Source organism: Phaeodactylibacter xiamenensis, from assembly GCF_000759025.1.
Lineage (GTDB): Bacteria > Bacteroidota > Bacteroidia > Chitinophagales > Saprospiraceae > Phaeodactylibacter > Phaeodactylibacter xiamenensis.
The window spans coordinates 57,672-115,342 of sequence record NZ_JPOS01000003.1 but is presented as its reverse complement, the minus strand read 5'-3'; the positions used below and the strand labels follow the sequence as shown (position 1 = coordinate 115,342).

49 protein-coding genes and 1 riboswitch (2 of these 50 cut by a window edge) are annotated in these 57,671 nt (G+C 52.3%); of the genes, 17 read left to right on the top strand and 32 right to left on the bottom strand.

Annotation, left to right across the window (positions count from 1 at the left end; all coding sequences use genetic code 11):
• The 4 genes from IX84_RS01250 to IX84_RS01235 form a co-directional block, all read right to left on the bottom strand.
• Positions 1–2,103, bottom strand: partial view of a glycosyltransferase family protein gene (locus tag IX84_RS01250; RefSeq protein ID WP_044215876.1) — the 5' portion only. The gene continues 54 nt to the left of window position 1, outside the view; only the first 2,103 of its 2,157 coding nucleotides appear in the window; its start codon is at positions 2,101–2,103; its stop codon lies off the left edge, out of view.
• A 129-nt stretch (positions 2,104–2,232) separates the two neighbouring features.
• The gene (locus tag IX84_RS01245; RefSeq protein WP_044215874.1) at positions 2,233–2,871 is read right to left on the bottom strand and encodes a peroxiredoxin; all 639 of its coding nucleotides are present in this window, start codon (positions 2,869–2,871) and stop codon (positions 2,233–2,235) included.
• Between the two features lie 88 nt (positions 2,872–2,959).
• On the bottom strand, positions 2,960–4,072 hold the full coding sequence (gene metX, locus IX84_RS01240; RefSeq protein ID WP_063978241.1) for a homoserine O-acetyltransferase MetX: 1,113 nt from the start codon (positions 4,070–4,072) through the stop codon (positions 2,960–2,962).
• A 58-nt stretch (positions 4,073–4,130) separates the two neighbouring features.
• On the bottom strand, positions 4,131–5,453 hold the full coding sequence (locus tag IX84_RS01235; RefSeq protein ID WP_044215873.1) for an O-acetylhomoserine aminocarboxypropyltransferase/cysteine synthase family protein: 1,323 nt from the start codon (positions 5,451–5,453) through the stop codon (positions 4,131–4,133).
• Between the two features lie 224 nt (positions 5,454–5,677).
• Positions 5,678–5,796: riboswitch (SAM riboswitch) on the bottom strand.
• Positions 5,797–6,182: 386 nt separating this feature from the next.
• On the opposite strand from IX84_RS01235, the gene IX84_RS01230 reads away from it, so the two are divergent.
• Both IX84_RS01230 and IX84_RS01225 read left to right on the top strand, forming a co-directional pair.
• Positions 6,183–6,656 carry a hypothetical protein gene (locus IX84_RS01230; RefSeq protein ID WP_044215872.1) on the top strand — a complete coding sequence of 158 codons (474 nt, stop codon included), beginning with the start codon at positions 6,183–6,185 and terminating at the stop codon, positions 6,654–6,656.
• A complete protein-coding gene (locus IX84_RS01225) occupies positions 6,646–7,200 on the top strand; it encodes a helix-turn-helix transcriptional regulator (protein WP_044215871.1) in 555 nt (184 codons plus the stop codon). Before IX84_RS01230 ends, IX84_RS01225 begins: the two co-directional genes overlap by 11 nt.
• Here the strand turns inward: IX84_RS01225 and IX84_RS01220 are convergent.
• From IX84_RS01220 to IX84_RS01195, 6 genes are all read right to left on the bottom strand, one after another.
• Positions 7,197–8,303 (bottom strand): glycosyltransferase, encoded by a 1,107-nt coding sequence (locus IX84_RS01220; protein ID WP_238578212.1) that lies wholly within the window; start codon positions 8,301–8,303, stop codon positions 7,197–7,199. The genes IX84_RS01225 and IX84_RS01220 overlap by 4 nt on opposite strands.
• On the bottom strand, positions 8,291–10,198 hold the full coding sequence (locus tag IX84_RS01215) for a RecQ family ATP-dependent DNA helicase (RefSeq protein ID WP_044215869.1): 1,908 nt from the start codon (positions 10,196–10,198) through the stop codon (positions 8,291–8,293). Before IX84_RS01215 ends, IX84_RS01220 begins: the two co-directional genes overlap by 13 nt.
• Positions 10,199–10,727: 529 nt before the next feature.
• Positions 10,728–11,864, bottom strand: coding sequence for a 3-isopropylmalate dehydrogenase (gene leuB / locus IX84_RS01210; protein WP_044215867.1), 1,137 nt, complete (start codon positions 11,862–11,864; stop codon positions 10,728–10,730).
• 18 nt (positions 11,865–11,882) lie between these two features.
• Positions 11,883–12,482: a 3-isopropylmalate dehydratase small subunit gene (gene leuD / locus IX84_RS01205; protein ID WP_044215866.1), complete on the bottom strand. Its 600-nt coding sequence runs from the start codon at positions 12,480–12,482 to the stop codon at positions 11,883–11,885.
• Between the two features lie 8 nt (positions 12,483–12,490).
• Complete coding sequence (gene leuC / locus IX84_RS01200; RefSeq protein ID WP_044215861.1) at positions 12,491–13,885, bottom strand: 3-isopropylmalate dehydratase large subunit; 1,395 nt, start codon at positions 13,883–13,885, stop codon at positions 12,491–12,493.
• 3 nt (positions 13,886–13,888) lie between these two features.
• Positions 13,889–15,061 (bottom strand): 2-isopropylmalate synthase, encoded by a 1,173-nt coding sequence (locus tag IX84_RS01195; protein ID WP_076650614.1) that lies wholly within the window; start codon positions 15,059–15,061, stop codon positions 13,889–13,891.
• A 215-nt stretch (positions 15,062–15,276) separates the two neighbouring features.
• Between IX84_RS01195 and IX84_RS01190 the strand changes: the two genes are divergently transcribed.
• On the top strand, positions 15,277–16,839 hold the full coding sequence (locus IX84_RS01190) for a hypothetical protein (protein WP_044215860.1): 1,563 nt from the start codon (positions 15,277–15,279) through the stop codon (positions 16,837–16,839).
• Between the two features lie 174 nt (positions 16,840–17,013).
• Here IX84_RS01190 and IX84_RS01185 read toward each other — a convergent pair whose 3' ends face one another.
• Positions 17,014–17,238 carry a hypothetical protein gene (locus IX84_RS01185; RefSeq protein WP_044215859.1) on the bottom strand — a complete coding sequence of 75 codons (225 nt, stop codon included), beginning with the start codon at positions 17,236–17,238 and terminating at the stop codon, positions 17,014–17,016.
• A gap of 101 nt (positions 17,239–17,339) precedes the next feature.
• On the opposite strand from IX84_RS01185, the gene IX84_RS01180 reads away from it, so the two are divergent.
• A complete protein-coding gene (locus tag IX84_RS01180; protein ID WP_044215858.1) occupies positions 17,340–18,191 on the top strand; it encodes a hydroxymethylglutaryl-CoA lyase in 852 nt (283 codons plus the stop codon).
• On the opposite strand, the gene IX84_RS01175 is transcribed toward IX84_RS01180, so the two are convergent.
• From IX84_RS01175 to IX84_RS01160, 4 genes are all read right to left on the bottom strand, one after another.
• Positions 18,188–18,805 (bottom strand): Uma2 family endonuclease, encoded by a 618-nt coding sequence (locus IX84_RS01175; protein WP_052515678.1) that lies wholly within the window; start codon positions 18,803–18,805, stop codon positions 18,188–18,190. The genes IX84_RS01180 and IX84_RS01175 overlap by 4 nt on opposite strands.
• Before the next feature lie 107 nt (positions 18,806–18,912).
• Positions 18,913–19,893 carry an OmpA family protein gene (locus IX84_RS01170; protein ID WP_044215857.1) on the bottom strand — a complete coding sequence of 327 codons (981 nt, stop codon included), beginning with the start codon at positions 19,891–19,893 and terminating at the stop codon, positions 18,913–18,915.
• Positions 19,894–20,019: 126 nt separating this feature from the next.
• The gene (gene groL, locus IX84_RS01165; RefSeq protein ID WP_044215856.1) at positions 20,020–21,660 is read right to left on the bottom strand and encodes a chaperonin GroEL; all 1,641 of its coding nucleotides are present in this window, start codon (positions 21,658–21,660) and stop codon (positions 20,020–20,022) included.
• Positions 21,661–21,722: 62 nt separating this feature from the next.
• Positions 21,723–21,998, bottom strand: coding sequence for a co-chaperone GroES (locus tag IX84_RS01160; RefSeq protein ID WP_044215854.1), 276 nt, complete (start codon positions 21,996–21,998; stop codon positions 21,723–21,725).
• A gap of 381 nt (positions 21,999–22,379) precedes the next feature.
• On the opposite strand from IX84_RS01160, the gene IX84_RS01155 reads away from it, so the two are divergent.
• Positions 22,380–24,107, top strand: a complete 1,728-nt coding sequence (locus IX84_RS01155; RefSeq protein ID WP_044215852.1) for a T9SS type A sorting domain-containing protein — start codon at positions 22,380–22,382, stop codon at positions 24,105–24,107.
• An 82-nt stretch (positions 24,108–24,189) separates the two neighbouring features.
• Positions 24,190–26,874, top strand: a complete 2,685-nt coding sequence (locus IX84_RS01150; protein WP_044215851.1) for a T9SS type B sorting domain-containing protein — start codon at positions 24,190–24,192, stop codon at positions 26,872–26,874.
• A 93-nt stretch (positions 26,875–26,967) separates the two neighbouring features.
• Here the strand turns inward: IX84_RS01150 and IX84_RS01145 are convergent, their stop codons facing one another.
• The 10 genes from IX84_RS01145 to IX84_RS01100 all read right to left on the bottom strand — a co-directional run bounded on the left by IX84_RS01145 (position 26,968) and on the right by IX84_RS01100 (position 39,000).
• Entirely contained in the window at positions 26,968–28,851 is a 1,884-nt protein-coding gene (locus IX84_RS01145; RefSeq protein ID WP_044215849.1) for a propionyl-CoA synthetase, read from the bottom strand.
• A 202-nt stretch (positions 28,852–29,053) separates the two neighbouring features.
• A complete protein-coding gene (acs, locus tag IX84_RS01140; protein WP_044215848.1) occupies positions 29,054–30,955 on the bottom strand; it encodes an acetate--CoA ligase in 1,902 nt (633 codons plus the stop codon).
• Positions 30,956–31,070: 115 nt separating this feature from the next.
• The gene (locus IX84_RS01135) at positions 31,071–31,451 is read right to left on the bottom strand and encodes a response regulator transcription factor (RefSeq protein WP_044145973.1); all 381 of its coding nucleotides are present in this window, start codon (positions 31,449–31,451) and stop codon (positions 31,071–31,073) included.
• 111 nt (positions 31,452–31,562) lie between these two features.
• Entirely contained in the window at positions 31,563–34,316 is a 2,754-nt protein-coding gene (locus IX84_RS01130) for a sensor histidine kinase (RefSeq protein ID WP_044215846.1), read from the bottom strand.
• 2 nt (positions 34,317–34,318) lie between these two features.
• Positions 34,319–34,525, bottom strand: a complete 207-nt coding sequence (locus tag IX84_RS01125) for a hypothetical protein (protein ID WP_044215845.1) — start codon at positions 34,523–34,525, stop codon at positions 34,319–34,321.
• A 263-nt stretch (positions 34,526–34,788) separates the two neighbouring features.
• A complete protein-coding gene (locus IX84_RS01120; protein ID WP_044215843.1) occupies positions 34,789–35,016 on the bottom strand; it encodes a hypothetical protein in 228 nt (75 codons plus the stop codon).
• A 73-nt stretch (positions 35,017–35,089) separates the two neighbouring features.
• Positions 35,090–36,784, bottom strand: a complete 1,695-nt coding sequence (locus IX84_RS01115; protein WP_044215841.1) for a sodium:solute symporter family protein — start codon at positions 36,782–36,784, stop codon at positions 35,090–35,092.
• A gap of 54 nt (positions 36,785–36,838) precedes the next feature.
• A complete protein-coding gene (locus tag IX84_RS01110; protein ID WP_044215839.1) occupies positions 36,839–37,096 on the bottom strand; it encodes a DUF4212 domain-containing protein in 258 nt (85 codons plus the stop codon).
• A gap of 69 nt (positions 37,097–37,165) precedes the next feature.
• Positions 37,166–38,458: a hypothetical protein gene (locus IX84_RS01105; RefSeq protein ID WP_044215838.1), complete on the bottom strand. Its 1,293-nt coding sequence runs from the start codon at positions 38,456–38,458 to the stop codon at positions 37,166–37,168.
• 251 nt (positions 38,459–38,709) lie between these two features.
• Positions 38,710–39,000, bottom strand: coding sequence for an ArsR/SmtB family transcription factor (locus IX84_RS01100; RefSeq protein ID WP_044215837.1), 291 nt, complete (start codon positions 38,998–39,000; stop codon positions 38,710–38,712).
• Between the two features lie 156 nt (positions 39,001–39,156).
• On the opposite strand from IX84_RS01100, the gene IX84_RS01095 reads away from it, so the two are divergent.
• From IX84_RS01095 to IX84_RS30565, 3 genes are all read left to right on the top strand, one after another.
• Positions 39,157–41,091, top strand: coding sequence for a DUF294 nucleotidyltransferase-like domain-containing protein (locus IX84_RS01095; RefSeq protein ID WP_044215836.1), 1,935 nt, complete (start codon positions 39,157–39,159; stop codon positions 41,089–41,091).
• 36 nt (positions 41,092–41,127) lie between these two features.
• Positions 41,128–41,826, top strand: coding sequence for a 3'-5' exonuclease (locus IX84_RS01090; RefSeq protein ID WP_044215835.1), 699 nt, complete (start codon positions 41,128–41,130; stop codon positions 41,824–41,826).
• Positions 41,827–41,989: 163 nt separating this feature from the next.
• Complete coding sequence (locus IX84_RS30565; RefSeq protein WP_081968556.1) at positions 41,990–42,526, top strand: META domain-containing protein; 537 nt, start codon at positions 41,990–41,992, stop codon at positions 42,524–42,526.
• A 98-nt stretch (positions 42,527–42,624) separates the two neighbouring features.
• On the opposite strand, the gene IX84_RS01080 is transcribed toward IX84_RS30565, so the two are convergent.
• The 3 genes from IX84_RS01080 to pdhA all read right to left on the bottom strand — a co-directional run bounded on the left by IX84_RS01080 (position 42,625) and on the right by pdhA (position 46,408).
• Entirely contained in the window at positions 42,625–43,458 is an 834-nt protein-coding gene (locus IX84_RS01080) for a universal stress protein (protein WP_044215834.1), read from the bottom strand.
• A gap of 124 nt (positions 43,459–43,582) precedes the next feature.
• Positions 43,583–45,193 carry a phosphoenolpyruvate carboxykinase (ATP) gene (pckA, locus tag IX84_RS01075; RefSeq protein ID WP_044215833.1) on the bottom strand — a complete coding sequence of 537 codons (1,611 nt, stop codon included), beginning with the start codon at positions 45,191–45,193 and terminating at the stop codon, positions 43,583–43,585.
• A gap of 174 nt (positions 45,194–45,367) precedes the next feature.
• Positions 45,368–46,408: a pyruvate dehydrogenase (acetyl-transferring) E1 component subunit alpha gene (gene pdhA / locus IX84_RS01070; RefSeq protein ID WP_044215832.1), complete on the bottom strand. Its 1,041-nt coding sequence runs from the start codon at positions 46,406–46,408 to the stop codon at positions 45,368–45,370.
• A gap of 197 nt (positions 46,409–46,605) precedes the next feature.
• On the opposite strand from pdhA, the gene IX84_RS01065 reads away from it, so the two are divergent.
• Entirely contained in the window at positions 46,606–47,679 is a 1,074-nt protein-coding gene (locus tag IX84_RS01065; protein ID WP_044215831.1) for a flavin reductase family protein, read from the top strand.
• A gap of 33 nt (positions 47,680–47,712) precedes the next feature.
• Complete coding sequence (locus IX84_RS01060) at positions 47,713–48,570, top strand: zinc ribbon domain-containing protein (protein ID WP_044215830.1); 858 nt, start codon at positions 47,713–47,715, stop codon at positions 48,568–48,570.
• Here IX84_RS01060 and IX84_RS01055 read toward each other — a convergent pair.
• A complete protein-coding gene (locus IX84_RS01055; protein ID WP_044215829.1) occupies positions 48,551–49,288 on the bottom strand; it encodes a hypothetical protein in 738 nt (245 codons plus the stop codon). The genes IX84_RS01060 and IX84_RS01055 overlap by 20 nt on opposite strands.
• Positions 49,289–49,417: 129 nt before the next feature.
• On the opposite strand from IX84_RS01055, the gene IX84_RS31970 reads away from it, so the two are divergent.
• Genes IX84_RS31970 through IX84_RS01045 form a run of 3 tightly spaced genes read left to right on the top strand, consistent with a single transcriptional unit; the run spans position 49,418 to position 51,661 of the window.
• Positions 49,418–49,573: a DUF2256 domain-containing protein gene (locus tag IX84_RS31970; RefSeq protein WP_072013636.1), complete on the top strand. Its 156-nt coding sequence runs from the start codon at positions 49,418–49,420 to the stop codon at positions 49,571–49,573.
• A gap of 41 nt (positions 49,574–49,614) precedes the next feature.
• Positions 49,615–50,259 (top strand): cytochrome c oxidase subunit 3, encoded by a 645-nt coding sequence (locus IX84_RS01050; RefSeq protein ID WP_044215828.1) that lies wholly within the window; start codon positions 49,615–49,617, stop codon positions 50,257–50,259.
• A gap of 40 nt (positions 50,260–50,299) precedes the next feature.
• Positions 50,300–51,661: a DUF4403 family protein gene (locus IX84_RS01045; protein WP_081968554.1), complete on the top strand. Its 1,362-nt coding sequence runs from the start codon at positions 50,300–50,302 to the stop codon at positions 51,659–51,661.
• Between the two features lies 1 nt (position 51,662).
• Here IX84_RS01045 and IX84_RS01040 read toward each other — a convergent pair whose 3' ends face one another.
• Positions 51,663–52,034, bottom strand: coding sequence for a hypothetical protein (locus IX84_RS01040; protein ID WP_044215826.1), 372 nt, complete (start codon positions 52,032–52,034; stop codon positions 51,663–51,665).
• Positions 52,035–52,217: 183 nt separating this feature from the next.
• Between IX84_RS01040 and trpS the strand changes: the two genes are divergently transcribed.
• The 3 genes from trpS to metK all read left to right on the top strand — a co-directional run bounded on the left by trpS (position 52,218) and on the right by metK (position 55,270).
• Entirely contained in the window at positions 52,218–53,231 is a 1,014-nt protein-coding gene (trpS, locus tag IX84_RS01035; RefSeq protein ID WP_044215979.1) for a tryptophan--tRNA ligase, read from the top strand.
• Between the two features lie 9 nt (positions 53,232–53,240).
• Positions 53,241–53,861, top strand: a complete 621-nt coding sequence (locus IX84_RS01030) for a fumarylacetoacetate hydrolase family protein (protein WP_044215825.1) — start codon at positions 53,241–53,243, stop codon at positions 53,859–53,861.
• A 155-nt stretch (positions 53,862–54,016) separates the two neighbouring features.
• Positions 54,017–55,270: a methionine adenosyltransferase gene (gene metK / locus IX84_RS01025; protein WP_044215823.1), complete on the top strand. Its 1,254-nt coding sequence runs from the start codon at positions 54,017–54,019 to the stop codon at positions 55,268–55,270.
• 326 nt (positions 55,271–55,596) lie between these two features.
• Here the strand turns inward: metK and IX84_RS01020 are convergent, their stop codons facing one another.
• Together IX84_RS01020 and IX84_RS01015 are read right to left on the bottom strand one after the other, a co-directional pair.
• Positions 55,597–56,736, bottom strand: coding sequence for an ATP-binding protein (locus IX84_RS01020; protein WP_044215821.1), 1,140 nt, complete (start codon positions 56,734–56,736; stop codon positions 55,597–55,599).
• A 374-nt stretch (positions 56,737–57,110) separates the two neighbouring features.
• Positions 57,111–57,671, bottom strand: the 3' portion of a protein-coding gene (locus tag IX84_RS01015; protein WP_044215818.1) for a carboxypeptidase regulatory-like domain-containing protein. Its footprint extends 30 nt past the window's final position; 561 of the gene's 591 nt are visible here — the last part of the coding sequence; the start codon falls outside the window, past its right edge — the gene reads right to left on this strand; its stop codon occupies positions 57,111–57,113.

Here is a 57,671-nt window from a genome sequence, read left to right as displayed (position 1 = left end):
GGCATTACTCCACAGGTATACTTGAACACGATCCCCTGCCCGAAGCCCCTCCGGCCATCGAAAATAAAGTGTTGCGGTTTGAACAGGCTGCCCGGTCTGGTGGTAATCATCGAGCGGTTGCCCCTTCCAGTGGATGGTCTCTCCGTCCCGGTTGATATCGAAAACGAGGGTGCCGCCCTGCCCGGCTTCGAAACGGGCTTCGAGGTCAATACGCAGCCATTCCGGGGTGTGGTTGGCCATGGTATCCGATAGTGTGGCGGCCCATAGGTTAGCGTACGGATTTTCGCCATCAGCTTCCTGTGCCTGTTGGGATGACCAAACCTGCGTCCTTTCCAAGAGGCGGGGCTGTGCATAATAGGTGTGGTAACTGCCCAGGCTGTCGCGAAAATCAAACGTGTATTCCATTCCAGCCAGCGGCAGGCTTTCCGGGCCTAATGAGTCGGGTTGCAACAGGACAAAGGGCTGCTGCTGCCGAAGGAAGGTGCTCAGGTCTCCGAGCTTAGCTGGCTTGGCTTTCAGAGACAGGGCAGGCTGGTCCGGTGGCAGGCTGCCCGGCAAAAGCCCCTGAGCAATAACTTGGGTGGAGGTATCTGGCAGTAATTGTTGGATATTGACCCGAATAGAGGGATCAATGCTCAATCGGATAGCCGTGTGGTAGGACAATTGACCGCGCCAACTAATGATTTGATTGTTTGCGTAAGCGGCCTCCCGCATCACGCGCAGGGGGCGGCGGCTAAAAATATCTACCGTATCGTGCCGGCTCAGGAGGGAGTCCACATCTGCATCCTGCAGATAGGGAATGCCCTTAGCTTCCAGAAAGTAACGCAGCCCATGTGGTTCGCAGCCCACAATACCCACGGGTATGCCAGGGTCAAAATTATGGTCCTTATACCAATCTGCCTCCAGCTGCGGCCGGTAATGCCAGGAGTAGTATTGATGGGTGAGCCCCTGTGAGCGCCCGCCGAGTTTGATGTCGGCCATCATCTGCGCACTGCTCTCGCTCCAGCCCTGGAAGACTTGGAAAACGCCATACCCCGCCACCAAAAGCACGGCTACGACCCCTTGCCAGCGAAACCGCGGCAGTTCTCTGACTTCTGCGGCAATACCGACGGACAACAACAGGGCAAAAACCGGTACCAACGGGATGAAGATCCGCTTTGGAGCGGCGTTGCCCAGGATGTACACCAGCAAAAAGGGTAGGATAAGCACCGTGAGTAACAGCAGGGCGCTTTGAGCCTGAGGCAGCCAATGCCTGCGCCCCAGTGCATACCCCAGTACCGCAAAGGGCAACAGCCACCATCTGCCACCCATAAAATCGCCCAGCACTACCGGGGCATAGTAGGTCAGGTTGCTCCACTTGAAGGGCTCGTAGGTGACATAGGGATTATTGAAGACCTGCCCGAAAACCGGTACGTAGGCCAGCAGGGCGAGCTTCAGCCCAACGGCGGTGAGCAGGGCAACCTGAAAAGCTTTATTGCGCAAATGCAGCCCGTTGTGGAGCATTTGCCGTACCCAGAATATCCCCCAAAACAGCCCAACCGCCAGGATGAAGTACAGGTTGGACGGTACCGTATACATCAGGGCACCCGCTGAGCCTATGATGCCAAAAGGAGCCCCCCGGCTCCTTTTTTCGTGAAAGCTAAGTGTACTGTACAACAACCCCACAAGCCAGAGTGCACTTAAACCATACCCACGGATTTGAAGCGCAAAATTGAGATAGGGCAGGGTAGTAGCGGTAATGACTACGGCAAGCAGCCCGGTCAGCGGGCTGAAAAAGCGCGCGCCCAGCTTCCATGTGCCCCAAAGTGTTAGCCCGGCGTAGACGAACATCAGCCCGCGCAGCTTTTCGGGGCTTTGCAGCAGGGTGGGAAAGTCCGTTTCGCCAATCAGCAGGAGGTAGAGGCGGTTGAGCGCATTGAAGAGGATGTGGTTGTTGGGTACGTGATAGTCCGTTAGTATAGCCGTGAAGGATGCACAGGCAAAGTAGCGGAGGGTGTAGAGTTCGTCGTTCCAGAAGTCAAGGGCTACGTAGCGCCATTGCAATACGGTGTATAGCAGCAACAGTAGCATGAAAATTCCCGCGGACGTCCCCTTCTTTAGCATGTGGTCAAGTTGTTGAACCCACAAATTACTAACTTCCCGGCAGACCAAAAGAGCGGATTGGCAAACAGAAAACCGGAGCCCCACCCTTAGGTAGAACTCCGGTCTCGTAACCTAAATTCTTATGGTGTATTAGTCCTTATTCGGCTGCGGTGTCATGCGTAGGTAAGGCTTGATTTCCTTGAAGCCTTTCGGGAATTTGTCTTTCGCATCTTCACTGGAAATGGCAGGCGAGATCACCACTTCCTGCCCATCTTCCCAATCTACCGGCGTGGCTACGCTGTAGTTGTCGGTCAGTTGCAGAGAGTCGATCACGCGCAGGATTTCGTGGAAGTTCCGGCCGGTTGATGGCGGGTAAGTCAGCGTCAGGCGGATCTTTTTATTCGGATCGATTACAAAAACAGAACGGACCGTGAATTTCTGGTCTGCTTCCGGGTGGATCATATCGTAGGCCACAGCAACTTTTTTGTCGGAGTCTGCGATGATGGGGAAGTTCATCTTTACATTCTGCGTTTCCTCAATATCGCTGAGCCACTTCATGTGGTCTTCAATCGGATCCACGCTCAGGGCGATCACCTTGGCATTACGCTTGGCAAATTCTTCCTTGAGCGCTGCGGTACGGCCCAGTTCGGTCGTACAAACCGGCGTAAAGTCTGCGGGGTGAGAATAGAGTACACCCCAGCTATCTCCGAGCCATTCGTGAAAGTCAATTTCACCTTCGGTAGTTTTAGCTTTGAAGTTAGGTGCTTCTTCTCCTAATCTGAGTGACATAGGTTATATCGTTTTTGGTGGTTAAGAGTTACGTTTGCAAAATAAAATAAAAGCAGAGGCTATTTCAGTGATGCCAGTCACGACCAGGTCATAATCTTTCCGTTCCCGGCAGGGCCTCCACCGGGCGGAAGCCGAAGCCATTTTTGGACTGCTCCCGCAGGCGGTATTTCCGCTTCTTATCAATAGCAACGGTTCCTTCCAGGAAGGGTTGAGCCAGGCGGCCGATTTCGGCAAATTCAATGAGAAAACCATCGTGGCCGTAGGTGCTGTCGATGAGCTCGAGCTGTGCCTGTGGTATGTGCATGGCCAGCGTCGCCTGCTCTTCGACCGGGAACAATACATCGGAGTGGATGCCAATGACCAGCGCTTTGGCTTTGATGCGCTCCAGTGCCTGCTCGATACCGCCCCGTCCGCGCCCCAGATTGTGGCTGTCCATCGCCCGGCTGAGGGTCAGGTAAGACAGGACATCAAAGCGGTCCACCAGCTTCTGTCCCTGATAGCGTTGGTAGGAAGCGGCTTTGAAGCCATTGCGAACCTCATCGCTGTCCTCTTCCTGAGAATTCTGATAGGTCCGGTAATTACGGTAGGAAAGCATGGCTACCGCCCGTGCCGCTGCCAAACCAGCCGCGCCGGCATTTTCCGTATCGGTATAAAGCGTGGGGTCTGCCTCGATGGCCATACGTTGGGCCTCATTGAAGGCAATGCCCCAGGGAGAATGTTTCGCGTTGGTAGCCAGGACACAGATGCTACGGAATAGATCAGGTTCGGCCACTGCCCATTCCAGTAACTGCTGCCCGCCCATTGAGCCGCCAATGCCAAACTGAATCCGGCTGATGCCCAGATGCTTCTGCAAATGTTGGTGAGCTTTGACCATATCCCGGACGGTCAGATGAGGGAAGTCTTTGCCGTAAGGTGCGCCGGTTGCCGGGTTGATGCTGCGGGCATTGGTGGAGCCGTAGCAGGAGCCCAGCATATTGGCACATACGATAAAGTAACGGTCGGGGTCTAGCAGCTTGCCCGAGCCAAACAGGCCCGGCCACCATTCTTCTACCGCCGCATTAGCCGTGAGGGCATGAAAGACCCAGATGACGTTGTCCTTTTTTTTCGAAAGCGTGCCGTAGGTTGTATAGCCGATTTGGACGCCCTCAAGTTGGGCGCCGTTTTCCAGTTTCAGTGGTTCCGCGATGGTCAGGTAGTTCAAGGTCGTGTTGTTTTGCATCAGGAAAAAAGAGGTGGGGGCGCATGGCCCCCAAAATAAATTATGCCAGCACCGGGTCGCCTGCTTCGATTTTGGCGAAAGCCTGCTCGAAATCGCCCCGGATGTCGTCAATGTGCTCAATGCCCACTGAAACGCGCAGCAAGTTGGGCAGTACGCCCGCCGCCAGTTGCGCTTCCTCGCTCAGCTGTTGGTGCGTCGTGGCAGAGGGCTGAATAATGAGCGTCTTGGCATCACCCACATTGGCCAGGTGGCTGACCAGTTGCAGGCTGTCCACAAACTTCGTTGCATTCTCCTTGCTGCCTTTGATGGTAAAGGACAGAACGCCGCCAAAGCCATTCTGCAGGTATTTTTTCGCATTTGCATGTGAAGGGCTGCTCTCCAGGCCAGCGTAGTTGACATGGGCTACCTTAGGGTGTTTTTCCAGCCATTGGGCGAGCTCCAGAGCATTGTCTACGGTGCGCTGTACGCGCAGGCTCAGCGTTTCCAGGCCTTGCAGCAACAGGAAGGCATTGAACGGGCTAAGTGCCGGGCCATAGTCGCGAAGCCCTTCCACCCGCGCCCGGATCGCGAACGCGATATTACCGAAAGGTCCTTCTGCACCGAAGACGTCTCCAAAGACCAGCCCGTGGTAGCCTTCGCTCGGCTCAGAAAACTGCGGGTACTTGCCGTTGCTCCAGTTGTAGTTGCCGCCGTCGACGATCACACCGCCAATGCTTGTGCCGTGCCCGCCAATCCACTTGGTCGCTGACTGTACCACGATGTTTGCGCCGTGGTCGAGGGGCCGGAAGATGTACCCACAAGCGCCAAAGGTATTGTCTACCACGAGTGGGATGTCATACTTCTTCGCTACCGCCGCGATGCCCTCAAAGTCCGGCACGTTGAAGCTGGGATTGCCAATCGCCTCCACGTATAGCGCCTTGGTATTTTCATCGATCAGCTTTTCGTAAGCTTCCGGCGATTCATCGGCAACAAAGCGGGCCTCGATGCCCAGGCGCTTGAAGTTGACCTTGAATTGATTGTAGGTGCCGCCGTAGAGGTTGGCGCTGCTGACCAGGTTGTCGCCGGCTTCCAGGATATTGGACAATGCAATGAACTGAGCGGCCTGCCCGGAGGCTACCGCAACCGCAGCCACGCCACCTTCGAGCGCTGCGATGCGCTTCTCCAGCACATCCACCGTAGGGTTCATAATGCGGGAATAGATATTGCCGAACTCCTTGAGTGCAAACAAATTGGCTCCGTGCTCAGAGTCTTTAAACGTATAGGACGTGGTCTGATAAATCGGTACTGCGCGGGAGCGGGTGGTACCTTCTACTTCTTCCTGCCCAGCGTGGAGCTGAAGCGTTTCATAACGATAGTCTGACATGGCTAATGCAAATTTTATAGCGTAATGGTAATATTTGAAAACAAACAGATAAAGCCAGCCGGGACTGCCCGGAAGGCAGCACAGCAGTAGCGGTTCATCCTGTACAGGGATACAGGATCAACAACAACACATACAACAGCGCATCAAAGGGTGCACAGGTGTAAGGTTCGGTACAGTAGCAGGTAGTAATGTGGAAATGTGAAATGAAGACATTGGATACTCTGATTTTATTTTTCCAATCGCTGCCAGGGGCAACATTTTTTGGCGGGAATTGGCACCTTTCACTTTCGTGCGGTTGCCAGGGTTTCACAGAGCCCGATCTCTCCACCCTTCTTCATAAAATCGCTTCCAAACAGAGGGCTTTCCTCTTAGAAGAGATTGTTGAATGCAAATCTATGTAAAATTTTGGTACGATGCCAGTGTTTTTTGAGGTCAACCGTCTAATCAGCTCATTATCAGGGATAAAAAATAAAATAAAATCTATGGGATTTGTAGGTTTTTATTTTTATGCTGCTCTTTGTAATTAATAGTTGGGTTTTGATGTTGTTTAGGAGAGCGATGCGGCCGTCTACGCAGAACCCCATAATTAATTGAAAAAGAACTAAATGTAGGTTGAGAACCTACAAGAATACCAGATGAAGGCAACTGGTTTGAGCTATCTTCAGAAAGATATCAATAGGAATTATCAATAAAATTGACTTTTTATGTTAACTTTTTTATTTTTAAGTGATGAAAGTGCGTCATAAATCATCTGGAGAGCTCATTGAGGCAAGAGTAGAACCAGTAGAAGGAAAAGATTGGGCAAATATCGAGAAAAACAATGCATTCCAATTTGACTGGACCCTCGAAAAGCGCCATGAAACCTATAAAGTCAGATTGGATTCAGATGAAGAGATACTCGGCTTAATTTCATTTAAAGACATTCCGGGAGAGTTTAGAATCCACATTTGTTTGATTGAAGTGAACCGCAGAGACGTGGGAAGGAAGAAAAGATACGATCACCTGGCTGGTTGTCTTCTTGCATTTGCTTGTGAACAGTCCTTCAAGAGGGATTATGAAGGATACGTTTCTTTGCGGCCAAAAACAGAGTTAATCGGACATTATGTGTCCAAATACGGCTTCCGGCAATTAGGAAAAAACTTGTTTGTTGAACTGGCAGATGCTGAGCGTTTAATTAATGAATATCTAAATAATGGAAGATAAACAAAAAGAATACTACAAAAGCCTGTATGAAAAACTCTTAAGCGAGTATACCAAAGAAGAACTGGCAGAGGCTTTTGTGTTTCCTCCTGATCTTAATGCCGAAGAGGAAGAAGAAGCGGAACGGCAACTGAAAGAAGACAGGTTAAAGAGATTGGCAAACAGGACACCTGAAGAGCGCGTACTTTCGGGTATACTGCGGATAAAATACCAGATGAAGGAATACATTGACCAGGCCCAGTTTGATCAAAATAAAACAACCATCTATTTTTTAAAGGAATATTTGAAAGCAACGGACAAGAAGCAACAAGAATTAGCCGCAGACATAGGGCTTCATGTCGCTCGGTTGAGTAGGATACTAAACGGTAAAGAGCGGTTAAGTTTATCCATTGCCTACCGCCTGGAAGCTCATTCCGGGGACTTGATACCTGCGATCATGTGGTGGAAAGTCGTTCAAAAAGAAGTAGAACAGGAAATCAGGACCGACGAAGAAAAAAGGAAAGAAGAGCAAAAAAAGGTGGTCAACGTGGGATATCAAAGGGCTTAAAAATCGCTTCTCACCGCTGACCGGTAAACCTCCAGCAACCGCTCCTCCTCCCTTTCCCAGGTCAATTCCACTGCAGCAGTCCGGCAGGCTTCCCGGAGCTGATTGTACAACACCTCGTCCTGTAGTATCCGGTTAAGGGTGGCAGCGAGTGCATCAGGGGACAGCTTGTCGAGCAGTAAGAAGCCAGGGTGCGCCCGGTGCAGCGCCTCGTATTCCGGGAACGCCATGTGGATGGCGGGCACGCCTGCCTGCAGATAGTCAAAGGCTTTATTGGCGAGGGAGTAGTAGTAGCTCAGCCCCCTGTTTTCCAGCAGATTGAGCCCGATGTAGGCTTTGGGCGTGATGCCGCGCAGTTCCTCCGGTTGCAGATAGCCCAAAAAACGCACCTTGTCCTCCAGCCCCAGCACCTGTACCTGCTCTCTGAGCGCCTGCGAACGGTCGCCTTCTCCGGCCAGCCAGAGGACGGCATTGTCCACCTGCTGCATGGCGGCGATGGCGGTCTCCAGCCCCCGGCCTTCGTTTAGCGCACCTTGGTAAAGGATAATGCGGGGATGAGGTTTGGGCGTGTCCGGGAATTCCGCCCGGGCGAAGGGTACATTGCGGACTACGGCAAAGGGCGTGCCATAGCGTTCCTCAAAAATACGGGCCAGCTCAGGCCCCACGGTATAGGCATAGCGCAGGCGCGGGATCGTCAGGCGGGCCACCGCCGACCAAATCCGCTGCACCATCGGTCGGCGTACCACCTCAGGCACTTCTGTAAAGTATTCATGTGCATCGTACACACAGGGCTTGCCCTTCAGGCGGCACCAGAAAAAGGCCGGCAAGATGGTATCCAAATCCACCGCGCACGCGGCATCGAAGCGCTGCCATGCCAGCCACCACCAAAGCCGGAGGTTGTACTCCAGGTAAAACAGCTTGCCGGCATCAAAACGGCACCGCAGCCGCACTTGCTCAAACGGGCGCTCCGTAAGCGGCACCGAGCCCGGGCGCTGCCGCCCCACAAGCGTCACTTTATACCCTGCCCGGCTCAGGCTCGTGCAGATCCGGATCATACGCTGATCGTAGGTCAGGTCGTTGGTGACGGTGCAAATCAGGCGTTCCAATGCAGTCGGTCTTCGGTTTGGTCAATAAAGCCTTCGTCCAGAAGGTATTCCAATGCTTTAAGCACCTGCTCTTCGCGCCGGGGCGGGAAAGATTCCATCAGGGCTTTCAGGCTCAGGGGTTCGCGCCTCAGCAGTTGCTCAATTTTAGTTTTGTACTTTTCGTAATCTTCGGTGCTGAGGTCGGCTTTGGTACGGCCGGTGCAGACATCGCAGATGCCGCACTTCTCACTGTCGGTTTCCCCAAAGTAGGCGAGCAGTTGGCGGGAGCGGCAGACGGGCGTCTCGGCGTAGGTGATGGCCTGCTGAATGCGCTCGTACTGCCGGTTTTTTCGAAAATTATGCAATTGATGGTCGATGAGGAGGTTGTCGGCATCCACCCGCTCCTTCAGAAAGAGGACCTGCGGCATGTCCTTTTGCTCCTGATAGTCCACGATCTCATCCTGATGCAGCTTGCGGAGCATTTGCTGAAGCTGATCGCGGGTGATATTGAGAAAGTTGGCCAGTTGCCCCTCCCGCAGTTTGATGGGGTACTGAAAGGCGCCCTGATAGGTACGGAGGATCACCTTCAGAAGCTTGTCGAGCTTGGCGTGCCGCAGCTGATAGTCGTACAAAACCTCTTTGCCTACAATAATCTGTAGGCGGGAAGGAATAAAGACGGCTTCTGTCAGGGCAATCCAGCCTGACTGCTCCAGGATCCGAAGGGCGCTGTAGGTGGTGAAAATATTGAGCTGAAAGTTCTGGGTAAACGTCACGATGTCAAAGTCAAAGCTTTCTCCCTCTCCGCTGCCCACCGCCAGTTGGAAATAGCTGCCAAGCGCCCGGTAGACCCGCCTCACCTCCTCCAGTGGAGGGAAAGCCTGCTCAAACTGTTTAAGCAGCCGCTGCCCGTCCTGCGATTGGTAGAGCAGGACGGCGTAGGCTTTTTCTCCATCCCGCCCAGCCCGGCCCGCTTCCTGAAAGTAGGCCTCCAGGCTATCCGGGAGTTCCAGGTGGGCAACCGCCCGCACATCCGGTTTGTCGATGCCCATGCCAAAGGCGTTGGTGCAGGCCATAACCCGGCATTTCCCGCTCATCCAGGCTTCCTGCTTTTGGCTCCGCTCTTCGCTCGTCAGCCCGGCGTGGTAGTAATCGGCTGAGATGCCGTGGCGGCGCAGCAACATAGCTGCCTCCTTGGTCTTCCGGCGGTTGCGTACGTACACAATGCCCGAGCCCTTTACCCGCCTAAAGATATCCACCAGCTTCTGGTCTTTGCCTTCTTCGTAGAGGACGGAGTAGGACAGGTTGGAGCGGCTGAAGCTCTTTTGCAAGACGTTGGGCTCCGGGAATTCCAGCTTTTCCTGAATGTCGCGCACGACTTCCGGAGTGGCGGTGGCGGTGAGGGCGAGGACAGGCACTTGCTCCGGCAAGAGTTCCCTGATGCTGGCAATATCCAGATAGGGCGGCCGGAAATCGTACCCCCACTGCGAGATACAGTGCGCTTCGTCCACCGCCAGCAGATTGACGGGCATACGGCTGATGCGCACCCGGGCGATCTCGGTGGTCAGGCGTTCCGGGGAGAGGTAGAGGAATTTGGTCTTGCCATAGATGCAGTTGTCCAGGATGCGGTCGATATCGCTTTTGCGCATGCCGGAGTAGATGGCTTCCGCCAAAATGCCCCGCTTGCGCAGGTTTTCTACCTGATCTTTCATCAGCGCGATGAGGGGGGAGACCACAATGCAGATGCCTTCCCGTGCCAGCGCGGGCACCTGAAAGCAGATAGACTTGCCCCCGCCGGTCGGAAGCAGGGCCAGCGTATCTTTCCCATCAAGGACCGACTGTATGATGTCTTCCTGCAGGGGGCGGAAGCGGTCGTACCCCCAGTATTGCTGCAATATCTCGATGGGTGCGGTACTCAATCGTGCGCTGTTTTGGTGTGGCGGGAAATTACGAACTCGCGGTGGATATACAAAGGGGAAGAATGGAGTGCACGCAAAGAACGCAGAGGTTGAGGTCGCGAAGGTCGCGAAGTTTTCAGGCTGAAATAGGCGGTTATGAAGTGGTTACAGTGTAGCCTCCTTTTGGCTCTCAGGCAGGTTCTTCCATGGGAAAAGCTGGAGCAGAGCTCTTGGGTAGGCCTTGGTTTAAGCTCTACACCAGCAAGCCCAGGCATCCTGTCGGGGAGCTTTTCCCAGTCTTTACCGGAATCCGGCAGGTTCTTTCTAGGTATAAGCTGGGGCAGGGCTCCTGGAATGGTCCTGGATTAAGCTCTACACCAGCAGGCCGGGCTTTCTATCTGGATCCGGCAGGTTAGAAAAAGCAGTCAAAGGGCTTTCGCCTTCTGCTTTCCGGGCGAAATTCCGGGAGGCGATGAATTAATGGAGTCCCAAAAAAAGAGGAGCCTACCCAACGGGCAGGCTCCTCCGGGAAATCTCAAATCGTTAACTTTTATATGATCGTTGACATCTGCTGATTGGCCTTGTCCTCCCGCACCAGGATTTCCTCCTCCGGGTCGGCGACGAGGTGGGCGATGAGGTCGCCAATCTTACTGCAACCATAAACAATATTCGGTTTAAGCTCGGGCGTACCGATGCCTTTTTCCAATACGTACTGCACCGTGGTGCGGATGCTCTTTGCCGCTTCGGTCATGCCGAGCGATTCCACCAGCATCGCAGCAGAAAGAATGGCTGCCATGGGGTTGGCAATGTCCTGCCCCGCTGCCTGCGGGAAGGAACCGTGGATGGGCTCAAACATGGAAGTGTGCACGCCCACCGAAGCCGAGGGCAACAGGCCCATAGAACCTGCCAAAACGCTCGCCTCATCACTGAGGATATCCCCAAACATATTGCTGGTCAGGATGACATCAAACTGACTGGGGTACTGAATCAGCTGCATGGCGGCATTGTCCACAAACATGAAGTCCAGCTCCACTTCCGGGTATTCGGGGGCAATCGCCTGCACGGCCCGCCGCCACAATCGGGAGGTTTCGAGCACATTGGCTTTGTCCACCAGTGTGACTTTCCGGCGGCGCAGCATCGCCTGCTCAAAGGCCAGGCGGGTGATGCGGTCGATCTCGTCTACCTGATAGGAGCAAGTGTCGTAGGCCGACTGCCCGTCCTCGGCAGTGTTTTTCTCTCCGAAGTAAATGCCGCCTGTGAGCTCCCGGAAAATCACCATATCGGTACCCTTGATGCGGTCTTCCCGTAAAGGGGAGAGGTGCAGGAGCTTTTCATAGGTGGTTACCGGGCGGATATTGGCGTACAGCCCCAGCGACTTCCGCAGTTGCAGCAGCCCCTGTTCCGGGCGTACCTTGGCGGAAGGGTCATTATCATATTTTGGGTGGCCGATGGCACCGAAGAACACGGCATCGGCATTGAGGCAGGCTTCCAGCGTCTCCTCCGGCAGCGGGCTGCCGTGGCGGTCGATGGCAATGGCCCCGACGTCGGCATGGCAGTATTCAAAATGCTGATCGAAACGCTCGGCTACCGCATCCATCACTTTGATGGCTTGTTCGGTGACCTCCGGACCGATGCCGTCACCGGGCAGGAGGGCGATTTTTGTCTTGGGTGTGTTAGACAAGTTCATGGTCTTTAACGATTTGAGTTATACGGCAGCAGCCTGTCGCTGTTGCTCGTAGGTTTCAATTTTGTCTTTAATGCTGAGCAGGAAGTCGATGTCGTCCTGCCCGTTCAGCAGGCAGTGCTTTTTGTAGGCATCGATTTCGAAACCGGTGGACTGCCCCGTTGCATCAATGGTAAACTTTTGCTGCTCCAGGTCGATGGTGAAGGTTGCCTGCGGGTCTTGCTCAATGGCAGAGAAGATATCGTGCAGGAAGGCTTCGCTCACCTGTACCGGCAGCAGGCCATTATTCAGTGCATTGCCCCGAAAAATATCCGCAAAAAAGCTGGAAACCACCGCCCGGAAACCGTAGTCGTACAAGGCCCAGGCTGCATGCTCCCGGCTTGAGCCACAACCGAAGTTGCGCCCGGCCACCAGAATTGTACCATCGTAGGCCGGATTGTTGAGCACAAAATCAGGCTTGGGCGTATCGTCGTTCTGATAGCGCCAGTCGCGGAAGAGGTTATCACCAAAGCCTTTCCGGGTCGTCGCTTTCAGGAAGCGGGCGGGAATGATCTGATCGGTGTCCACCTCCTCAATGGGCAGGGGTACAGCGCTACTATGTAAGGTTTGGAATTTTTCCATGGTACGTTCTAATTCTGATTGAGCAATTCGCGGACATCCACCAGCTCGCCGTAAATGGCTGTAGCTGCCGCCATGAGCGGACTGGCCAGAATGGTGCGGGCGCCGGGCCCCTGCCGCCCTTCGAAATTGCGGTTGGAGGTGGACACGCAGTACTCGCCAGCGGGCACTTTATCCTCATTCATGCCCAGGCAGGCCGAACAACCGGGCTCCCGGAAATCAAAACCGGCAGCGGTGAGGATGTCGTGCAGCCCTTCCGCTTTCGCCTGAGCTTCTACCTGTTTGGAGCCGGGCACCACCATCACGTTCACGTGGTCGGCCTTCTTCCTGCCTTTTACAAAAGCAGCCACCGCACGCAGGTCCTCAATCCGGGAATTGGTGCAGCTGCCGATGAAGACGTGGTTGATTTTCTGACCTTTCATGGCCTGCCCGCCTTGTAGTCCCATGTACTTCAGGGAGTTCTCAAAGGTGACGTTGCCAGCGGGCACTTCGGGTACCGCCTGACTGATGCCGATGCCCATGCCCGGGTTGGTACCGTAGGTGATCATGGGTTCAATATCTTCGGCCAGGAAGTGGTATTCCTGATCAAAGGTCGCATCCTCATCCGTGTACAGTAGAGACCAACGCTCTACCGCTGTATCGAAATCAGCTCCCTTGGGCGCAAATTCCCGCCCTTTGATGTACTCGAAAGTGGTGTCGTCCGGTGCAATCATGCCGCCCCGGGCGCCCATCTCTATGCTCATATTGCAGATGGTCATTCGGCCTTCCATGCTCAGGGCGCGGATAGCTGAACCTGCATACTCCACAAAGTGCCCGGTGCCGCCACTTGCGGTCAGCTGGGAGATGATGTAGAGGATAATGTCTTTAGCCGTCACGCCGGGCTGCAATTCCCCGTCCACGTTGATGCGCATCCGCTTAGGCTTGCGCTGCAGGACGCACTGAGTAGCTAAGGTTTGTTCCACCTGACTCGTGCCAATGCCGAATGCGATACAGCCAAAGGCCCCGTGGGTGGAGGTGTGGCTGTCGCCGCAAACGATGGTCATGCCGGGTTGGGTGATGCCGAGCTCCGGCCCGATGACGTGCACAATGCCCTGATAGGGGTGCCCCAGGCCGTAGAGTTCCACACCAAACTTTTCGCAGTTCTCGGTCAGTTTATCCACCTGAAAGCGGGACAGTTCCTCCCGGATGGGCAGGTGCTGATCTTTGGTGGGCACGTTGTGGTCGGCCGTAGCCACGGTTTGCTGTGGGCGGAAGACCGGAATGCCCCGTTTTTCCAAACCCGCAAACGCCTGCGGGCTCGTCACCTCGTGTATGAAGTGGCGGTCGATGTAGAGGACCTGTGTATCCTCACCTACCTGAGAGACGAGGTGGTTATCCCAGATTTTATCGAATAAGGTTTTGCCCATTGGTTAAGCGGTTTGAGCTACGTGTTCTGTTTTTCTGACAATGATTTGCTCCAGCGCAGCATCGTCTACTTCTTTCATAGTATCTGCCACGATCAGGAACTCAGCGTAAACGATGTCCAATTCATCTTTAGTCAGGTTATGGCCGATATTCTTGGCGCGGTAGGCGATTGCCGCCCGGCCGGAGCGTGCCGTGAGCACAATTTTGGAATGGTCAACACCGACTTCAAGGGGGTCGATGATCTCGTACGTATCCCGCCGTTTGATCACCCCATCCTGATGGATACCGGAAGAGTGGGCAAAGGCGTTGGCGCCAACGATGGCTTTATTGGGTTGTACGGGCATGCCCATACGCTCGCTCACGAGGCGGCTCGTGGAATAGATGAGTTTGGAGTTAATATTGCTGAAGTAGGGCAGGTCCGGGCGCTGCTTCAGAATCATTACGGTCTCTTCCAGTGAAGTATTGCCTGCCCGTTCACCAATACCATTGATAGTGCATTCGATTTGGCGTGCCCCGTTTTGCACACCGGCAATGGAATTGGCTGTGGCCAGCCCCAGGTCATTGTGACAGTGGGTGGAAAGGATGGCTTTTTCTATGCCCTTTACATTTTCGCGCAGGTAGCGGATTTTAGCGCCATACTCTTCCGGCAGACAGTAGCCGGTGGTATCCGGGATGTTGAGGGTGGTGGCCCCTGCTTTGATGACCGCTTCCAGCACGCGAGCGAGGTATTCATTGTCTGTACGGCCGGCATCTTCGGCATAGAATTCTACGTCCTCCACAAAAGACTTCGCGTATTTAACCGCTGCTACTGCCCGCTCCAGAATCTCCTCCTGCGTACTGCGCAGCTTGTATTTGATGTGCGAATCAGAAGTGCCAATACCGGTATGTATCCTTGGGCGTTTAGCGTATTGCAGGGCTTCGGCCGCTGTTTTGATGTCATTTTCCACTGCTCGTGATAAGCCGCAGACTGTAGGCTCCGTAACCGCCCGGCACACTTCCTGCACCGCCTGGAAATCACCAGGTGAGGAAACGGGGAAGCCGGCCTCTATAATGTCAACGCCCAGCTTTTCGAGCTGCCGGGCGATTTCCACTTTCTGGTCCATATTGAGCTTACAGCCCGGTACCTGTTCTCCATCGCGGAGCGTTGTATCAAATATGAATACCTGGTTGTCAGTCATAATCCATTTTTTTGGGTGCAAAAGTGTATTTTTGCTTACTTCGGTTTAATTTGGCAAAGCCAAGCCTCATCGACCGATTGCTTTAGCCGAACGGCAAATATGGGAGCTTCCGTACGGCTCCTAAAACCAGAATCGGTTGCTACTACTATGCGGGAATGGATGGTTTCAGCTTTCAAGTTGTTGATACATAGTGAATTAGATAAGAACAAATTACAATGCCCAAGCAGAAGACTGATGACCTGCTCGCCCTTATCAAATCCCTGACCCGTGCTGAAAAGCGGCACTTTCGGCTGTTTGTCCGCCGCAATCAGGCATCGGATGATATCCTTTTTCTGAAGCTTTTCGACTTTATGGATAAGCATAAGGCTTATGATGAGTCGCAGATCCTGAAAAAAATACCGGCCATCAAGAAGCGGCAGTTGTCTAACCTGAAGGCACATTTGTACAAGCAGTTGCTGGTCAGCCTTCGCCTGCTCAATGCCAACCACAACGAGGATATCCAACTGCGGGAAATGGTGGACTACGCGCGGGTGCTGTACGATAAAGGGCTGTACCGGCAGGCGCTTGACATGCTGGCGAAAGCCAAGGAGCGCGCCTATGAGTGCCGCCTCATGACACTGGCAATGGAGATCGTGGAGTTCGAGAAGCTGATTGAAGGCCAGTACATTACCCGGAGTATCGAGGGCCGGGCAGAAGCATTGACCGCCGAGGCCCTGCAACTCTCCGAGCGTCTCAACCATACCAATCAGTTTTCCAACCTCTCCCTGCAGCTGTACGGGCTTTACCTGAAGGTGGGCTATGTGCGCAATGAAAAAGACTATTTCTACGTGCGGGAATTTTTCCAGTCCAACCTGCCTAAAGCGGATTATCAGGAGCTGGATTTCTTTGGGAAGCTTTACTTCTGTCAGTCACATGTCTGGTATTATCATATGACGCAGGAGTTTGCGCTTTGCTACCGCTATGCGCAAAAGTGGGTGGATTTATTTACTGAGCACCCGGAATACCGCTCGATTTATGCGCCGCTTTACCTTAAGGGGCTGCATAACCTGCTCAATTCCCTGTTTAACACCCTTCAGTACAATCGCTTTGGAGAGGCACTAAAGGAACTCCGGGCCTTCAAAGGTAAATACGGGCTTAGTCAGAGCAAGAATATCGAAGGGCTTTATTACCTCTACCACTACATCCATTCCATTAAGCAGCATTTCCTGACCGGTACCTTTAGCAAGGGGCTGGAGTTGGTGCCTGACCTGATGAAAGCCATCGAAGAGGACCGCTACAACTGGGATGAACGCCGGGAGATGGTCTTCTACTACCGGATTGCCTGCCTGTATTTTGGTAGCGGCGACAATGATAAAGCCATTGACTACCTCAACCTGATCATCAATCAGAAAAACCCGGACTACCGGGCCGATATACAGTGCTTTGCGCGCATTCTCAACCTCATCGCCCACTACGAACTGGGCAATGCGCAGCTGGTGGAGTATCAGGTAAAGTCGGTGTACCGTTTTCTATCAAAAATGGAGGAGCTGCACGCCGTACAGAAGGAGATTTTCCGCTTCATCCGCCGGGTGCCCCGGATTATGGAGGAAGACCTGAAGGAGGAGTTTAGCAATCTGCGTGACCGCCTGCTGAAGCACGAGTCAGACCCCTACGAGCGCCGCCCATTCCTGTACCTGGATATCATTTCCTGGCTGGAGGCCAAAGTGTCGGACTGTACGGTAGAGGCCGTGGCGCAGGAAAAAGCGCAGGCGCGCTACGCGATTGAGCCGGAAGGGTAGTGCCTCAAGCCATAAATCCTTGACACCCCAAGTTTCGTTATTTTCCGCCTACTCTTCGTTGAAGAACCGCTCCTTTAGCTCGGGCTAAAGTCGCGAACCTTCGCCTTGATTAGTCGAAAAATAACTTCAACTTAAGTATCAGAGATCTATGACTTGAGGCACTAGGGGTAAGGGCTAAACCGGCTCCTCTCCGCTGAAATCGGTACGTGCGAGGTAAATCATCACGATACCGCTAATGATCATCAGGAGCTTGATGACAAAGCCGGGCAGTGCGCCAAAATCATCAATCCAAACCAGAAAGGAGAGCTTGGCGCCCACAAGGCTGAGGATGATGGAAGAAAAGCCAAGCCCGGCAATAATAAAGCCAACCAATGTGTAAATCGCCTTGTTCTTATTCATGTTTTTAGTGCTTATATTAGCGTTAACGTTTTTGGCTCAGAACAGTTTTCGAGGTGCAAACATAGCATCTCTTAGCGCCGCACCCTAACCAAAACCCGTCCATGGTCAAAATTATAGAATGCCCGCGGGATGCCATGCAAGGCATCAAGCCTTTCATTCCAACAGAAACAAAAGCCGCTTACCTCAATCAGCTGCTGCAAGTGGGGTTTGATACCCTGGACTTCGGCAGTTTTGTATCGCCCAAAGCCATTCCCCAAATGCGGGATACGGCGGAGGTGCTCGGTCAGCTCGACCGCTCAAAGACGAAGACCAAACTACTGGCTATCGTGGCTAACCGCCGGGGCGCGAATGATGCTGCCCAATTTGAACAAATCGATTACCTGGGCTATCCGTTCTCCATCTCAGAAACCTTTCAGCTTCGAAATACCAACGCCACTATAGAAGAGTCTATCGAGCGGGTGGCACAAATCCAGGATATCTGCACCGCCAGCAGTAAGGAGCTTGTGGTCTACATTTCCATGGGCTTCGGCAATCCCTACGGCGACCCCTGGAATGTGGAGATTGTCGAGCAGTGGACCGACCGCCTTGTGGATATGGGCATCCGCATTTTACAGCTTTCGGATACCATTGGCGTGGCCAGCCCGGAGAGCATCAGCTACCTGTTCAGCAATATTACGCCCCATTACCCGGATATTGAATTCGGGGCGCATTTCCACACCACCCCCACGGCCTGGAAAGAGAAAGTCGCCACGGCCTATGAGCACGGCTGCCGGCGTTTTGACGGTGCCATTCGCGGTTACGGCGGCTGCCCCATGGCCAAGGATGACCTGACGGGGAATATGCCTACCGAAAACATGGTGTACTACTTCCGCGATATTGGCGCAGATACAGGGGTGGATATTGACCGTTTCGGGAAGTCGGTGGAAATGGCGGGGGAGGTTTTTCCAATTTAAAAGTTCAACAGGCGCAAGTCAAACTCAAAGTCCGGCAGAATAGGTGAGGCATCTATAGTTTGATCAAATCCATCAATAATAAGGGGCGTTCTTTCTGGGCTGTAAACGACCACCTGCTGTGCCTGAGGGTCGATTAGCCAAGCGAGTTGTACGCCGTTGGCGATCCAGGTTTCCTGCATTTTTTGCTCCAAAGCAGAACGGGCATCGGTTTTAGACCGGATTTCAATAACAAAAGCGGGGACTATTGGCGGGAAGGTCTGCCGCTGCGCCTGTGTCAGTTGGCTGAGCTGTTCATTTGATACCCAGGAGGCATCTGCTGCCCGGGTGGAGCCATCAGGAAGTTGGAATCCGGTCGAGGGGCTGAACGCTTTCCCGTTGCGGGTGCGAAGACAGTAATTGCGCAGTTCTCCAAAGACTTCGCCTTCGTAATAGCCCGATTCTAAGTTTACAGGAGCCATAATCCAGACTTTCCCATCCGCAGAGCGCTCCGCACGAATATCCGGATTTGCTGCACAAAACTGCTCGAAATCAGTAACGGACATGGGGTCCGTCAGACTGATTTGCAGCCCTTCCTGTTCGGGGAGTGATAGGGTGATATCCCTGGTGAGCGTCATGGAGGAATGATTATTTAATTTTGACTCTTAAATTAGAAAATCTATTTGGGATTTGCAACAAAGTATTGCCGGGCAAGCCCCTTTAAGGTTATCCGGCAATCAAAAGCCTACTCCCCAATCCACTCATATAAAGCCTCCAGCTTCGGCGTCAGAATAATTTCCGTGCGCCGGTTTTGGGCTTTGCCTTTGGCCGTATCATTGGAGGCAACGGGGTAAAACTCTCCACGCCCGGCAGCGGTAATACGCTCCGGATCCACCCCATTGGCAGTAAGTACCTTGACGACAGAAGTGGCCCGGCCCACGCTCAGGTCCCAATTGAAGGCGGCATCCCCATCGGTATCGGTATGGCCTTCTACCGTGATGGCAATATCCGGGTTATTTTTGAGTACTTCCGCTACTTTCTGAATGGCATCTTTGCCCGCGCTGTTGATGGTTTTGCTGCCGGACGGGAAGAGCAGGTTCTGGCTTAAGGAGACGTAAACTTTGCCGTTTTGCTCCCGTACGGTTAGGTCGGCATCTGAAAAGCCAAGCAGGGCCTGATTGATGCGTTCCCGCAGGGCGTTAAGTTTTTGCTCTTTCTCGGCGATGGCGGATTCCAGTTCGTTCACCCGGGCTTCGCGTTCCACCAGGCTTTTGCGGAGGGCTTCGGTTTCGGTTTCCCGTTGCTCGATTTCAGATTCGAGTTGTTGCAGCTGCCGCTCCCGGCGGTCGAGCTCCTGCTCTTTGAGGGTGAGCTGCGCCATGAGTTTTTGCCGTTCATCAGAAGAGGATTCCAGCATCTTTTCGTTTTGCTCCAGCATGCGGTCGTAGCGCTTGAGCAGATCCTGATTGGCCTTGTCGAGTTGTTCGTAACGGTTTTGAAGGGTGCGGAGGTCCTCCCGGGTGTTTGCCAGGTCTTTTTCTAAATCCTCCTTTTGTTCCCGGAGTATTTTGTTTTGCCCCTGAGCCGTTTCCAACTGGGTTTCGAGGTCATTGTAATTGGCCTGCAGCTTATCGCGGTCGGCAAGGGCGTCTTCGTACTTTTGGTAGCTTACACAGCTGCTCAGCGACAGTGCCAGTGCTAAAATGGGAAACAGGTAGCGTTGCATAGGAATCTTTGCTTTAGGATTATGAATAAAAAAGCCTTCTTACCTATAAGGGAGGCAAGAAGGCTTATGTTGTATCCGCTGCAGCAAAAATCAGGAGCTGCGAGCGTTACTTTTACGGATTCATGATTACATCATGCCCGGCATACCACCTGGCATTCCGCCTGGCATACCTGCACCAGCGCCTTCCGGCTCTGGCTTGTCGCTGATCACACACTCGGTAGTCAACAGCATGCCTGAGATAGAAGCGGCGTTCTCCAGCGCAATGCGTGTCACCTTAGTCGGGTCGATCACACCGGCTTGCTTCAGGTCCTCGAAGACATCAGTGCGGGCATTGTAGCCGAAGCTGCCTTCGCCTTCCTTCACCCGCTGGAAGATCACAGAGCCTTCCATACCTGCGTTGTCCGCGATGGTGCGCAGTGGTGCTTCCAGAGCTTTACGAACGATTTGGATACCAATGGTCTCGTCCTCGTTGGCACCCTTCATGTTTTCGATTGCAGCGATCGCACGAACGAGTGCCACGCCACCACCGGCAACGATACCTTCTTCCACGGCCGCACGGGTCGCATGCAGGGCATCATCCACACGGTCTTTTTTCTCTTTCATTTCCACCTCAGTGGCAGCACCTACGTACAGTACGGCTACACCGCCTGACAGTTTGGCAAGGCGCTCCTGCAGCTTCTCCCGGTCGTAGTCGGAAGTGGTGGCTTCGATTTGCTGCTTGATCTGATTGATACGAGCCTGAATCTGGCTCTCGTCACCGCTACCGTTTACGATAGTCGTGTTGTCTTTGTCAACGGTGATCTTCTCCGCAGAGCCCAGGTGCTCCATGCCCACATTCTCGAGCTTGTAGCCTTTCTCTTCGCTGATCACGGTACCACCGGTCAGGATGGCGATGTCTTCCAGCATAGCTTTGCGGCGGTCACCGAAACCTGGCGCTTTGACGGCAACAACCTTCAGCTGCGCACGCAGGCGGTTCACAACGAGTACGCCCAGTGCCTGACTCTCAATGTCCTCTGCGATAATCAGCAGCGGGCGGCCAGCCTGCACCACTTGCTCCAGTACAGGCACGATGTCCTGCATGTTGGAGATTTTCTTATCGTGGATCAGGATGTATGGGTTTTCGTACTCCGTCACCATATTCTCGGTGTCGGTTACGAAGTAAGGAGACAGGTAGCCGCGGTCGAACTGCATACCCAGTACTTCGTCTACATACGTATCCGTACCTTTAGCTTCTTCCACAGTGATGACACCGTCCTTGGACACGCGCTTCATCGCGTCAGCGATCAGTGTACCAATTTCCTCGTCGTTGTTGGCAGAGATGGAACCGACCTGCTTTACTTTCTCGAAGTCGTCGCCTACTACCTCAGACTGCTCCTTCAGGTTGGCAATCACAGCCTGAGTAGCGGCATCAATACCACGCTTCAGGTCCATTGGGTTAGCACCTGCGGTTACGTTCTTCAGGCCGGCAGTCACCATAGCCTGAGCGAGGATGGTAGCCGTAGTGGTACCGTCACCAGCGATATCTGCTGTCTTAGACGCGACTTCCTTAACCATCTGAGCGCCCATGTTCTGTACGGCGTCTTCCAGTTCGATTTCTTTCGCTACCGTCACACCGTCCTTCGTTACCTGAGGTGCGCCGAAGCTTTTTTGGATGACCACATTACGGCCTTTAGGGCCCAGGGTTACTTTTACTGCATTGGCCAGAGCGTCTACGCCTTTGCGCAGTCCTTCCCGGGCATTTCTATCAAAGCTAATTTCTTTAGCCATTGTAAGCTTGATTTTTTTGTTTTGTAAAAAAGGTTAGGATTGGGATGTAAGAGCGGAAAGGCTTATTCGTTGCCTTCCAGGATGACAAGGATGTCGTCTTCGCGCATGATCAGGTAATCCTGGCCCTGATACTGCAGCTCCTGGCCTGCATATTTACCGTAGAGTACGATATCGCCAGCCTTAACGGTCATGGCATTGCCGTCTTTGCCGGGGCCTACTGCAACTACTTCGCCACGCTGTGGCTTTTCCTTGGCTGTATCAGGAATAATGATGCCGCCCTGTGTCTTTTCTTCTGCCTGGGCGGGCTTGACCACAACTCTGTCATTGATGGGCTTCATAATCTTTAGAATCCGTTTTGTTAAACAATGATATAGCGAGCCCACAGGCTCATCTATGTCCTATCACAGGACGTGCCAAAACGGTTTTCCTGACAATATTGCAGAAATGGCAGGGGGGTGGCAGGTCTTTTGGCGGGTGTTAGGAGCAGAATTGTCAGTTTTCTAGTTGGTATGGCGGGAGGAGAGAAGCATTTGGAATCAATCGAGCGGTTGCCAGGGCAAAAGTTGACAAAAGTTACTGTTAAAAAGGGGGTTTCTGCTTCGGCAATGTTCGGACATTTGCTAACTTTATAGTGTCGTAAACCAGCGTTCTATTTCAACCTATTTACTTGAATCCCCATACTTCGGAAGCCTTCCTGTGGTATGAAAGAAAACTAAAACATGAAAAAATACGCTTTTCTCTTTTCTGCTTTTTTCTTCACTGGTATTATTGTATCCGTTCAGGCAGATACAATTCCTGACCTTGCTTTGATTCCAACGGGAAGCGATTGCAATACTTACGAGGTGAGCATGTCCAACCCCCCAACGGGCGCTTTGGAACATTTAAAAATTACAGTTTCTATTTCCCCTAATGGGAGCAATCTCAATGCCACGTTAGGCAGTGCGCTTGAGGCAGATGACTATGATTTGGAGGTTACATCAATAAATTCAATTACAATAAGCAGGCTGAGCACTTCTGCTGCTACTAACTTTCAATTGCCGTCCATGCCCGATACAAGCCTGACACTTTTTGCCTTTGAGTTTTTTGGGCAATTGGGGGATACTGTTACAGCAGAAATCGATTCTTTAGTGATGATAACGTTGGCAACTGAAGATTCAATAGGAATAGATAACCCCTATACCATATCAAGTTCTAGTGCTTCTTGTATCTTTAACGAGGGGGCTGTGCTTTCCGGGACTATAACGTCGCTCCAGAACTGCATGGGGGCCATTAATCATAGTATAGCAAATGCTACGGTCGTTATTTCAAGCACCAATATGCCAGATTTTACGCCTGTTTATACTCAAACGGATGCTGCTGGAGATTTTTCTGGTATTGTTCCTGGCGGAGGAGATTATCTGGTGAGCCCTGGGTTTAACCTGTCTGAGCCTGATTGTGGCTTAGATGATCTGGATATTGCACTGGTATCAGGCTATAATTTGGGTGTCGCTCCTTTTACCAGCCCATGGTCGGTTGTTTCGGCTGATTTCAACTTAAGCAACTCTATAAGCCTCCTTGACCAAATTGGGATGAGGAGGGCAATTCTGTTTGATGTTTACCCGGAAGGCTTTCAATCTTGGCGGATAGTTAATGCTGGCGTCTTAAATGGCGGCAGCTTAAATGAAAACGCCTTAAGTTTAATTACAGAGACGGCAACTGTGGCTGATGTCCCGTTGTCAGGCGTGTCAAACATCAATTTTATTGCGGTTAAAACAGGAGATGTAAAGGTATCCTGCAATCAATGCATCACTACCAACAGTTCCGCAAACAGCGTTCCGCTAGCCGGCTTGAAATCAAAAATAAGAGGGGATCTATCGGAAGGCGGAATAATCGAGCTTCGATTATCACCGGAGGAAGCGTATAAACAGCTATGGTTAATTGGGCTTGAGTTTATACTTTCTCCCGAGCACCTTGAAATACTGGAAATCCGTGGGGAAGGAGGTTTCAGGTTACAGGAAGAGGGATATGCCGTGAATGCTCAAACCGGTCGCTTTCATGGCATCTGGCTTCCATTAGAACAGCAATTCCTGGAACTTGGAAAAGGCGACCAATTGACCGTAAGGGCGAAAGTAAAGCGCTCTTTCTCAACCATAGCTGAAGTATTTTCGCTATTGAGCGGTGCGAATATTTACCCGGACGGGAATAAGCGCAGTTGGTCAATATCCCCGCAACAGCACTCAAAAATTGTGGTTTTCCCTAATCCATTTGGAGCGCAATTTACAATTAGTGGGACAGTGGAAGTAGGTCAACTCCGCGTATTTAACGCTGCGGGGCAGTTGATCCATCAGCAGCAGCTTCAGCCTTTAGTAGAGCATCAGATCATAGCCCGCAATTGGCAGCCCGGCGTCTATTTCTACCGGGTGGAGACCCCTTCTGCTACGACTTCCGGTAAGCTCATCCGTAAGTAGTTCTGTTTCTAAAATCAAAACATGGCTCAGCTTTCTCTTTATGGAGAGCTGAGCTTTCTTCCTATTCCCAAATCCTAATCCCATGGCGCATTCTAAACTTCTATTGCTGCTTGGCTTTGCCCTAGTTTCACTTTCCGTTTCGGCTCAAGAGTTGTATTTTTCAGCAGGCTCAGACGATGATTCACTGAACAGTTATATTGGAATTATTGATTTGTCAACCTGTGATACTGCACATGTCATAGAGCCGGAACGCCCGATTGGCAATTGCACCTTTGACCGGGATACGAACCTTTACACTGCAATAGCAGATACGATATATCAGGTGGATTTGGAGACCGGAACATTATCCTATGTTACAGATTTTGGAGTAATACCAGGAGAGTTTGGTGCTGTAGTTTTTGGCTTAGAAGTCATTGGAGAGACCTTGTTTGCTGTGTTTTATTCACCAGGGGTTGCTTTGGGGAAATATAACCTAATTACCGGGGAGCAAGAAATACTGAACCCCAGTTTCGGAGAGGTAGACCCTATTGCTGCGGCTTCCGGATTAACTGTGATTAACGGACATCTGGTGGCTAGTACTTGGAAAGATGGATTTTATCAGTTAGATACCAATGATTTGTCCAATAGCCAATTGCTTTTTCCGCATCCTTCTTTTGAACCTTTTTCCAATGGTTTGGGTACGGTGTCCGTGGACTGCCAGAATAGCCGTACTTTTGTGACTGATGCGGTATTAGAGCAAACAGACGAAATTCTAGAAGTTAACTTTGAAGCACAAACCCTTGAATTCGTTTGTAGTGTGGATTTTCGAATTATCAGTCTTTTTGCCCTCGAAGAATCCCTCCCCCCGCCCTGCGCGCTGGAAGTTAACCCAATAGGTGGTGCATTCCCCGGCAGCGCCTATCAGGCCGACACGGCTTGTACGGGTGCCCCACAGCCCATCCTGCCGCCAAGCCTGGAGCTGCTCTCCGAGATTGGGTTTATAGATTCTATCCGGGTTACGCTGTCAGGCCCGGGCGGTATGGGTGAGCAACTGGCCAGTACCGGCACTGATAGCATTGTAGTGCTTGGCAGTGGCAGCGCCCAGCTGCGCTTCCTACCGCAACAGGGCCAGCCTTCATTGCCTGCCTGGGAGGCCGTGCTGGGTGCAGCCCAGTACACCTACGGAGGCCCCGGCCTTCCACCGGAGGGCACCCGGGAAATCAGAGTGGTTGCTTATGCGGCAGGCAATGTGAGCGATACTGCCTTTGCATACCTCCCCATTTTCCCATATCCGCCTTCAGCGGGAGAAGATGCAGCGGTGGCCCTCTGTCCGGGCAGTGCCCCGGTAGACTTATTTGCTCAGCTCGGCGGCAGCCCGGCTCCCGGTGGGCAATGGCAACCGGGCAGTGGCAGTTTCGACCCGGAAGCAGATGCGCCGGGCGCTTATTTTTACATTCAGTCTGGTGCGCCTGGTTGCCCCGGTGATACCGCTGTGGCTACAGTCAGCCTGCTTCCCCCGCCGGTGTTCAGCCTGGGTGCAGACACGGCCTTATGCCAGGGCGAGACCATACTGCTGGAAGCCCCGGCGGGCCTTCAGGTGGGCCAGTGGCAGGATGGCAGCACGGGTTCGTCCTTCACGGTTGCACAGGCAGGAGATTATGCCCTGCAAGCCAGCAACAGCGAAGGCTGCACCAGTTCGGATACGATAACAATCGCTTATTCGGATTTCTCGGGCTTGCTGCTTGAAACTACGGATGTTGTCTGCTTTGGGGACAGTACCGGTGTGTTGGAAGCAGTACCCTCCGGCGGCTTGCCACCGTATGCGTACAACTGGCAGCCTGTTGGCTTTGGAGCAACAGTTACCGGTCTGCCTGCGGGCACTTACAGCGTTACGGCCACAGATTCAGCAGGCTGTGCGTTCTCTTCGGCAGCTATCATTGAACAGCCTGAGTCACCGATAGCAGTCACCGACACCCTGCGCCGCTGCGCCGGGGAGCCTTTCTTTTGGGAAGGGGAGCCGGTCCTTTCGGATACCTTGCTGCAAGGGGTTTACAGCAGTGTTGCGGGATGTGATTCGCTGTATGAGCTGCATTTGTACTTCTCAGATACAGTCTGGAGCAGTTTGCAGGCTGATATTTGTGCGGGGGATACATTTAGCTGGGAAGGGCAGGTGTGGGAGCAGGATACAAGCGTTTGTATGACTTACAATACGGTGGCTGGCTGTGATTCTCTTACCTGTCTTGAACTTGCTGTAGCGCCGCCTGTGATGGTGAGCGCAGGAGCAGATCAGGAAGCGTTGCCGGGGCAGCCGGTCACGTTGTCGGGCAGCAGCAGCGCAGCAATGGTGCAATGGCTCCCCGAAGAGGGATTAAGCTGCCCAACTTGTTTGTCCACCGATGTAGAGCTGATGGCTACCCAAGTGTACCTGCTGTTAGCCACAGATAGCCTGGGCTGCACGGCGATGGATGAGGTGCAAGTCACCGTCCTGCCCGCTTCCGCTTACTACCTGCCCAATGCTTTTTCTCCTAATGGGGACGGCAGTAACGATACCTTTGGCCCGCTGCCTGCGCGCCCGGGCATTGAGGCGGCACAGTTCCGGGTATTTGACCGCTGGGGCGGGCTGGTTTTTGAGCGTAGCAATCTGCCTCTGGAAGACGGGCGCCTCTTTTGGGACGGGCAGGTCAGGGGCGAAAGCGCCCCGGCTGGTGTTTACGTCTGGATGCTACAGGTAAGGCTGCCAAATGGCAGGGTGGAGCAAGTGCAGGGGGAGGTGTTGCTGCTGCGTTAAAGAGCGCTTGATACGAAAGTTAGTAAAAAATAGAAACCCGGATTGCCTTCCTAATCGAAAGTAATCCGGGTTTTATTCAATCTGTAGCTCTGCTTACACCTGAGCCTCTCGTACCTGAGCCTCCAGCTCCGGCAGCACGCTCATATCCTCAATGGTAGAGGGGGGATTATACGGCTTGCCATCCACAATATGGCGCATAATCCGACGCAGGATTTTGCCCGAGCGGGTCTTGGGCAGTCGCTGCACTACGGTAGCCTTTTTGAAGGAAGCGACCGGGCCGACCTGATCACGTACCATCTTAATCAGTTCATGTTCCAGTTCAGCATCCGCAATGTCAGCTCCGGCTTTGAGCACCACAAAACCCACGGGGATCTGCCCCTTGAGGTCATCATGCACCCCAATGACGGCGCACTCGGCAACCAACGGATGAGCCGCTACCACCTCCTCCATCTCTGCCGTCGACAAACGGTGGCCGGCCACGTTGATGATATCGTCAATGCGCCCGGTAATGAATACATAGCCATCCTCATCAATATACCCGCCGTCACCGGTGAAGTAGTAGCCGGGGTAGGGGCTGAGGTAAGAATCGATGAAGCGGGCGGTATCCTGCCAGAGATTGGGCAAGGTGCCGGGCGCTAAGGGCAAGCGGATCACGACAGCGCCCTCTGTATTCGGCGGCACCGGTTCTCCATCGGGGCCAACGACTTTCAGATCGTACCCGCAGACTGGCTTGCCTGCTGAGCCCGGCTTGACAGGCAAGAGTTCCACACCTGCCATATTGGCGAGCATGGGCCAGCCCGATTCGGTCTGCCACCAGTGGTCAATGACAGGCACCTGCAGGACATCCTGGCACCATTCCAGGGTAGACACATCGCAGCGCTCGCCTGCCAAAAAGAGGTAGCGGAGTTTGCTCGTGTCGTACTGCGCTTTAAGCTTCGCTTCGGAGTCTTCTTTTTTGATGGCCCGGAAAGCGGTGGGCGCGGTGAAAAACACACTTACGCCATATTCTTCCAGCACGCGCCAGAAGGCGCCGGCGTCGGGCGTGCGTACGGGCTTGCCTTCGTACAATACCGTGGTACAACCGTGGATGAGCGGCGCATACACAATGTAGGAATGGCCGACCACCCACCCAACATCAGAGGCAGCCCAGTAGACCTCGCCCGGCTCTACGCCGTAGATGTACTTCATGCTGAACTTCATGGCCACGGCATGGCCGCCGTTGTCGCGTACAATGCCTTTAGGCTTGCCAGTGGTGCCGGAGGTATACAAAATGTACAGCGGGTCCGTGCTCTCCACCGGGACACAGTCAGCTGGTTCGGCATCCGCCAGCAGCACATCCCAGTCAAAATCCCGCCCCTCTTTGAGCGGGGCCTCCAGGATATCCCGCTGATAAACAATCACCCCCTGCACCTGATGCTCGGCTTCGTCCAGTGCCGGATTGACAATCTTCATATAGTCGATCACCCGGTTGATTTCCTTGCCCGCGCTGGCGGTAAGGATGAGCTTGGGCTTGGCGTCATTAATACGGATGGCAAGTTCATGAGCCGCAAAGCCCCCGAAGACCACGGAGTGGATAGCGCCCAGTCTCGCACAGGCAAGCATGGCTACTACGGTCTGCGGGATCATGGGCATATAAATGATGACCGTATCACCCTTCTCTACCCCCTGTGCTTTGAGCACGCCGGCAAATCTGGCCACGCGGTCCAGCAACTGCGCATAGGTGATGGTCTCCTTGGTATCCGTTACCGGAGAGTCATAAAAAATGGCAGGCTGATCGCCCCGTCCATTGGCTACATGGTAGTCGAGCGCCAGGTGGGAAGTGTTCAGTTGGCCGCCCTTGTACCAGCGGTAGAGGCTGTTTTCGTCCTTGAAGGAAATATCGGACGGTTTTTCAAACCAGTCGATGGCGTCCGCCTGAGCTTTCCAGAAAGCCGTGGGGTCCGCCATGCTGTTGTTGTAGAATTCCTGATAAGTCATAATGGTTTTTGTTTGCAGGGTGCGCAGGGCTTACCCAAGAATAGAGAACTGGCCAGTGGTGAGGCCATTGAAATGGTAAGTTGAGGCTTTTGAAGAAGATTAGGAATGACAAAGGTCACGGGATAAAAAATGGCGGGCCACTCCATCCGGAGCCATACCCGCCATTCTATTGACTTATGTCATTCACAATTCAAATCTAACTTTATACCAATGCCGTGTCTTTGATTTCATCAACGACTTCCGGATTGAGCAGGGTAGAGGTGTCGCCCAGGTTGGACGTATCTCCGCTTGCTACTTTACGCAGTATACGGCGCATGATTTTGCCGGAGCGGGTCTTCGGCAGCCCGGAGACGATCTGAATCTTGTCGGGCTTGGCAATCGGTCCAATCTCCTTGACCACGACCTGAATCAGCTCCTTGCGGAAAGCATCTTCATCTTCGATATCGCCAGAGACAATCACGTAAGCGTAGATGCCCTGACCCTTGATATCGTGCGGATAGCCCACTACGGCTGACTCGACAACGAGCTCGTGCTCATTGATGGCGTTTTCCACTTCCGCGGTGCCCATACGGTGGCCGGAAACGTTGATCACGTCATCCACGCGGCCGATAATACGGTACATGCCATCCTTATCGCGGCGGGCACCATCACCGGTGAAGTAGAGGTTCTCAAAAGCGGAGAAGTAGGTCTGACGGCAGCGCTCGTGGTCGCCGTAGGTGGTCCGCAGCATAGATGGCCAGGGGTATTTCACGCAAAGCAATCCTTCGATGTCGTTACCTTCCAGCTCTTTCCCATCGGCATCCATCAGGCAGGGCTGAATGCCCGGCAGCGGATACCCGGCGTGTGCCGGCTTCATCGGGCTATGCTCGCCCAGCCCGCCGATCATAATGCCGCCGGTCTCGGTCTGCCACCAGGTGTCTACGATCGGGCAGTTCTTTTTGCCCACCAGCTCGTGGTACCATTCCCAGGCTTCCTCGTTGATGGGCTCGCCCACGCTGCCCAGTACTTTCAGGGAGCTGAGGTCGTACTTGGTCACATGTTGGTCGCCCTGAGCCATGAGGGCACGGATGGCAGTAGGAGCCGTATAGAATTGGTTGACTTTTAGTTTTTCGCAGGTTTGCCAGAAGCGGCCGGCATCCGGATAGGTGGGGACGCCCTCAAACATCACGGTAGTCGCACCGGCCAGCAGAGGGCCGTACACGATGTAAGAGTGGCCGGTAATCCAGCCGATGTCAGCCGTACACCAGTAGATATCGCCCTCCTGATACTGGAAGACATTCTCAAAAGAATACTTGGTGTACACCATATAGCCACCGCAAGTGTGTACCACGCCCTTAGGCTTACCGGTAGAACCAGAAGTGTAAAGGATGAAGAGCATATCTTCGGAGTCCATTTCCTCTGCCTCGCAGGCTGTACTTTGCCCGTCTACCTCATCGTGCCACCATTTGTCGCGGCCGCTTACCATATTCAGCTCCCCACCAGTATTTTTATGAACCAGCACCATCTCAATGCTGTCACAATCCATGGACAGAGCGTCGTCTACTACTTTTTTGACCGGGATGTTTTTTGTGCCACGGCTGTTGTAATCCGAGCAGATGACGGCTTTGCAAGTCGCGTCCTTGATACGGTCAGCCAGTGCCTGAGCCGAGAAGCCGGCAAAGACCACGGAGTGGATAGCCCCGATACGCGCACAGGCCAGCACACCAATTGCAAGTTCCGGCACCATAGGCATATAGAAACAGACGCGGTCGCCTTTGCCAATGCCGTTGGCTTTTAGTGCATTTGCTGCCTTGCATACCTCGGCATGCAATTCCTTATAAGTGTAAGTGATGTTCTCTGCGTCTGCATCGTTGGGCTCAAACAGGATGGCTACCTGATCGCCCCGGGTCTCCAGGTGGCGGTCCAGGCAGTTTTCTGTGATATTTAGCTTACCGCCCACAAACCAGTTGACATTAGGCTCTGTGAAATTCCAGTCCAGCACTTTATCCCACTGCTTGCGCCAGGTAAATGTTGAGGCCTGTTCTGCCCAGAATCCTTCCGGGTCTTCCACGCTCTTTTGGTAGACCGCTTTGTAGTCATCGAAGGACTTGATTTGCTGTGTCATAAGTCTTGTTTTTAGGCAAGCCTTTTTACTTGGTCAGGCAATAAAGGCTTTTAAATTTTTAAAATATCTAGATATTTAGATGTTTATATCTGTAAAGTAAAAAAATAGAATTCGGTTATCCAAATTCTACGACCTCATTTATTGTATTAATGAGCTCTTTGTTGTCAAAAGGTTTGGTGAGATAGACTTCGCCCCCGGTGGCATAGCCCTGGAAGCGGTCTGCCTGAGTGCCTTTAGCGGTAAGGAAGATAATGCGGGTATCCTGATGCTCGGGCGTATTGCGAATGCGGCGGGCGACTTCGAAGCCGTCGATACCGGGCATCATAACGTCGAGCACTACAATTTGAGGGGACTGTTGCTGTACAAGGTCTAGCGCGCTTTCACCATCTGAAGCTTTGAAAACCTGATAGCCTTCCTGCTTGACCAGGTACTCCAGGGCGACCAGGATGTGCGGCTCATCGTCAACGAGTAGCACCTTAGTGGTTTGTTTATTCATGTCTGATCAGGGCGAATGAAATAATACTTTGCTGGTTTTATAATTAGCCTGCTAAAATTACAGATTTTTGGAAAATAAAAAAATTTCAGCACGGGTTCTTATTCAACAATTCTACTGCTCAGGAGGCGGTACACCATTGCTTTGTTTTTCAGAGTACAGAGGCAGGGTCACTTTAAAGGTGGCGCCCATGGCAGGTTCACTTTCCACCGAAAGCCTTCCCCGGTGCTGGCTTACGATGGTGTGGGTGATGAACAGGCCAAGCCCGCTGCCCTGTGGCTTGCCTTTGTCGCTATCACTGATCTGAGTAAATTTTTCAAAGATCAGTTCCTGGTCGCGGGGAGAAATGCCGGGGCCATTATCCTGCACCTCGATATAGCCGCCTTTGGCCCCCTGATAGCAGCGCAGGTGCACTTGCCCCTTTTCGTCATCGGCAAACTTGATGGCATTCGACAGCAGATTGACGACTACCTGCGTGAGGCGGTCAAAGTTGCCATACACCGGCACAGGGGCATCTTTGATGATAAGCTCCGGCACAATGCCTTTGTCCCGCATCAGTTGCCGTAAGCCATTGAAAGCCTGCCGGGCCACTTCAGCCAGGTCAAGCGGTTCAAGCTTCAGGTCTTCCGGCTGTGACTGTATTTTCTCCAGGTCGAGTACCTGATTGATCAGCCGGGTGAGGCGCTCGCTTTCCGTAACCACGATAGAGAGAAACTCTGCACGCTGTTCTTCAGGCATATTGCGGTTGTCCAGCATGATTTTGGACAGCGCTTTGATGGAAGTGATGGGGGTGCGCAGCTCGTGGGTTACGGTAGTGATAAAGTCGGCCTTGAGGCGGTCCAGTTCCTTAAGCTGCTCGTTAGCTTGTTTAAGCTGCAGAGTGGTGCGTTCGAGCTCGGCCGATTTTTTCTCCAGCGCCTTGCTGTACTCTACAATTTCCTTGGTTTGTTCAAGCACCTTGAACATTTCCTCCAGACTGATGGGGTCTTCTTTGGCAATGGAACCTATGATGATTTTCGCTGAAGCGGCCCCAATAGCACCAGCCAGATGGGTTTCTGCATAGTTGATCAGGTTGGCCTCTGCGGTTTGCTGCCGGGATAAATCCACGCGGTTGCGGTTTTCATAAGCGGTCAGTAAAGATTGAGACCGCGCTACGCCCAGGAAGCGATTCATCAAAATACGGATATCCCGTACTCTGGCCCGCCGCCGCATAACTTCGTACTCGCTACCACCGGAGCGGTACTTGTAAATGTCCACAAAAAGATCAGCCTGGGAAATCTCCAGCGGGCTCTGCTGAGTATTTAAAGATACAATAATGTAAGCAAAGGTATTCAGCGCCAGGCTCCAAAAAGCAGCATTAGCTACCGGGCTGTAGCCGCTTAGTCCAAAGAGGGCATAAGGTTGGAGCAGCCCCCAGCCGAAGAGCCCTTCCGCCATGACCCGGTCGTTGACCAGCCCCGTTTCCACCAGGGTGGGAAAAGGGAGGCAAAACGCCCAGATGAGAAACCCGATGCTCAGCCCCCAGATGGCCCCCTTCTTGGTGGCGCGCTTCCAGTAAATACCGCCCAGGACCGCCGGCACAAACTGCGCTATGGCCGTGAAGGAAATCAGCCCCACCGATACCAGGCTATACTGTTCGCCCACAGCTTTGAAATAGGCATAAGCCAGCAGCAAAACGAGGATGATGCATACCCGCCGAATGCCCAAAAGACTGCTGCTGATGCTGTACGGATTGTCCTGCCGGAAGTCCTGATTTCTGACAATGCCCGGCAAGACCAGGTTGTTGACGATCATGATGCTGAGCGCAATGACTGCGACGATCACCATGCTTGTGGCCGCCGAAAAGCCCCCAAGGGCCACAAACAAGGCCAGCGTTTCGTATCCTGCTGCCAGTGGGATGCTCAGCACGTAGCTGTCCGGCTCCACTCCGCCTTCCGGGAACATCATCAGCCCCGCTACTGCAATAGGCAGCACAAAGATATTGATTAGCAGCAGGTACAGTGGAAACATCCAGGATGCCCGGGACACATGTGCTGCATTAGTGTTCTCTACCACAGCTACATGAAACTGCCGCGGCAGCAGCATGACTGCCGACATGGACAGGAAAAGCAGCCAAAACCACTCCCAGCCATTCAGCCCGGCCGATTGCAGGGTAAACAGCGCCCGGATGGAAGGCACCGCTGCCCCTTTGCTGAAGATATCCCCAAACCCATCGTACAGCCCAAAAGTGACAAACAGGCCGATCGCAAGGAAGGCCACCAGCTTGAGCAGGGACTCAAAAGCGATTGCGGCTACCAGTCCGCCGTGGCGCTCATTGGGGTCGAGGTTGCGAGTGCCGAAAAGTATAGTGAAAGCTGCCAGGGCTATGGTGATGTAGAGGGCAGTGTCCAGGTAAAAAGGGACATTCGCATGGGAAGCTGTGGCTTGTCCAACCAAGAGATCAAAGCTGCTTGAAATCGCCTTAAGCTGAATGGAGATGTAAGGGATAATGCCCAGCACAGCAACCAACGTGGCAATCACCCCCAAAAAGGTGCTCTTCCCATAGCGGGAGGAGATGAAATCAGCAATGGAAGTAATACGTTGGGACTTGCTGATGAGAATGATTTTTTTGAGCAGCAGCCACCAAACCGGAGCCAGTAATGCCGGCCCGAGGTAAGTCGGCAAAAAGCCCAGCCCGGTAGTTGCCGCCCGGCCCACGCTCCCGTAAAACGTCCAGGCCGTACAGTAAACCGCCATAGACAAGGCATAGATAGCCGAGTTCTTCACGATGCTCTTGCCAGCTGCCTCCCGCTTGTCTGCTATCCAGGCGATGAAAAATAACAGCGCCACATAACCAATCGATATACTGATAATCGGGATGGGCTGCACCGTTAGTCCTTTTTAGTTTTCGCCGGGCGGGCCACCCAGGCGGTTAATACAATGATGCTGCCCCAAACTACAAAAAAGTACCAGTACAGCTTTGGCAGCCCAAGTAAGAGCCCCTCCCGGCTGAACAGGCTGACCAACGGAAAATTAAACAGCATTACTCCCAGTAGGAAGATGCTGATGAGTCTCAGGCTGCGGTCATTGGTGGTCATATCCGGCGGTTTGGGGGTAAGATAGGGAATTTTGGTTTTTTGACGCGCGCAGTTTCCCCTTCAGGGGCTGGGGGCGAGCGTGGGCAGGAGCGGTTTTTGATTGGTAAAAGGCTTTGCTGCCCCTCGATCCCCTAAAGGGGAAGGTTCGCCCGCGATTAAAAAAGAAATCATTTTTTGGAAGAGAAGGCTTGATGCGCGTGGCTCCCCCTTCAGGGGCTGGGGGCGAGCGTAGGCAGCCTTGATTCTTATACCTCTCCCAAACCTTACGCCCGCTCCACCTTTTCTCCCGGCCAAAGCCCGAAGAAAGAGGGGTTCAAAATTTTCGATTTGATCAGGGCCCAAAGGAAGAGCAGCCCGAATGCGCCCAGCGCTACAGAAATGATGAAGTGCCCGTTGAGCTGAGGCTCCAGCAGGATACGCAGGAAAAGGGTGCCGATGATGTAGATGGAAGCGATAATATCTGATGCCTTGCGGCCGAGTTGAAGTTTCATAGCAGGAATTTGGTTAAGATGAAAAATTGGGCAGCCACCCGGAGACAGCTGCCCGTAAATGGTTTGACTTTTTCTAGTGTACGTGCGCTTCGCCTGCACCACTTGGGAGACGAATATCCTCAACGATATCCTGAACATCCTGAGGTGGCGGAGTCGTCATACGGGACACAGCAAAGGAAACAATGAAATTGACGAACATCGCTACCGTGCCAAAGCCCTCCGGAGATATACCGAACCACCATTGCTCAGGCGTGCCGCCCCCGAAGCCGTCGAACTTGAATTTGATCATGTAAAAGAGCATCAGAGTGATACCGACAATCATGCCTGATACGGCTCCCTGCCGGTTCATCCGCTTATCGAAAATACCAAGGATGATAGCAGGGAAGAAGGAAGCCGCTGCAAGCCCGAAGGCCAGGGCGACTACCGCAGCCACAAATCCGGGAGGGTTAATACCAAAGTAACCAGCGACCATCACCGCGAATACCGCACCGATACGAGCTGAGAGGAGTTCTCCCTTTTCGGAAATATTCGGTCTGATCTGCATTTTGATCAGGTCACGGGCAATAGAGGTAGAGATCACGAGTAGCAAGCCCGCCGCAGTGGATAGTGCGGCAGCGAGGCCACCGGCAGCCACAAGGGCAATCACCCACGCGGGCAGGTCCGCAATTTCGGGATTCGCCAGTACCATAATATCGCGGTCAATCTTCAATTCATTGGTAGCAGCGTCAGCTACGTATTGAATGGTGCCGTCATTGTTTTTGTCGTCGAAAACAATGAGTCCGGTCTGTTCCCATTTGCTAAACCACTCCGGCATATCAGCGTATGGCTGATTGCTCACCGTCTCAATAAGGTTGGTACGGGCGAAGGCAGCGATAGCCGGTGCCGTAGTGTAGAGAATGGCGATGAAGACCAGGGCATACCCTGCAGAAACACGAGCGCCCTTCACATCAGGCACCGTAAAGAAGCGAACGATTACGTGGGGCAGTCCAGCGGTACCGACCATCAGCGCAAAGGTGATAGCGAATACGTCGATCATGCTTTTGGTGCCGCTTGTGTATTCGGCAAAACCCAAATCCCGGTGCAGTTGGTCCAGCTTGTCGAGCAAGGCCATATTGGAGCCATCGGTCATGGTGCCAATGAAGCCGAGCTGTGGAATTGGGTTGCCTGTCATGTTCATGGAAATAAAGATAGCTGGGACCATGAAAGCGAAAATCAGCACGCAGTACTGCGCTACCTGTGTGTAGGTGATGCCTTTCATGCCGCCGAGAACCGCGTAGAAGAAAACGATCGCCATACCGATATATACACCGGTATTAATGTCTACTTCGAGGAAGCGGGAGAATACCAGCCCCACGCCCCGCATCTGTCCGGCCACATAAGTGAAGGATACGATGAGCGCACAGATCACGGCTACCGTACGGGCTACATTAGAGTAATACCGGTCCCCGATAAAATCCGGGACCGTAAACTTTCCGAATTTCCTTAAGTAGGGGGCTAAGGTTAAAGCCAGGAGGACGTAGCCGCCCGTCCAGCCCATCAGGAAAACACCACCATCGTAACCCATAAAGGAAATCAGGCCCGCCATGGAGATGAAAGAAGCTGCCGACATCCAGTCCGCTGCTGTAGCCATACCGTTGGCAATCGGGGGGACACCGCCGCCCGCTACGTAAAATTCTGAAGTAGAACCGGCACGTGCCCAGATGGCTATGCCGATATACAGGGCAAAAGTGAGCCCCACTATGATGAAAGTCCAGGTTTGAACACTCATGTTATTGTTGTTTAATTATTCGCTAATTTGATAATAGATTAGGGCTGCTGGCCACTAATTGTCATACCCATATTTTTTATCGAGCTTATTCATTAAGCTAACGTAAACGAAAATGAGGATGACGAAAACGTAAATGGAGCCCTGCTGAGCGAACCAGAAGCCGAGCTTGGCACCGCCGATTTTGACCGTGTTCAGCGGCTCTACCAGAAAAATTCCAAATACATAAGAGACAAGGAACCATACGGCAAGCAGAATGCCCAGGTAAACCAGGTTCTCTTTCCAGTACTTTTGAGCTTTGTTGTCGTTGGACATAAGCCTGAGTTTTAAGATGATTGAATATAGTTATCTAAATATTTTGTTGCGTTTCGGCAAAAAAATAGTCTATAAGAAAATGTGTGCCTGCATACGGATTTGGCGCACATCCTGAATGTTGCCATTGGCATCAAGGCCGCCCTCGCGGATGTCGTTGCTGATCGTATGGTACTCCAGGGTCAGCTTGGCACTGTGCCCGTTGAGGAAATAGTTGAGCCCGATATCCAGTGCTGAGGTGTTCTCGTCAAAGCCGCCGTAGTTACCGGTTTGTGCAGCGATGTAAGGCATGAACCTTGAGTTAGGAAGTTTATACCCTACATGCCCGTACAGCACGCTTCCCGTTCCTGCCCAGCGGGCAACGTAGTTGTCGCCGTAGTTAAAGCTCATAAAAGAAGCGTAGGCATTGAGGCAGTCGCCATCCGTTACCGGCATATCCAGAAACGCATCAACTGCAAAGTGGGTCACGTTCTCGTGTTCGCCTGTTGCCTCATTGAACATACCATTGGGGTGGGCAAAAAAGCCGGTGCCCAAAGCGAAGATTTTCTTGGTGCCCAGGTAGCTGCCAACTGCATAAGGTAGTTTTACAGATTCGCTATCCATGAAGTTGTACCGGAAGTAACCTTCGATAATGTTATTTCCGGTTAGATTGCCATCCCTGTCAGGAGTGGAAACGCCGGTATAGGCAAGGCTGCTGCTGTTGCTGCCATAGCTTACGCCATTTCCGAGCGGTAAGCCGGCATTAGCATTTCGTCCCGGGTTGTTCAGTGCGATCCGATAGTCAAATTTTCCAATAACCCCCTTGGCATACAGGCCTAAGTGGCGTGCAAATTGGTCTGTAACCCCAAGCGAGTGCCAGTGCACAAACGGGCGGGGGTTGTCCAGCGTCATAAAATTGAGCGTACTCTGATTGGACAAACGGGTGAGGCCTTTCCAGTAGTGGAGCCCACCACCAATAAAGAAGGAGTTGTCGTTGCTGACTTTGAATTCTGTCCAGGCATCATGCAGGAAAAGCTGCGGGGCATCCCCGTTATTGCCCAGCGAGGTCATATTGCCCGGCGTCAGGTTGTTGAGCCCAAAGTGGGTCAGGATCAGAAAGCGCGGAGAAACCTGCGCAAAGGCCAAAAAGCGGGAGCGGCGGGCCAGGTGCGTCAGCTGCAGGTTGGCGTCTTCCACTGCCAGGTTGTTCGTGACCGTCCAGTGCTGATGCCAGACGATAAACCGGATATATTTGTTGCCACTTTCATCAAGCCTAAGCGTAAGTGGCTTATAGGAATGATCGATGTCATCCTCAATAATCTGTGCCTGCATACTTACTGCCAACAGCAGCAAGGCAAGGGTCAGGAATTTGGTAAAAAGTTTCATACTAACTGGAATTTGATTTGTTGATGAGCGTAGTTTACTTTGGCTAAAGTATATAGATATATATATGTATGCAAGTTTTCTTCTGCTTTTTTTCTGCATTTCTCAAAATCTTATTGCAAATGCTGTGGGGTTGACCAAAAAAATATGCGGAAAAATGAAGGGCAGCTTGTTGGTTCTATGGCAAGTGGAGGTGGCTGAACTATAGGCAGGAAGAAAAGTTGAGGGGGAGAAACTACCGATTGTCTACAGGCTTAAATGACTTTTTTCAGTGTCTTGATGATCTCATAGAATTCTGCCCGGGTCAGGGAATAGAGGGAGTTTTTGCCGTCGCGCTCGGCATTCACGACGTCCTTTCCTTTAAGGATGCGAAGATGGTGGGAGGCAATAGCCTGCTCAATATTCAGGTGTTGGTAGATATCCGTTACGGTCATTTGCCCGTTGTTGTACAGCAAGTCAATGATCGCAATGCGTATGGGGTGGGCAATTGCACGCAATGTCTCGGTCGAGTCCTCCAAAAAATTGACGTTGAAATGAGTTTTCATGGCTGTTTATACTTGGGTGGCAGGCTCAGGAAGCTTGCAAACAAAACTCCAAAATAGGGTTACCGGCTGATATAAACAAATATATACATCTAATTGCGTTAATATTTGGTGCCGTTGCTAAAAAGCAGGATATTCCGTTGTCCAAACCTGAATGCCATGGAAAACATTATTCCGCGCCGCATCTATGATTTTTTGAAAGCCTATCCACCCTTTAGTTTACTGCCCGATGATTTGCTGCTGAAGGTCTCACAGCGGGTGCTGGTACAGTACTATCAGCCCCGGCAGGAAATTTTTCATCAGGGTGATCAGCCAGGAACGCATATTTTTATCGTCCGGGAAGGCGCTGTCCAATTGTACCGGGAAACGGAGTCAGAAGCGTTTCTAGTTGAACAGTGCGATGAGGGTGACGTTTTTGGCATCCGCCCCATGCTGGCTGAAGAAACCTATGCCCTTACCGCCCGTGCTGCTGAGGAAACTTTGCTCTACGCCATTAATATTGAGGGCTTCCGCGAAGTGATGGAAGCTCACCCTCAGGTGGCATTTTATCTGGCAAGCAATTACGCAGCTGGTGTGGGGCAAAAGTACAAAACGGCAAACCCCTCTCAGCTTTTTCTGGACCGCTCTGACCGTACCACAGACAATTTTGCGCTTATGGAGGTGCAATCTCTGGAGCGGAGTAAGCTTCCGGTTACCTGCCCGCCGGAGACCACTATTCAGGAAGCGGCGCTCATTATGTCGGCGGAGGAAGTAGGGTCGATCATTGTGGTCAATCCCTCGGGCCAGCCGGTAGGCATTATGACTGACAAAGACCTGAGGCATAAAGTGGCAACCGGTAAAATGGAGCTGACCGCTTCCATCTCCGATATCATGTCCAGCCCGGTCATTACGATGCCCCCTACCGTTACTGTGGCGGATGTGCAAATGGAAATGGTCAAAAACCGGATCAACCACATTTGCCTGACGGAAGACGGGACGACCGATAGCCGGGTAGTCGGTGCGCTCTCGGAGCATGACTTGATGGTGATGCAGGGCAACAACCCCGCTATCCTTATTCGGGAAATCCGGCGCTGCAAGGCTGTGGAAGCCCTCCGGGATATCCGTGACCGTGCCGAGCAATTGCTCAAAAAATACATTTTCCAGGAGGTATCGATTGCCTTTATCTCAACGGTGATGACTGAGATCAATGATGAGATCATCGTCCGTTGCATCGAACTGGCAGAGGCAGATCTGGCATCAGAAGGACAGCAGCACCCCGGTGCGAAGTATTGCTGGCTGGCACTGGGCAGCGAGGGCAGGGGAGAGCAGCTGCTCCGGACTGATCAGGATAATGCGCTGGTCTTTGAGGACGTGCCGGAGGATGCCTATGAGCGCACAAAGAACTACTACCTGGATTTTGCCGGCCGGGTTACCCACCTGCTCAATGAGGTGGGCTTCGAGTATTGCCCGGCAGATATGATGGCGAGCAATCCTTCCTGGTGCCTGTCATTGAGTGAGTGGAAGCAGCAGTTCTCTACCTGGATCCACAAGCCGGAGCCTAAGGCGGTGATGTTCTGTACCATTTTCTTCGACTTCCGCCCTATACACGGTGACCGTTCCTTATCCTCAGCTCTGACAACACACATCTTCGAGGCACTTGACGATCAGGAGATTTTCCTCGTTTATCTGGGTAAGAATGCGCTGCAAAACCCACCACCCCTGACGTTCTTCCGCAACTTTGTGGTAGAAAGCAGTGGTGCCCATAAAGATGAGTTTGACATCAAAGCCCGGGCTATGATGCCCCTGGCGGACGCGGCACGCCTGTTGGTCCTGCACGCACGGGTAGGCATGATCAACAACACCTTTCGCCGGTTTGAGCGGCTGGCTGAACTGGAGCCTCAAAACAGGGAGCTCTACGAGCAAGCGGCTGATGCCTACGAAATCCTGATGCGCTACCGGGCCCTTCAGGGGCTGAAAAAGCAAAATTCCGGCCGGTATTTCAACCCTTCTGACCTGACAAAGATGGAGCGGATCAACCTGCGCAATTGTTTCCGCCCGATTAAAGAGTTGCAGTCCCTGTTGAATACCCGGTTCCGGCTTGCCCTGCTCAGTTAACCGCCCCATTCCCTAATCCATATAACCCCGCGCCTTATGTTCAGATGGTTCAAAAAAAAGCCACCCCCTCCGGACCCAAATGCCCCTGCTTTCTGGAAGGCTTACCTGGAAAGCATGGCTGCTACTGCCTACGACAAAAAGACGCCGATAGAAGAGATTGGCTTTGTGGTTTTTGATACCGAAACAACAGGCCTGGATGTACAGGAAGATCAGATCCTTTCCATAGGTGCCGTACGGGTAAAAAACTGGCAGATCAGTGTAGAGGACCGTTTGGAGTGTTATATTCATCAGGAGTATTATCCGGATGGGAAAACAGTAGCCGTACATGGTATTTTGCCAGGAGAAAAACGGCACAGTATCGCGGAGTCAGAGGGCGTGCGCCGTTTTTTGGAATTTGTTGGGGGCGATGTGCTGGTTGCTCACCACGCTGCCTTTGATGTTGCGATGCTCAACGCGGCAATCCATGCAGCAGGAGGCGGAAAATTGCAGAACACCGTCCTGGACACGGGGGTACTGGCCCGCAGAGCCGCGCGGAACCCTCAGCTAGCCCGCCCTGGTACATTCGGACTCGATCATCTTTGTGATACCTACCGGATTCCTCAAAGTGACCGGCATACGGCCCCGGGAGACGCTTTCATTACAGCACTATTGCTGCTCAAGCTGTTGCACCGGCTCCAAAAACGGGGAGTAGATACGCTGGGGGCTTTGCGGTCAGCGCCAGGAATGGGGCTGTGAGCATACGGTTGTGAATGGAGAGGTAGTTTTATCCGTCCATTCTGCACACCTAAAAGATAGTATCGCACTAAAATTTTGTAATTTCGCCCGCACAAGCACAGGTGGGGCCGAAGCGCCTGTCCTGCTGCGTAAAAGAATCTATTTCTAATAAACAAGATAGAAAATGAGAACGCTTTTGATGATGTTGCTGTCGTTCAGCCTGCTGGCTTGTGGCAGTGATGCTGCTCAGGAAGGAACAGAAGGAGGTACGAGTCAGGCTCCTGCCGCTCCGGCGGAGGCTGAGGTGTCACCTGTTGAAGATGCCAGCCTGATATCACCGGATTATGAGCCTGCTTTTCCTCAGGTGGAGGTGAAGAAGTGGTACCTGACAGAGTATGTTTACGATGGGCGGAGTGTGAAAATGGGAAAGGAGGACATCCCCATGATTACCATCGCTAACGGTAAAATCTCCGGTCATAGTGGCTGCAACAAGTTCAGCTCTACTATCACCCTTCAGGAAGACGGTACCCTTAATATCGGTGAACTGGCATCCACGAAAATGCTTTGCCAGGGTAAAATGACTCAGGAGTCCCGCTTTTTCGATTTGCTGAAGTCTGCAAATGCCTATAGCGTGAATAAAGTCTTTCTGGAAATCTCAGGCGGGCAGGGGCAACTGTCTTTCCGGGCAGAATACAAGCCTCAGCCCGATAACGCGGAGTAATCCCAAAGACACTTCTGTCAAAGGGCGTGATCTCGCGGTCTTTGACGCATCGTCAAAATCATGAAGGGGGTGCCTAAAGTCCGGGCGCCCCCTCTTTTTTAGTCCATGTCCAGATGGAGAATCAACAAGGGCGTTTCTGTAGCTAACACCATCTTTTTGGTCTGACTGCTGTGGAGTATATTTTCCCAAAAGCCCCGGTGACGGGTTGCCATTACGATGACCTGTGCACCGTGAGCAGCAGCATAAGCGCTCAGCCCCTCAACAACTGAGTCGCCTTTGACTTCTGCCATTTCGAAAGCAAAAGGCGGGTCGCCCTGCTCGAATAGCTCTTCAAACAATTTTCCCTGCTCTTTTTCAAACGGGATGTCCTTGTTGCGTTGTACATGCACAAAGTGGACGTGGGCATTGAAGAGCCGGTTAAAAGCGATAAGTTTTTTGACTACCGTCTCATGGTGGGCATCATAATGACTGGCGTAGACCATGTGTTTGATCGGGGCATAGCGCACATCTTTTGGGATCAGGAGCACCGGGCACCCGGCTCTTTGCGATACGCTGGAGGAGACGCTGCCAAACACACGCTCCAAAACGCCCCCATCACCGGTAGTACCCATCACTACAAGGTCGTAATCTTCACTCTTCGAGGCAATTTCATCAGCGGGGAATCCTACGAGCAGTTCCGTTTGTACATCCACAGGCAAGCCGCCCGGGCTTTCGCTGATCAGTTCTTCCAGGAAGTCATTCAGCAGCTTGTGGCGGGTCTCCATCAGGGCATTTACCGGTGGGATAAAGTCGGCTTCCCCACTTGATTCCGGGAGGAATACGTGGACCAGTTTGGCCTGTTCTGCACCAATACGGGCAGCCAGCTCCATGGCATACTGAAAGGCATTGCGGGAAGCATTGGAAAAATCAACGGGGATGAGTAGGTTTTTCATATGGTTAGGTTTTAGTATTGATTAATACCTGTATTAATAAAAAATGCTGCGGAGAACAAAAGTTCGCCCGCAGCATTCGAAAACCAAGCTATTGTCTAGTTGTCAGTCAGTATGCTGTAGTTGCTCACGCCGTTTCAATGACGCGTGGTGCTGCCGCCATCATTTCCTCATCCGCGCCTTCTTCAAACTTGCGGAAGTTGTTGATGAATGCTTCTGCCAGTTTGTTGGCTCTGCGGTCGTAGGCATCCTTGTCTGCCCAGGTGGTATTACGAGGGTTGAGCAGTTCAGAAGGTACGCCAGGGCACTCTTTTGGAATATGCAGGCCGAAGACCGGCTCCTGCTCATACTCAACGTTGTCAAGCCTGCCTTCCAATGCGTCGGTGATCATCGCCCGGGTGTACTTCAGTTTGATGCGGTTGCCCACACCATAAGGGCCACCGGTCCAGCCGGTATTGATCAGCCATACATTCACGCCGTATTTCTCCATGCGCTCACCCAGCATGCGGGCATACTCAGTAGGGTGCAGCGGCATGAATGGTGCGCCGAAGCAGGCGGAGAAAGTCTTCACCGGCTCATCGATGCCCACTTCTGTACCGGCAACCTTAGCGGTGTAACCAGAGATAAAGTGGTACATGGCCTGTCCGGGCGTCAGCTTGCTGATCGGAGGCAGTGCACCGAATGCATCAGCGGTCAGGAAGAAGATATTCTTCGGATGCCCGGCCATAGATGGCTCAACGATATTGTCGATGTGATAGATCGGATAGGATACCCGAGTGTTCAGCGTAACCGTGCTGTCTTCGTAGTCAACGGTTCGAGTATTGGGGAAGAACCCAATGTTTTCCAGAATCGCACCATGCTTGATGGCATCAAAGATTTCCGGTTCTTTTTCGCGGGTCAGGTCGATGGTCTTAGCGTAGCAGCCACCTTCGAAGTTGAAGATGCCATTCTCGCCCCAGCCGTGCTCATCGTCACCAATCAACAGACGGTTAGGATCGGCAGACAAGGTGGTTTTGCCGGTACCGCTCAGGCCGAAGAATACGGCTGCGTCGCCGTCTTTGCCTACGTTTGCAGAGCAGTGCATGGTCAGCAGGTCGCGGAAGGCGGGTAATTCAAAGTTGAGTACGGAGAATACGCCTTTCTTGATTTCGCCGGTATAGCCGGAGCCCCCTACGATCACCTCTTTCTTAGCGAAGTTGATGATTGAGAAGTTAGGCTGACGGGTACCGTCAATTTCGACATCCGCTTCAAAGCCTGGCGCGTTCAGCACGGTCCAGTCGGCTTCAAAGTTTTCGAGTTCTTCCTCGCTCATGCGCAGGAACATATTATAAACGAAGAGGTTACTCCATGGATATTCGGTAACGATCCGGATATTGGTCCGGTATTCGGGGTCAGCACACGCCTGTACATCGCGTACGTAAATTTCCTTGCCATCGTAGTACTTCACCAGCTTAGCGCGAAGGGTGTCATAAGCAGCGGCATCAAAAGGCTTGTTAATAGCGTTCCAGTCTACCCGGTCTTTGGATACCTCATCCTCAACAATGAAGCGGTCCTGTGGTGAGCGTCCGGTAAACTTGCCTGTGCTGACACAGAGCGCGCCGCTATCGGCCAATACGCCCTGATCCTTGCATAGGGTAGCTTCGACCAATTCCTCCGGTAGCAGGTTGTAGCGAACTGCTGCCGGGCTTTCTATGCCCAGATTCTTTAGGGCCGTTTCAATTGCTTTGGCGTTTTGCATGAATCCTAGTTTTTTGTTGTTGATTACGATTCAAATATGCGCCATATAATTAGCCTTGCAATTGAGATTGCTCACTTGAGCCGCTGACATTTATCAGGAGGGCAAAAAAATCAGCAGCCCCAAATTTGGAACTGCTGATGCATTGTTCTTTTAAACAGAATTTTATTTGGAATCCTAATCCTTGATAAAAGGATAGTCTTCCTGTAGGTAATTATCCGTGTAGAGTTCTGAAGGGTCAGGGTAGTCTGATTCTTCCGCAAACTTTACAGCTGCCTTGATTTCTTCCTTAATTTTATTCTCGATTTCCTTGAGTTCGTCTTCTGTCGCAATTTTATTGTCCAGAATCGTCCGCTCCGTAATCTTGATTGGGTCGCGGTCCTTGTACTCCTGTACTTCTTCCTTGGTACGGTACTTGGCCGGGTCGGAGACGGAGTGCCCTTTGTAGCGATAAGTCTGCACTTCAAGGAAGTAAGGGCCATTGCCGGCACGGATGTGCTCAGCAGCGCGGCTCACTGCTTCGTGAACAGCTTCCGGCTGCATGCCGTCTACGGCTTCACTGGGCATATCGTAGGCCAGCCCCATCTTGTAGAGCTCAGTTACGTTACTCGTCCGCTTTACGGAAGTACCCATGGCGTATCCATTGTTCTCCACGATATAAAGCACCGGTAGCTTCCACGCCATGGCCATATTAAAGGATTCGTGCAGGGCACCCTGACGGGCAGCACCATCACCAAACATCGTGACGCAGAGGTTGTCCGTCCCTTTGTACTTTTCCGCGAAAGCGATACCTGTACCGATTGGGATCTGAGCGCCCACAATGCCGTTGCCGCCAAAGTAGCGGTGCTCCTTCGAGAAGAAGTGCATGGAACCGCCTTTGCCTTTCACAATACCGGTTTCCTTACCAAAAAGCTCAGCCATACAGGCGTTGACGTCGCAGCCACGCCCCAGTGCCGTACCGTGCTGACGGTAAGCGGTAACAATGGCATCTTCGCGGCGGATGGCAGATTCCATACCCGCTGCAACCGCTTCCTGTCCAATATACACGTGGCAGAACCCGCGGATTTTCTGCTGACCGTACATCATCAATGCCCGCTCCTCAAATTTGCGGATGCGGAACATCAGTTCATACCACTGCAGGTACTGCTCTTTGCTGTACTTAGGCTTCTTAGACCGCGATTTGCGGGTGGTTTTTTTCTTTTCCGTCGCTGTATCCATACCTGAATTCTATGGTTAGTGTTCAATATTTGTCATTACAACACCTAAAGGTATACCTTGTTTGCGGCGCTGCTGTTTCGCGTGGGCAAATATACTCAGCTTGCAGGGTTTTGCCAATTTTTACACTAAGTGTTGTATGTTCGTACTTTAAGATTGCCGTTTTGGAAGCGGTGGTCAGCGCATGACTAAGCATAAATATGAGCCAGGAACTTCTAACCCTCATTGTCACGCACATTAGCCGGCCGGTGCCGGGGAGTGCGCATATTTTTTTTGATATGCAGGAGCAGCCAGTGCCGGATTATCAGGTCGGGCAGTTTTTGACCCTGCTCTTTCCTGATTTGGGGCCTGTGCCATTTCGGCGGTCTTATTCCCTTGCTTCCACTCCGGGGGTGGACCCTCAGTTGTCGATTTGCGTCAAGCGGACTGTCAATGGGCAGGCTTCGGCTTACCTGACTCAAAAGCTACAGGTGGGGGATATCCTTCAGGCTTTGCCGCCCGCTGGCCAGTTTGTGCTGCCCGAAACACCCTGCCCTTTGCTGCTCATTGCCGGGGGCAGTGGTTTTGTGCCGGTATTTGCCCTGCTAAAAGCCGCGCTGAACAGGCCGGGGAATGACAAAATCCAACTCTTGCTGGCCAACCGGAATGCGGAGTCCGTCTTTTTCCGCAAGGAACTGCAGCATCTGGAGCGCAGCCATGCTGACCGCCTGAAGGTTTTCCACCTGCTCAGCCAGGCCACAGCCACCTGCGAAGATGAACTGAAAGCCACCGCCCACACTGAAGTCCGGCAGGGGCGGATGAGCAACGCGTGGCTGGAGTTCTGGGCGGAGCAGGTTTTGGGCAAACAAATGCCGGAGGCTCATGCCTATGTCTGCGGCCCGCCGGGGCTCATGCTCAAAGCGTCTATGACCTTGCGGTTTCTTGGTTTTGGAGCAGACCGGCTGCATCAGGAAGATTTTATCATATACACGCCTTTCCGGCCGGAAGCCAGTCAGTTGCCGCATGCCACAATAGCACTACAGTTCAAAAACAAGACCCTGTCGTTTCCGGTAACGCCAGGGCAGACCCTGTTGGAAGGAGCATTAGCTGCCGGTATAGAATTGCCTTACAGTTGCCGGAGCGGGAGCTGCACAACCTGCTCCGCTCAACTGACCGGAGGGCGTGTCGAAATGTATACCCACAACAGCCGGGTGGACAGTGATGCCACCAATGGTCATATCTTCACCTGTGTAGCCTACCCGGTAACACCTCAGGTGCAGCTGACCATAAGATAAGTTTGTTAACTTTGGAGCAAATACTGACGTCTGTTGAAGTGTATCAATTGCCATACCGAATTACCTGATCATGCAAGGTTTTGCCATCAGTGCGGTACGCCGCAACCGCAGGAGCAGGGTGCTGTGGAAGCGGATGCTCAGCCAATTATTGATCTGAATGGCAACGTAAGCAAACAGTTGACAGAAGCGTTTTTCCGCCTAATGCGCCAAAAAGTTGAAGAAGAACAGCCCGGCACAGAAGTGGAAGCCTACCGGGAATTACTGTACGAATCCGGTTTTCGGGATATGCTTCACCGGCGGGAGACTCAGCTGGCCGATCAGCTAATGTATCTGCATGGAAAAGGCGAGCCGGCTGCTTTTCAAAATGTCAGGGTAAAGCGCCACCTGGAAGAACTCACCGATTATTTCCTCATTCATTACGCAAAGGACCTGAATGCCGTACCCCTTCCCGAAGCCATACTCCGGCATCAGGGCCCCGGCGCCGATGATCACCCGCTGGAAACGCTCATCTTTGACTACCTCGATTTCGGCAGCGAGCCCGATGAAGCGGTATACACGGATTTTATAAAAATGCCCGTACAGAAACTGCGCAATGCCGGCAAGTTCTTCCTGAAGCCGGAGCGCCGGGACGAGCGGATCTACTTCATCTGCGATCAAAGCCTGCTGGGCTCCTGCAAAGAAGGCTTTGCTATGACCGAGCGGGGCCTGTACTGGAAAGCGCAGTTGCAAACGCCACACTACGTGCTTTACGAAACCCTGGGCAATGTAAAGCGCGAAAAGGACTGGCTGCTCATCGATGAAAAGTTTTTCAACATCAACCTCCGATTCAATATCAAGATGCTCAAGTTGCTCAAGCGGCTGCAGCAACGTTTCAGAGCCGGTAAAAAATAGCAAGGTCATTAATCGGGCGGCCGTCAAATAGCGTGAATTCCGAAATGTTCACATCAAAGCGGTCCCCGTTTTCCGTGATATAGCTGGAGGTGCCGGTATGGTATAAAATAGGGAGCCCAAACTCCACACTGAAGGACAAGCGGTCGGTGATGGGGATATTGGTCCCGATGAATGGCGTCAGCCCTCCAAGAAAATGGGTGTGGTTGGCAGAGCCGACAATACTGCTGAAACCTGAAGGCATGCCTTCGAGCGGGCGGTCGTTGACGTAGGTGATGCGTTCCGTAAAAATCACACCGGCCTGAGCATCCACGCCGAGGTAGACGGGCAGCTTTTGGCTCAACCGGTAGGTAGAACGCCCTATGCTGAACAGGAGGCTGGCGCGCGGGAAAAGGTCGTTCTGCTGGTAGAGCTGCTCTTCCAGCGTGCTGCCCGGCAGCAGCTGGTCCGGATACGGAATAAAGCCTTCAAAGTAATTTTTGTTGTTGACCTCGATTTTGATCCGTAAATCGCCATTGGGCTGGTGTTCGCGGTACAGGGCTTCTATTTGGTAGTGCCCGAGCCTTCCGCCTCCCCCTGTAATGATGGCAGGCAGAAGATCCACGCCAATTTGGTTGTAGTAAGGCCCAAAGGTTGGGGAAGTGGGCAGCGTATCAGACTGAGCCTGAGCAGCGCATTGCAGCATCAATAGGGCAAAAAACAGGAGAATAGTCGTGCGCATGGGTGATTGATTTTTTGATTAAACGTGAAATCCTTATCCTTGAGGTGCCAGGAAATATTTTAACTTTCCGCTGCCCCAAAATATCCTGAAAACAAAAAGAGCGAATTGCCGTTTCCTTCAGAAAATCCAATGCCAAAGCAACGCAAAAAGGGAGACCTCCCCACCAAAGACTGCGTACAATGCGGCCGCCCCTTCACCTGGAGAAAAAAATGGGAAAAGGTCTGGGAGGAGGTCAAATACTGTAGCGAGCGTTGCCGGCGGGAGGCCAAACGGGACCGAAACTAAACTGTTCACTCAAAATTTCAGCTGGTAAGCAGCCAAATAATATGTCTGAAAATCCACCATCACAGCAAAGAGACCCCGCAGAGGAAGGGTACAACGAATATGGCAACTTTGCCTTTCACCCTTACAACGTATTGCTGATCTTGTCCCTGCTGGGCATTACCGCTATGTTCCTTGCGTTTACGGCCGCCTTTGTGTACACCCGGGTGCAAAGTGACCTGCCGCCGATCAGGCTGCCGAATATTTTTATTTTCAATACGCTGGTCTTACTGGCAAGTAGTGGCGCAATGGTCTGGGCAAAGCGCTGCTACAAATCTGATGATACGGAAAACTATCAGCGGGCGCTCATCGCTACCATGGCGATTTCCTTCATATTTATGATCCTGCAGGGCGTAGGCTGGTATCAGTTGTTTAGCAATCAGATTTACATCCACAGCGATAATTCTGCAGGATACCTTTATGTGATTTCAGCTCTGCATTTTGCTCACGTTATAGCTGGTCTCCCATTTCTGGGGTTGTTCCTCTGGACAGCCCGCAAGCGCATGAAAGAGCCGGTGAGCGTGCTGGTTTATTTTTCTGACCCCGAAAAGCGGCTCAAGCTCCGCCTGCTGACCATCTACTGGCATTTTTTGGACGGGCTATGGATTTATCTGGTCATCTTTTTCTACCTTAATTATTTGCTTCGGTAGTTTTCTTTCTGCTAATTTCGGGGCAAAGAACTACCCTAAGATGAAACATCTACTGCCTGCCTGCGCTATATTGATGCTACTGCTTAGCAGCTGCAAAGTGACGAAGCCCGTTCGCCCTATGGAAGAATACGAAGAGCTGTACCGAGATCAGGTTTCCATCATCAACATCCCCGTGGATGTACCGGTGCGGGACCTGGAGGCTGTGCTCAACAAACAACTGAGCGGCATCCTCTACGAAGACAACAACCTCCGGGATGGCGATAAAATGATGGTCCGGGCCGTCAAACAGGATGATATCCTCCTGGGGCTTGACTCCCAAGCTATTACCTACCGTATCCCACTCGACCTTTGGATCAAGTACGACCTCGGCATCAGTACCGTTGAAGCCAATGGGCAGATTTCGCTGGATTTCAAAACCGGCTTTGGAGTGAATACAGACTGGAGCATCTTTACCACGACCACGCTGGAAGGCCATCAATGGCAACAAAAACCGCGGGTAAAAATGGGCTTTGTGGACCTGCCGGTGGGTTTTATTGCAGACATCGTCCTGCGCAACAGTACCCGGCAGATTTCCAAAGCGATAGATGACCTGGTCCGGGAGCAGTTCGACCTGCGCAAGACCGTGGAGGAAGCCTGGCGGGAGATGTTTCAGCCGGCCCTGGTTTCTGAAGAATACAATACCTGGCTTACCGTGAACCCGCAGTATATCGGTATGAGCCCGGTCTCCACTGAGCGGGGGAGGATCGCGACCACCATCTACGTGGAGGGCAAACCCTCGGTGAAAATCGGTGAGCGGCCGGACCCCAAGTACATACAGCCCCTGCCGCCTCTGCGCATCAGCCCGGTGGAAGCCGAAGACTTTACCCTGCACATCAACGCTGAGATTTCCTACGATGAAGCCGAACGCCTTGCCAAAACCCAGTTGGTTGGTGAAACCTTCTCCTACGGCCGCCGGTCCGTGACGATTCAGGACCTGGAGTTTTTTGGTAAAGGCAGCAATATCGTGGTCAATACCACGCTGAGCGGCACCTACAACGGCAGCATTTACCTGGTCGGTCGCCCGGTCTTTAACCCCAAAAAGAATACCATCGATATCGAAGACCTGGAGTATACGCTCGATACCAAAAACTACCTCTTCCGGTCTGCCGGCTGGCTGATGAAAAGTACCATCAAAAACAAGATTGCCGAAAACCTCAACTTCCTGCTCGACTACAACATGAAGGACATGCAGGCCCAATTCCAGGAGCAGCTTCAGGATTATGAGCTGGCTACCGGCGTGGTGCTGAACGGCAACCTGGAAGCCCTCGACCTCCGCAATGCTTACCTCACGGTGGATGGCATGGTCGTTGACCTGGCCCTTACGGGCAACGTCAATGTGCGGGTGAAGGGGTTGAATAAATAAGCTACTGTTTGACCATCGTCAAGAGCCGCTCCTTATCCCCATCCATCATTTTGAGCTGAAGCGTGTCATTAACAAGCTTGAGGATTTCGACTGCCTTTTCGGTGCTGGCCTGATTGAGGGTGTCGCGGGTGAACAGGTAGGTGCCGTCTACGTAAAAGCTACCGGCTTCCCGGTAATTGAGCGTACTCCGGTAGGTATAACGGTCAGCGGGCGTGAATTGAAGTTCAATCTGACTGGGGTCAACCGCTAAAGGGGTGCCTTCTTCCGTGATAGCCACAGCTTGCCAGTTTCCCTGCAGGTCGGCAGGCTGATAGCCCGACTGGCAGGCAGGGAGGATGGTGAGCAGCGCAAAAACAACAATCGGTATTCTCATTCGCAATTCGGTATTGTTTGAATCCGTAGCAAAAGTACGAACTGTGGCTGGCCTGCCCAACTTGGATTTTCCATTGCTGCGACTGCCGGGCTGGCCAAAACCCGGCTTCTGATGGGAATTCCCTGTTTTTATTGCTCCAAAACCAATGGAACAAGTATATTCGCGCTGTTCAAAAAAATGACCATGGAGCAACGCAAACAAGTCCTTTCTGCTATTCAGCCCACCGGGCAAATGCACTTTGGCAACTACTTCGGGGCAGTGAAGAACTGGGTCGCCCTGCAGGAAAAGTACGATTGCACCTACGGGGTGGTGGATTACCATGCCATGACGATGCCCTACAATCCGAAAAAACTTCGGGAAAATACCTGGGAACTCCTTTTCAACCTGATGGCGGTTGGTGTTAAGCCGGAGTCCCTGTTTATTCAGTCCCTGGTGCCGGAGCATACAGAATTGTGCTGGATTTTCAATTGCTTCACTTCCTATGGGCAGCTGACCCGTATGACGCAGTTCAAGGACAAAAGCGCGCAGGTGGCAGAAACCGCTACCGACAGCTTCATCTCCGCTGGCTTGCTGGACTATCCCGTGCTACAGGCAGCGGATATCCTGATCTACCGGGCGGATTACGTGCCTGTAGGCAAAGATCAGGAGCAGCATTTGGAGCTCACCCGCAACATCGCGCAACGCTTCAATAATCAGATGGGCAAAGAATACTTCGTCCTGCCGGAGCCCCTATATACGGAAGTGCCTAAGGTCCGCTCCACCGCAGACCCCACCCGTAAGATGAGCAAAAGTGCAGGCGAGAAGCACTACATTGACGTGTTTGGAGATGATAACCGCATCCGCAAGCAAATCCGCTCCGCAGTGACCGATACCGGAGATACGCCTGCCGGCGAAATGAGCCCGGGCGTGGACAACCTCTTCACCCTGCTCAAGGCCGCTGAGTCTATGGAAGCCTACGAAAGCCTGATGAAGGACTACGAGGCCGGCGAATTAAAGTATGTGGACCTGAAAGATGCCGTAGCTGATGCCCTTGTGGGGCTGAGCGCTGATTTTAAAGCCCGTAAGGAAGCCCTGAAAGCCGATAAGAAGGAGATCAAGAATCAAATCAAGGCGTCTTCTGCTGAAATCCGTAAGAAAGCACAGGAGACCGTCCGTGCCGTAAAGGAAATGGCAGGGCTGTCCAATGTGAAGTTTTAAATCACGACTATGAAGATCATCTGCATCGGCCGCAACTACGCCGAACACGCCAAAGAGCTCAATAACCCGGTGCCGGGCAGCCCGGTGGTATTCATGAAGCCGCCCTCTGCCCTGCTGGTGAACAACAAGCCCTTCTACTACCCGGAATTCACCAAAGACCTGCACCATGAAATAGAGGTGGTGCTGAAAATTGGCAAAAACGGGCGGCACGTACAGCCGGAGTTTGCTGCTGATTACTACCCGGAAATTGGTTTGGGCATCGACTTTACGGCCCGCGATGTGCAGCAGCGGCTGAAAGACAAAGGCCATCCCTGGGAAATAGCCAAGGGCTTCGACGGCTCGGCAGTGATCAGTGATTTTCTGCCCATTGAGCAGTGCAACCGGGGCGCCATAGAATTTGAGCTGAAGAAAAACGGGGAGACGGTGCAGCACGGCAACACCAAAGACCTCCTCTTCTCCTTTGATGCCATCATTGTTTACGTATCGAAGTTCTTCAAATTGCAAATGGGCGACCTCATATACACCGGCACGCCTGCCGGAGTAGGGCCGGTACAAATTGGCGATCAGCTGGAGGGCTTCCTGCACACGAAGACGGAAGTTAAATCCATGTTCCGCTGCGAAATCAAATAAGGGCGCAACATATGCCTAAATATTGGGGCAAACCCAGTTGTGTATTTTATTTGTCGAGAAGCCCTGAAAAGCGAGCCATTTTGCGCTTTATTCCTATTTTTGCAGCGATTTTGCCGGGGCTATTTCCCGGCGTTAATCCGAAATAAACCGAATTTATGCCATACTTATTCACCTCTGAGTCTGTTTCCGAAGGGCACCCTGATAAAATCGCTGATCAGATTAGCGATGCCCTCGTTGATCATTTCATTGCTTTTGACCCTTCTTCAAAGGTCGCCTGTGAAACGCTGGTAACAACCGGTCAGGTGGTGCTTGCCGGTGAGGTCAAGTCTGACGTTTACCTCGATGTACAGCAAATTGCCCGCGATGTGATCGAGCGTATTGGGTATACCAAGTCTGAATACATGTTTGAGGCCCACTCCTGCGGTGTCCTTTCTGCCATCCACGAGCAATCGCCTGACATCAATCAGGGCGTGGAGCGGGAAAGCCCGGAAGAGCAGGGCGCCGGCGATCAGGGCATGATGTTCGGTTATGCCTCCAATGAGACGGAGAGCTTTATGCCACTGGCGCTTGCCATTTCTCACAAAATCCTGCAGGAACTGGCGGCAATCCGCAAGGCGGGCGAGCCGATGACTTACCTTCGTCCGGACTCTAAGTCGCAGGTGACGATCGAGTATGCAGACGACAACACGCCTCAGCGCATTGATACCATCGTCGTATCCACACAGCATGATGATTTCGATGAGGACGAGCGCATGCTGAATAAAATCCGTGAGGACATCATCAAGATTGTTATCCCACGGGTCAAAGCTCAGCTCAAGCCTGAACTTCAGAAGCTGTTTGATGATAATATTACCTACCACATCAACCCGACCGGTAAGTTTGTCATCGGTGGCCCGCACGGAGACGCCGGGCTAACGGGCCGCAAGATCATCGTAGATACTTATGGTGGCAAGGGGGCCCACGGTGGTGGTGCCTTCTCCGGCAAGGATCCTTCCAAGGTAGACCGTTCTGCGGCCTATGCGACCCGCCACATTGCGAAGAACCTCGTGGCTGCCGGTGTTTGTGATGAAGTCCTGGTGCAGGTGTCCTACGCGATCGGCGTGGCGGCACCTACCAATATTTACGTCAACACTTATGGCACTGCTAACGTGAAGTTGAGCGATGGCGAGATTGCGAAGAAAGTAGAGGAGGTGTTTGACATGCGCCCCTATGCAATTGAGCAGCGCCTAAAGCTGCGCACGCCGATCTACTCTGAGTCTGCCGCTTATGGCCACATGGGCCGTACGCCGGAGCAAAAGACAGTGAAGTTCGTCGATGGTGCCGGCCGCGTTAAGGAGATGCAGGTGGAGACCTTCACCTGGGAGAAACTCGACTACGTGGATAAGGTGAAAGCGGCATTTGGGCTGTAGGGCTTTGTTCAGTGAGGAGGTGAGGGAAGAGATGAGGCAGGCAGGGGAGCTTGCTGGTTTAACCTGCGACTTCTACGAAGTCGGTTTCCCGTGGTGTGCTGTTGATACTAACATACGACTTCTACGAAGTCGTGCAGCTTATACCGTTTGTCTTACGCTTTCCCAAAGGCTACTCAATAATGGAAATTCACAGCGCCAGCCTGTTGCCACGGGGTGGCGCTGTGTGGTATAGTAGATTGAGCCGCAAATGCCTGACCATTTAAAGTTCAGCATTTGCAAGGGCTTCAGGGGGCAAGAAACCTAGCAAATCATTCGGTCTGCTCGCATTAGTGCAGCAGCCAATCCTGGTAATTATCGGGGTTGATTACCTGATACGTTGCATCCGGGTAGGCGTTCTTCCATCCCCCGGGCGCCTTGGTTTTTTTTCGGGGGCTCCACTTGAATTCGTAGCCATATAGTGCTCCGCCCCGGTCTTCTATCCAGTCGATTTCCTGCTGATCGTAAGTTCGCCAGAAATAGTTATAGACAAGCAGGTCGTTGTAATGTTGATACTTTATGCGCTCTGCGATCATGTAGTTTTCCCATAAAATGCCCATATCGTTCCGCATATTTACGGGGTTAAGGTTGCCCGCCAGGATATTCCTGATGCCATTATCAAGAAAGTAATACCGGTGGCTTTTATTGACTTCCTTTCTCAAGTTCCTGCTAAAACCGCCCGTTTTGTACAGGATAAATACTTTGGTGAGCAAGTCAAGATACTTTTCTACAGTGTTTCTGCTGATTTGAAGCGAATTAGATAGCTCCGGTATGCTCACCTCCCCACCAACCTGAAAGGCAACCAACCTAAGCAAGTCAATGATTTTATCGCTGTTCCTGATGGTTTCGAAAGTCAGGATGTCTTTGAGCAGATAGGAGTTGAGCAGTTCACGGAGGTACAAGTGTTTTTCTTTGATGGTATCTAATTGCAGCAACTCGGGGTAATTGCCATAAATCAAGCGCTGATATAAACCATCTTTGCGCTCCCTGATGCTTTCTTTTTTTGCGATTTCTCCTTCCGATATGCCGAATAGTTTAAAAGTCATCTTCCTGCCGGTCAAAGGCTCTCCGGTATAGTTTTCAACATCAAAGGCAGATGATCCGGTGATGAGCACTTTCAACCCTGCGATTTCGTCTATCATGAGCTTTATAGCATTACCGATATCAGGTATCTTTTGGGCTTCATCAATAACAAGGAACTTTTTGCCTTCCAGAATTTGAGCAAGCGCTTTGACGCTTCTCCTTTCGAAGAGCTCTTTGGTAGCAATATCTTCCCCATTGAGCAATACGTAAGGCTCAGTGGCTTCTGATAATATCTTTTGGATTAACACCGTCTTTCCCACCCGGCGTGGGCCCAGAAGCACCACCACCTTGTTGGGCCGCAGGTATTCTTTTATCTGTACTTCTGTAAATCTTGGAATGAAGTCCATGACTGCTTTTGAATAAATTAACGTTAATTTATTCAGTTAGTTGAACGAATTAACGTTAATTCGTTCAGTTTAAGAGCTGTTCCATCCTGATTTACAGCAAAAACAGCCGGGCACAGTCGGCAAATCCTCAAAAAAATAAGGGCAAGGCGCGCAGTTCAGTGCCAGCTTGCCCCTGAGGGATTAAGACTATGTTGGGATTTCACCCTTTGGGCTGTATTTGCCAAATTTTATCCTGCACTTCGTTGCTCTTCAGTCGCTTAGCTTTGGCTAGGCTCCTTCATCGCGCCTTGTTCAGAATAAAATTTGACTGCATTCGCTCCAAAAGCGAATTCCCAACATAGTCTAATGGGATTATAATAATGGGGTAGAGGCCCTTATGGGTTGAGGTTGCCCATTTTTATCTGGTAAAAGTCGAAAGCAGGGGTATCGGTGTCCAAAAGCAGGGTCGAATTGCCATAGTTGATGCCTGAAAATGGGGAGTCAGGATTGATAAAACTTGCGTTTGTACGCAGGTACCTTACCGAAGGGCTGTTCTGGAAACTGTTATCAATACCAAGGATCAGCCGGCGCATCAGGACCAGGTCCAGTGTGGTCAGGCTACCACTGTTGTTGACATCCCCCGCCGCGTAAACAAATGGTGTTTCTGGTGGCTGTATTCCCAGAATAATTCGTGCCGCGATTACCACATCCAAGGTGGAAACGCCCTGCAGGTAGCTGACTTCCTGATTGTCCTGAGGCACAACGGTGTACTCCTGCCCGGTCGTGAGGTCACTGAAGGCATATGCACCTTGTGTATCAGTTGTATCCGCTGCGATAAGCCCCTCATTCCAGTTGAGGAGATGCACCAAGATACCGCTTACCGGGCTGTCATTCAGTCGGGTGATTTGGCCACTAATCGTAGCCGTTTGAGCATAGACGGTAGCTGAACATAAACA

What these genes read in the sequence shown, in the direction of transcription:
- IX84_RS01125 (WP_044215845.1), bottom strand. Translation starts at nt 34,525, where the DNA reads ATGACCACCAATGACCGCAGCCTGAGACTCATCAGCATCTTCCTACTG.
- pdhA (WP_044215832.1), bottom strand. Translation starts at nt 46,408, where the DNA reads ATGGATACAGCGACGGAAAAGAAAAAAACCACCCGCAAATCGCGGTCT.
- IX84_RS01120 (WP_044215843.1), bottom strand. Translation starts at nt 35,016, where the DNA reads ATGAAACTTCAACTCGGCCGCAAGGCATCAGATATTATCGCTTCCATC.
- IX84_RS01100 (WP_044215837.1), bottom strand. Translation starts at nt 39,000, where the DNA reads ATGAAAACTCATTTCAACGTCAATTTTTTGGAGGACTCGACCGAGACA.
- IX84_RS01045 (WP_081968554.1), top strand. Translation starts at nt 50,300, where the DNA reads ATGAAACATCTACTGCCTGCCTGCGCTATATTGATGCTACTGCTTAGC.
- IX84_RS01110 (WP_044215839.1), bottom strand. Translation starts at nt 37,096, where the DNA reads ATGTCCAACGACAACAAAGCTCAAAAGTACTGGAAAGAGAACCTGGTT.
- leuD (WP_044215866.1), bottom strand. Translation starts at nt 12,482, where the DNA reads ATGGAAAAATTCCAAACCTTACATAGTAGCGCTGTACCCCTGCCCATT.
- IX84_RS01105 (WP_044215838.1), bottom strand. Translation starts at nt 38,458, where the DNA reads ATGAAACTTTTTACCAAATTCCTGACCCTTGCCTTGCTGCTGTTGGCA.
- IX84_RS01040 (WP_044215826.1), bottom strand. Translation starts at nt 52,034, where the DNA reads ATGAGAATACCGATTGTTGTTTTTGCGCTGCTCACCATCCTCCCTGCC.
- trpS (WP_044215979.1), top strand. Translation starts at nt 52,218, where the DNA reads ATGGAGCAACGCAAACAAGTCCTTTCTGCTATTCAGCCCACCGGGCAA.
- IX84_RS01150 (WP_044215851.1), top strand. Translation starts at nt 24,190, where the DNA reads ATGGCGCATTCTAAACTTCTATTGCTGCTTGGCTTTGCCCTAGTTTCA.
- IX84_RS01090 (WP_044215835.1), top strand. Translation starts at nt 41,128, where the DNA reads ATGTTCAGATGGTTCAAAAAAAAGCCACCCCCTCCGGACCCAAATGCC.
- IX84_RS01170 (WP_044215857.1), bottom strand. Translation starts at nt 19,893, where the DNA reads ATGCAACGCTACCTGTTTCCCATTTTAGCACTGGCACTGTCGCTGAGC.
- IX84_RS01095 (WP_044215836.1), top strand. Translation starts at nt 39,157, where the DNA reads ATGGAAAACATTATTCCGCGCCGCATCTATGATTTTTTGAAAGCCTAT.
- pckA (WP_044215833.1), bottom strand. Translation starts at nt 45,193, where the DNA reads ATGCAAAACGCCAAAGCAATTGAAACGGCCCTAAAGAATCTGGGCATA.
- IX84_RS01245 (WP_044215874.1), bottom strand. Translation starts at nt 2,871, where the DNA reads ATGTCACTCAGATTAGGAGAAGAAGCACCTAACTTCAAAGCTAAAACT.
- IX84_RS01055 (WP_044215829.1), bottom strand. Translation starts at nt 49,288, where the DNA reads ATGCGCACGACTATTCTCCTGTTTTTTGCCCTATTGATGCTGCAATGC.
- IX84_RS01180 (WP_044215858.1), top strand. Translation starts at nt 17,340, where the DNA reads ATGGTCAAAATTATAGAATGCCCGCGGGATGCCATGCAAGGCATCAAG.
- acs (WP_044215848.1), bottom strand. Translation starts at nt 30,955, where the DNA reads ATGACACAGCAAATCAAGTCCTTCGATGACTACAAAGCGGTCTACCAA.
- IX84_RS01235 (WP_044215873.1), bottom strand. Translation starts at nt 5,453, where the DNA reads ATGTCAGACTATCGTTATGAAACGCTTCAGCTCCACGCTGGGCAGGAA.
- IX84_RS01155 (WP_044215852.1), top strand. Translation starts at nt 22,380, where the DNA reads ATGAAAAAATACGCTTTTCTCTTTTCTGCTTTTTTCTTCACTGGTATT.
- IX84_RS01175 (WP_052515678.1), bottom strand. Translation starts at nt 18,805, where the DNA reads ATGACGCTCACCAGGGATATCACCCTATCACTCCCCGAACAGGAAGGG.
- IX84_RS01020 (WP_044215821.1), bottom strand. Translation starts at nt 56,736, where the DNA reads ATGGACTTCATTCCAAGATTTACAGAAGTACAGATAAAAGAATACCTG.
- IX84_RS01080 (WP_044215834.1), bottom strand. Translation starts at nt 43,458, where the DNA reads ATGAAAAACCTACTCATCCCCGTTGATTTTTCCAATGCTTCCCGCAAT.
- IX84_RS01050 (WP_044215828.1), top strand. Translation starts at nt 49,615, where the DNA reads ATGTCTGAAAATCCACCATCACAGCAAAGAGACCCCGCAGAGGAAGGG.
- IX84_RS01185 (WP_044215859.1), bottom strand. Translation starts at nt 17,238, where the DNA reads ATGAATAAGAACAAGGCGATTTACACATTGGTTGGCTTTATTATTGCC.
- IX84_RS01230 (WP_044215872.1), top strand. Translation starts at nt 6,183, where the DNA reads ATGAAAGTGCGTCATAAATCATCTGGAGAGCTCATTGAGGCAAGAGTA.
- IX84_RS01225 (WP_044215871.1), top strand. Translation starts at nt 6,646, where the DNA reads ATGGAAGATAAACAAAAAGAATACTACAAAAGCCTGTATGAAAAACTC.
- IX84_RS01190 (WP_044215860.1), top strand. Translation starts at nt 15,277, where the DNA reads ATGCCCAAGCAGAAGACTGATGACCTGCTCGCCCTTATCAAATCCCTG.
- metK (WP_044215823.1), top strand. Translation starts at nt 54,017, where the DNA reads ATGCCATACTTATTCACCTCTGAGTCTGTTTCCGAAGGGCACCCTGAT.
- IX84_RS01135 (WP_044145973.1), bottom strand. Translation starts at nt 31,451, where the DNA reads ATGAATAAACAAACCACTAAGGTGCTACTCGTTGACGATGAGCCGCAC.
- IX84_RS01115 (WP_044215841.1), bottom strand. Translation starts at nt 36,784, where the DNA reads ATGAGTGTTCAAACCTGGACTTTCATCATAGTGGGGCTCACTTTTGCC.
- IX84_RS01065 (WP_044215831.1), top strand. Translation starts at nt 46,606, where the DNA reads ATGAGCCAGGAACTTCTAACCCTCATTGTCACGCACATTAGCCGGCCG.
- groL (WP_044215856.1), bottom strand. Translation starts at nt 21,660, where the DNA reads ATGGCTAAAGAAATTAGCTTTGATAGAAATGCCCGGGAAGGACTGCGC.
- leuB (WP_044215867.1), bottom strand. Translation starts at nt 11,864, where the DNA reads ATGAACTTGTCTAACACACCCAAGACAAAAATCGCCCTCCTGCCCGGT.
- leuC (WP_044215861.1), bottom strand. Translation starts at nt 13,885, where the DNA reads ATGGGCAAAACCTTATTCGATAAAATCTGGGATAACCACCTCGTCTCT.
- IX84_RS01195 (WP_076650614.1), bottom strand. Translation starts at nt 15,061, where the DNA reads ATGACTGACAACCAGGTATTCATATTTGATACAACGCTCCGCGATGGA.
- IX84_RS30565 (WP_081968556.1), top strand. Translation starts at nt 41,990, where the DNA reads ATGAGAACGCTTTTGATGATGTTGCTGTCGTTCAGCCTGCTGGCTTGT.
- IX84_RS01030 (WP_044215825.1), top strand. Translation starts at nt 53,241, where the DNA reads ATGAAGATCATCTGCATCGGCCGCAACTACGCCGAACACGCCAAAGAG.
- IX84_RS01160 (WP_044215854.1), bottom strand. Translation starts at nt 21,998, where the DNA reads ATGAAGCCCATCAATGACAGAGTTGTGGTCAAGCCCGCCCAGGCAGAA.
- IX84_RS01145 (WP_044215849.1), bottom strand. Translation starts at nt 28,851, where the DNA reads ATGACTTATCAGGAATTCTACAACAACAGCATGGCGGACCCCACGGCT.
- IX84_RS31970 (WP_072013636.1), top strand. Translation starts at nt 49,418, where the DNA reads ATGCCAAAGCAACGCAAAAAGGGAGACCTCCCCACCAAAGACTGCGTA.